Annotated in this window: 51 protein-coding genes, 1 tRNA gene and 2 pseudogenes (1 of these 54 running past the window's edge); 30 read left to right on the top strand and 24 right to left on the bottom strand. The window is 67.4% G+C overall.

The genetic code is table 11. The annotated features are described in order from the left end of the window. Positions 1-605, top strand: the 3' portion of a protein-coding gene (locus ABE522_RS01050; RefSeq protein ID WP_346589959.1) for an NYN domain-containing protein. Its footprint begins 223 nt before the window's first position; 605 of the gene's 828 nt are visible here — the last part of the coding sequence; the start codon falls outside the window, past its left edge; the stop codon is at positions 603-605. 60 nt (positions 606-665) lie between these two features. Then, the gene (locus tag ABE522_RS01045) at positions 666-1,286 is read left to right on the top strand and encodes a glutathione S-transferase family protein (protein WP_346589958.1); all 621 of its coding nucleotides are present in this window, start codon (positions 666-668) and stop codon (positions 1,284-1,286) included. Between the two features lie 155 nt (positions 1,287-1,441). Here the strand turns inward: ABE522_RS01045 and ABE522_RS01040 are convergent, their stop codons facing one another. Then, positions 1,442-3,619, bottom strand: a complete 2,178-nt coding sequence (locus ABE522_RS01040; protein WP_346589956.1) for a primosomal protein N' — start codon at positions 3,617-3,619, stop codon at positions 1,442-1,444. Positions 3,620-4,034: 415 nt separating this feature from the next. On the opposite strand from ABE522_RS01040, the gene ABE522_RS01035 reads away from it, so the two are divergent. The 4 genes from ABE522_RS01035 (at position 4,035) to sppA (ending at position 9,194) form a co-directional block, all read left to right on the top strand. Beyond that, the gene (locus ABE522_RS01035; protein ID WP_346589955.1) at positions 4,035-5,039 is read left to right on the top strand and encodes a hypothetical protein; all 1,005 of its coding nucleotides are present in this window, start codon (positions 4,035-4,037) and stop codon (positions 5,037-5,039) included. Next, on the top strand, positions 5,032-5,604 hold the full coding sequence (locus ABE522_RS01030; RefSeq protein ID WP_346589954.1) for a DUF3106 domain-containing protein: 573 nt from the start codon (positions 5,032-5,034) through the stop codon (positions 5,602-5,604). Before ABE522_RS01035 ends, ABE522_RS01030 begins: the two co-directional genes overlap by 8 nt. A gap of 181 nt (positions 5,605-5,785) precedes the next feature. After that, a complete protein-coding gene (locus tag ABE522_RS01025; protein ID WP_346589953.1) occupies positions 5,786-7,150 on the top strand; it encodes an MATE family efflux transporter in 1,365 nt (454 codons plus the stop codon). A 121-nt stretch (positions 7,151-7,271) separates the two neighbouring features. Beyond that, on the top strand, positions 7,272-9,194 hold the full coding sequence (gene sppA, locus ABE522_RS01020) for a signal peptide peptidase SppA (protein WP_346589951.1): 1,923 nt from the start codon (positions 7,272-7,274) through the stop codon (positions 9,192-9,194). A 50-nt stretch (positions 9,195-9,244) separates the two neighbouring features. Here the strand turns inward: sppA and ABE522_RS01015 are convergent, their stop codons facing one another. Next, complete coding sequence (locus ABE522_RS01015) at positions 9,245-9,460, bottom strand: hypothetical protein (RefSeq protein WP_346589950.1); 216 nt, start codon at positions 9,458-9,460, stop codon at positions 9,245-9,247. Positions 9,461-9,534: 74 nt separating this feature from the next. Here ABE522_RS01015 and ABE522_RS01010 point away from each other — a divergent pair, with 74 nt between their 5' ends. After that, the gene (locus tag ABE522_RS01010; RefSeq protein ID WP_346589949.1) at positions 9,535-10,311 is read left to right on the top strand and encodes an SDR family oxidoreductase; all 777 of its coding nucleotides are present in this window, start codon (positions 9,535-9,537) and stop codon (positions 10,309-10,311) included. Between the two features lie 7 nt (positions 10,312-10,318). On the opposite strand, the gene ABE522_RS01005 is transcribed toward ABE522_RS01010, so the two are convergent. The 9 genes from ABE522_RS01005 to ABE522_RS00965 form a co-directional block, all read right to left on the bottom strand. After that, complete coding sequence (locus ABE522_RS01005; protein WP_346589947.1) at positions 10,319-11,008, bottom strand: hypothetical protein; 690 nt, start codon at positions 11,006-11,008, stop codon at positions 10,319-10,321. 28 nt (positions 11,009-11,036) lie between these two features. Continuing rightward, positions 11,037-11,741, bottom strand: a complete 705-nt coding sequence (locus tag ABE522_RS01000) for a DUF4124 domain-containing protein (protein ID WP_346589945.1) — start codon at positions 11,739-11,741, stop codon at positions 11,037-11,039. A gap of 39 nt (positions 11,742-11,780) precedes the next feature. Then, positions 11,781-12,341 carry an L-threonylcarbamoyladenylate synthase type 1 TsaC gene (tsaC, locus tag ABE522_RS00995; protein WP_042614483.1) on the bottom strand — a complete coding sequence of 187 codons (561 nt, stop codon included), beginning with the start codon at positions 12,339-12,341 and terminating at the stop codon, positions 11,781-11,783. 130 nt (positions 12,342-12,471) lie between these two features. Continuing rightward, positions 12,472-14,946 (bottom strand): DNA topoisomerase I, encoded by a 2,475-nt coding sequence (locus tag ABE522_RS00990; protein WP_042614482.1) that lies wholly within the window; start codon positions 14,944-14,946, stop codon positions 12,472-12,474. Positions 14,947-15,137: 191 nt separating this feature from the next. After that, positions 15,138-16,067 (bottom strand): RDD family protein, encoded by a 930-nt coding sequence (locus ABE522_RS00985; protein ID WP_346589943.1) that lies wholly within the window; start codon positions 16,065-16,067, stop codon positions 15,138-15,140. Positions 16,068-16,119: 52 nt separating this feature from the next. Then, positions 16,120-16,854, bottom strand: a complete 735-nt coding sequence (locus ABE522_RS00980) for a pilin (RefSeq protein ID WP_346589941.1) — start codon at positions 16,852-16,854, stop codon at positions 16,120-16,122. Between the two features lie 39 nt (positions 16,855-16,893). Continuing rightward, on the bottom strand, positions 16,894-17,367 hold the full coding sequence (locus ABE522_RS00975; protein ID WP_346589940.1) for a DUF494 family protein: 474 nt from the start codon (positions 17,365-17,367) through the stop codon (positions 16,894-16,896). A gap of 16 nt (positions 17,368-17,383) precedes the next feature. Next, positions 17,384-18,535 (bottom strand): DNA-processing protein DprA, encoded by a 1,152-nt coding sequence (gene dprA, locus ABE522_RS00970; protein WP_346589938.1) that lies wholly within the window; start codon positions 18,533-18,535, stop codon positions 17,384-17,386. Between the two features lie 90 nt (positions 18,536-18,625). Beyond that, entirely contained in the window at positions 18,626-19,765 is a 1,140-nt protein-coding gene (locus ABE522_RS00965; RefSeq protein WP_346589937.1) for a LysM peptidoglycan-binding domain-containing protein, read from the bottom strand. 131 nt (positions 19,766-19,896) lie between these two features. Between ABE522_RS00965 and def the strand changes: the two genes are divergently transcribed. The 5 genes from def (at position 19,897) to ABE522_RS00940 (ending at position 25,951) form a co-directional block, all read left to right on the top strand. Then, positions 19,897-20,409 (top strand): peptide deformylase, encoded by a 513-nt coding sequence (gene def / locus ABE522_RS00960; RefSeq protein WP_346589936.1) that lies wholly within the window; start codon positions 19,897-19,899, stop codon positions 20,407-20,409. 119 nt (positions 20,410-20,528) lie between these two features. Continuing rightward, positions 20,529-21,452 (top strand): methionyl-tRNA formyltransferase, encoded by a 924-nt coding sequence (gene fmt / locus ABE522_RS00955; RefSeq protein WP_346589935.1) that lies wholly within the window; start codon positions 20,529-20,531, stop codon positions 21,450-21,452. A gap of 4 nt (positions 21,453-21,456) precedes the next feature. Next, positions 21,457-22,788 (top strand): 16S rRNA (cytosine(967)-C(5))-methyltransferase RsmB, encoded by a 1,332-nt coding sequence (gene rsmB / locus ABE522_RS00950; protein WP_346589933.1) that lies wholly within the window; start codon positions 21,457-21,459, stop codon positions 22,786-22,788. Positions 22,789-22,815: 27 nt separating this feature from the next. Then, positions 22,816-24,537 carry a glycosyltransferase family 39 protein gene (locus ABE522_RS00945; protein WP_346589932.1) on the top strand — a complete coding sequence of 574 codons (1,722 nt, stop codon included), beginning with the start codon at positions 22,816-22,818 and terminating at the stop codon, positions 24,535-24,537. 187 nt (positions 24,538-24,724) lie between these two features. After that, positions 24,725-25,951, top strand: a complete 1,227-nt coding sequence (locus ABE522_RS00940) for an O-antigen ligase family protein (RefSeq protein ID WP_406846282.1) — start codon at positions 24,725-24,727, stop codon at positions 25,949-25,951. Between the two features lie 6 nt (positions 25,952-25,957). Here the strand turns inward: ABE522_RS00940 and ABE522_RS00935 are convergent, their stop codons facing one another. Next, on the bottom strand, positions 25,958-26,752 hold the full coding sequence (locus ABE522_RS00935) for a glycosyltransferase family 2 protein (RefSeq protein WP_346589928.1): 795 nt from the start codon (positions 26,750-26,752) through the stop codon (positions 25,958-25,960). Positions 26,753-26,852: 100 nt separating this feature from the next. Here ABE522_RS00935 and ABE522_RS00930 point away from each other — a divergent pair, with 100 nt between their 5' ends. Further along, a complete protein-coding gene (locus ABE522_RS00930; RefSeq protein WP_346589927.1) occupies positions 26,853-27,887 on the top strand; it encodes a CDP-glycerol glycerophosphotransferase family protein in 1,035 nt (344 codons plus the stop codon). Between the two features lie 19 nt (positions 27,888-27,906). Here ABE522_RS00930 and ABE522_RS00925 read toward each other — a convergent pair whose 3' ends face one another. From ABE522_RS00925 to ABE522_RS00910, 4 genes are all read right to left on the bottom strand, one after another. Continuing rightward, on the bottom strand, positions 27,907-29,454 hold the full coding sequence (locus ABE522_RS00925) for a PH domain-containing protein (RefSeq protein ID WP_346589926.1): 1,548 nt from the start codon (positions 29,452-29,454) through the stop codon (positions 27,907-27,909). Continuing rightward, the gene (locus ABE522_RS00920; RefSeq protein WP_406846276.1) at positions 29,451-29,972 is read right to left on the bottom strand and encodes a PH domain-containing protein; all 522 of its coding nucleotides are present in this window, start codon (positions 29,970-29,972) and stop codon (positions 29,451-29,453) included. The genes ABE522_RS00925 and ABE522_RS00920 overlap by 4 nt, the downstream gene beginning before the upstream one ends. 36 nt (positions 29,973-30,008) lie before the next feature. Then, entirely contained in the window at positions 30,009-31,124 is a 1,116-nt protein-coding gene (ribA, locus tag ABE522_RS00915; RefSeq protein WP_346589924.1) for a GTP cyclohydrolase II RibA, read from the bottom strand. 62 nt (positions 31,125-31,186) lie between these two features. Further along, on the bottom strand, positions 31,187-32,104 hold the full coding sequence (locus ABE522_RS00910; RefSeq protein WP_346589922.1) for a lauroyl acyltransferase: 918 nt from the start codon (positions 32,102-32,104) through the stop codon (positions 31,187-31,189). A 59-nt stretch (positions 32,105-32,163) separates the two neighbouring features. Here ABE522_RS00910 and dtd point away from each other — a divergent pair, with 59 nt between their 5' ends. The 5 genes and pseudogenes from dtd to ABE522_RS00885 all read left to right on the top strand — a co-directional run. Further along, on the top strand, positions 32,164-32,604 hold the full coding sequence (gene dtd, locus ABE522_RS00905; protein ID WP_346589921.1) for a D-aminoacyl-tRNA deacylase: 441 nt from the start codon (positions 32,164-32,166) through the stop codon (positions 32,602-32,604). 92 nt (positions 32,605-32,696) lie between these two features. Next, entirely contained in the window at positions 32,697-34,547 is a 1,851-nt protein-coding gene (gene rpoD, locus ABE522_RS00900) for an RNA polymerase sigma factor RpoD (RefSeq protein ID WP_346589920.1), read from the top strand. A 330-nt stretch (positions 34,548-34,877) separates the two neighbouring features. Beyond that, positions 34,878-35,789: a cyclic nucleotide-binding domain-containing protein gene (locus tag ABE522_RS00895; RefSeq protein ID WP_346589919.1), complete on the top strand. Its 912-nt coding sequence runs from the start codon at positions 34,878-34,880 to the stop codon at positions 35,787-35,789. A gap of 112 nt (positions 35,790-35,901) precedes the next feature. Further along, a tRNA-Ile gene (locus tag ABE522_RS00890) sits at positions 35,902-35,977 on the top strand. A gap of 460 nt (positions 35,978-36,437) precedes the next feature. Continuing rightward, positions 36,438-36,770: pseudogene (locus ABE522_RS00885) on the top strand (sodium-independent anion transporter); the annotation flags it as partial. A gap of 12 nt (positions 36,771-36,782) precedes the next feature. Here ABE522_RS00885 and arsB read toward each other — a convergent pair. The 3 genes from arsB to ABE522_RS00870 all read right to left on the bottom strand — a co-directional run bounded on the left by arsB (position 36,783) and on the right by ABE522_RS00870 (position 38,376). Next, positions 36,783-37,841: an ACR3 family arsenite efflux transporter gene (gene arsB, locus ABE522_RS00880; protein WP_346589917.1), complete on the bottom strand. Its 1,059-nt coding sequence runs from the start codon at positions 37,839-37,841 to the stop codon at positions 36,783-36,785. A 20-nt stretch (positions 37,842-37,861) separates the two neighbouring features. Then, a complete protein-coding gene (locus ABE522_RS00875) occupies positions 37,862-37,987 on the bottom strand; it encodes a low molecular weight phosphatase family protein (RefSeq protein ID WP_406846275.1) in 126 nt (41 codons plus the stop codon). Between the two features lie 74 nt (positions 37,988-38,061). Beyond that, positions 38,062-38,376 (bottom strand): ArsR/SmtB family transcription factor, encoded by a 315-nt coding sequence (locus ABE522_RS00870; RefSeq protein ID WP_346589915.1) that lies wholly within the window; start codon positions 38,374-38,376, stop codon positions 38,062-38,064. A gap of 39 nt (positions 38,377-38,415) precedes the next feature. Between ABE522_RS00870 and arsH the strand changes: the two genes are divergently transcribed. Both arsH and arsC read left to right on the top strand, forming a co-directional pair. Beyond that, positions 38,416-39,156, top strand: coding sequence for an arsenical resistance protein ArsH (arsH, locus tag ABE522_RS00865; RefSeq protein WP_346589913.1), 741 nt, complete (start codon positions 38,416-38,418; stop codon positions 39,154-39,156). Next, the gene (gene arsC / locus ABE522_RS00860) at positions 39,153-39,572 is read left to right on the top strand and encodes an arsenate reductase (glutaredoxin) (RefSeq protein ID WP_346589912.1); all 420 of its coding nucleotides are present in this window, start codon (positions 39,153-39,155) and stop codon (positions 39,570-39,572) included. Before arsH ends, arsC begins: the two co-directional genes overlap by 4 nt. Before the next feature lie 45 nt (positions 39,573-39,617). On the opposite strand, the gene ABE522_RS00855 is transcribed toward arsC, so the two are convergent. Next, positions 39,618-39,764, bottom strand: a complete 147-nt coding sequence (locus ABE522_RS00855) for an SOS response-associated peptidase family protein (RefSeq protein WP_346589911.1) — start codon at positions 39,762-39,764, stop codon at positions 39,618-39,620. A gap of 110 nt (positions 39,765-39,874) precedes the next feature. Here ABE522_RS00855 and ABE522_RS00850 point away from each other — a divergent pair. Beyond that, positions 39,875-40,337: pseudogene (locus ABE522_RS00850) on the top strand (VOC family protein). 94 nt (positions 40,338-40,431) lie between these two features. Here the strand turns inward: ABE522_RS00850 and ABE522_RS00845 are convergent. Both ABE522_RS00845 and ABE522_RS00840 read right to left on the bottom strand, forming a co-directional pair. Beyond that, the gene (locus ABE522_RS00845) at positions 40,432-41,205 is read right to left on the bottom strand and encodes an EAL domain-containing protein (protein ID WP_346589910.1); all 774 of its coding nucleotides are present in this window, start codon (positions 41,203-41,205) and stop codon (positions 40,432-40,434) included. Positions 41,206-41,284: 79 nt separating this feature from the next. After that, positions 41,285-42,064, bottom strand: coding sequence for a hypothetical protein (locus ABE522_RS00840; protein ID WP_346589909.1), 780 nt, complete (start codon positions 42,062-42,064; stop codon positions 41,285-41,287). Positions 42,065-42,116: 52 nt separating this feature from the next. On the opposite strand from ABE522_RS00840, the gene ABE522_RS00835 reads away from it, so the two are divergent. Then, positions 42,117-42,551, top strand: a complete 435-nt coding sequence (locus tag ABE522_RS00835; RefSeq protein ID WP_346589908.1) for a BLUF domain-containing protein — start codon at positions 42,117-42,119, stop codon at positions 42,549-42,551. Positions 42,552-42,572: 21 nt separating this feature from the next. On the opposite strand, the gene treA is transcribed toward ABE522_RS00835, so the two are convergent. Then, positions 42,573-44,192: an alpha,alpha-trehalase TreA gene (gene treA, locus ABE522_RS00830; protein ID WP_346589907.1), complete on the bottom strand. Its 1,620-nt coding sequence runs from the start codon at positions 44,190-44,192 to the stop codon at positions 42,573-42,575. 127 nt (positions 44,193-44,319) lie between these two features. Between treA and ABE522_RS00825 the strand changes: the two genes are divergently transcribed. The 3 genes from ABE522_RS00825 to ABE522_RS00815 all read left to right on the top strand — a co-directional run bounded on the left by ABE522_RS00825 (position 44,320) and on the right by ABE522_RS00815 (position 47,410). Beyond that, positions 44,320-45,228: a hypothetical protein gene (locus ABE522_RS00825; protein ID WP_346589906.1), complete on the top strand. Its 909-nt coding sequence runs from the start codon at positions 44,320-44,322 to the stop codon at positions 45,226-45,228. A 2-nt stretch (positions 45,229-45,230) separates the two neighbouring features. Next, the gene (locus tag ABE522_RS00820) at positions 45,231-46,121 is read left to right on the top strand and encodes a hypothetical protein (protein WP_346589905.1); all 891 of its coding nucleotides are present in this window, start codon (positions 45,231-45,233) and stop codon (positions 46,119-46,121) included. A 341-nt stretch (positions 46,122-46,462) separates the two neighbouring features. Then, a complete protein-coding gene (locus ABE522_RS00815; RefSeq protein WP_346589904.1) occupies positions 46,463-47,410 on the top strand; it encodes an LAPAL motif-containing putative phage structural protein in 948 nt (315 codons plus the stop codon). 29 nt (positions 47,411-47,439) lie between these two features. Here the strand turns inward: ABE522_RS00815 and ABE522_RS00810 are convergent, their stop codons facing one another. Continuing rightward, a complete protein-coding gene (locus ABE522_RS00810; RefSeq protein WP_346589903.1) occupies positions 47,440-48,396 on the bottom strand; it encodes a LysR family transcriptional regulator in 957 nt (318 codons plus the stop codon). Between the two features lie 164 nt (positions 48,397-48,560). Here ABE522_RS00810 and ABE522_RS00805 point away from each other — a divergent pair, with 164 nt between their 5' ends. The 5 genes from ABE522_RS00805 to ABE522_RS00785 all read left to right on the top strand — a co-directional run bounded on the left by ABE522_RS00805 (position 48,561) and on the right by ABE522_RS00785 (position 55,622). Next, the gene (locus ABE522_RS00805) at positions 48,561-49,682 is read left to right on the top strand and encodes an MFS transporter (RefSeq protein ID WP_406846281.1); all 1,122 of its coding nucleotides are present in this window, start codon (positions 48,561-48,563) and stop codon (positions 49,680-49,682) included. Between the two features lie 66 nt (positions 49,683-49,748). Then, on the top strand, positions 49,749-50,354 hold the full coding sequence (lexA, locus tag ABE522_RS00800) for a transcriptional repressor LexA (RefSeq protein ID WP_346589900.1): 606 nt from the start codon (positions 49,749-49,751) through the stop codon (positions 50,352-50,354). A gap of 1 nt (position 50,355) precedes the next feature. Then, positions 50,356-50,982 carry a translesion DNA synthesis-associated protein ImuA gene (imuA, locus tag ABE522_RS00795; protein ID WP_346589897.1) on the top strand — a complete coding sequence of 209 codons (627 nt, stop codon included), beginning with the start codon at positions 50,356-50,358 and terminating at the stop codon, positions 50,980-50,982. 9 nt (positions 50,983-50,991) lie between these two features. Next, positions 50,992-52,410, top strand: a complete 1,419-nt coding sequence (locus tag ABE522_RS00790; protein ID WP_346589896.1) for a Y-family DNA polymerase — start codon at positions 50,992-50,994, stop codon at positions 52,408-52,410. Further along, positions 52,407-55,622 (top strand): error-prone DNA polymerase, encoded by a 3,216-nt coding sequence (locus ABE522_RS00785; RefSeq protein WP_346589894.1) that lies wholly within the window; start codon positions 52,407-52,409, stop codon positions 55,620-55,622. Before ABE522_RS00790 ends, ABE522_RS00785 begins: the two co-directional genes overlap by 4 nt. The last annotated feature ends 90 nt before the right edge of the window (positions 55,623-55,712 follow it).

The following is a 55,712-nucleotide window of genomic DNA, read 5'->3' as shown; positions in this document are numbered from 1 at the left end:
CGTCGGACATGGCGATGGTGATCGATGCGATGGACCTGCTGTACGCGCGCAACCTGGATGGATTCGCCATCGTGTCCAGCGATGCCGACTTCACTCCGCTGGTGATGCGCCTGCTCACCGACGGGGTCAAGGTGTATGGCTTCGGCGAGAAGAAGACGCCGGATCCGTTCGTCAACGCGTGTTCGAAGTTCACCTACCTGGAAGCGTTGGGGCAGGCCCATGCCAGCGCCCCGGACGCGCATCCGGAAGGCGCCGTCGCCGGCGAGACGGGCGACACAGGCAGTGAAGCACGGCCACGCAAGACCGGCGCGGAAATGCGCAGCGACACCAAGCTGGTCAACCTGCTGCGCCGCGCGGTGGCATCGGCCGAAGGCGAGGATGGCTGGTCGCACCTGGGGCCGGTGGGCAGCCAGATCGGCAACCAGGCCTCGTTTGATCCACGCAATTACGGCTACGGAAAGCTCAGCGATCTGCTGGCCGCCATCGGCCTGTTCGAGATGAAGAAGGAGGGAAAGTCGTCCTTCGTGCGCGCGCTGGCGAAGAAACCGGCCGCCAGGCCAGCCGCCAAAAGGGCCGCCAAGACCAGCAACACCGAACTCGGCTGACCGGCGTATCGTAGCGGTCCCGCGCCATGCCGGCGCACGTTTGCCTGCAAGGAAAACCACATGTTGAAGATCTGGGGCCGCCGCAATTCCAGCAACGTGCGCAAGGTGCTGTGGTGCGCCGAGGAGATCGGGCTGGCGTATGAGTCGATCGAAGTCGGCGGCAGCTTCGGTGGCACCCAGGCCGCCGAGTACCACGCGATGAATCCCAACGGACTGGTGCCGGTGATCGAAGACAACGGGCTGCCGCTGTGGGAATCCAACGCGATCGTGCGCTATCTGTCGGCGCGTTATGCGCTGGGCACGCTGTACCCGGAAGACGCGGCCGAGCGCGCGCACGGCGAGAAGTGGATGGACTGGACCACCTCGCGGATGGCGCCGTTGTACAGCGAGCTGATCTGGGGCGTGATGCGTACCGCACCGGCGGATCGCGATGAGGTCCGCATCAACGCCGCGCTGGTCAAGGCCGGTGACCTGCTGGCGATGGCCAATGCTGCGCTGTCGAAGCAGCCGTGGTTGTCCGGCGACCGCTTCGCGATGGGGGACATCCCGTTGGGTGCGCTGGTGTACGCGTGGTTCGAGATGCCGATCCAGCGTCCGGACCTTCCACACCTGGCGGACTGGTATGCGCGCCTGCGCGAACGCCCGGCCTACCAGCGCGGCGTGATGACCGGGATGAGCTGAGGCCGGTCTGCGGGATTGACGGCCAGAGGCCGTCCCTACCAAAGGCGCCGTGACGGCCAGTGGCGGGGCAGCGCCGAGCCATGCTCGGCGAGCGCAGCGGCGTGACCACCCACGGTCGTCACCCACCACAGCCCGCCGTCACTACCCATGCCGGGTCAGTACAGATCCACCGGATCCACGTCCAGCGACCAGCGCACCTTGCGCGCCTCCGGCAGGCCGTGCAGCAAGGGCGCCACATGGTCCAGCACGGCGTGCAGTGCGGGCCGCTGCGCGCTGGACAGCAGCAGCTGCGTGCGCTGGTAGCCCGCCCGTCGTGGCATCGGTGCAGGCATCGGCCCGAACGCTTCCAGATGCGGCTGTTCGCCCACCAGCGCACGCACGGCGAGCAGGAACGCATTGGCCTGTTCGACCTGCTGCGCTTCGGCGCGCAGCAGCGCCAGATGGGCGAACGGCGGGAAACCGGCGGCCTGGCGCTGGTTGAGTTCGGCCGCAGCGAACGGGTGGTAGCCGCCGTTCACCAGGGTTTCCAGCAGGGGGTGGCCAGGATGGTGGGTCTGCAGCCAGACCTCGCCAGGGTCGCGCGCGCGCCCGGCGCGGCCGGCCACCTGGATCAACTGCTGGGCCAGCTTTTCGGTGGCGCGGAAGTCCGAAGAGAACAGGCCTTCGTCGATGCCCACCACCACCACCAGGGTCAGTTTCGGCAGGTCGTGGCCCTTGGCCAGGATCTGCGTGCCGACCAGGATGCCGGGCTGGTCACCGAGCCGGGCCAGTTGGTGTTCCAGCGCGTCGCGCCGCGAAGTGGTGCTGCGGTCGATGCGCACTACCGGCACGTCCGGGAACGCCTGCACCAGGTGTTCCTCCAGCCGTTCGGTGCCGATGCCCTGCGGCTGCAGCGCCAGGCTGGCGCAGGCCGGGCAGGCCAATGGGGCGGCTTGTCGTGCACCGCAGTGGTGGCACTGCAGGCGCCGGCCCGCGCCGTGCACGGTCATCGGCGCATCGCAGCGTTGGCAGGGCGCGGTCCAGCCGCAGTCGTGGCATAACAGCACCGGCGCATAGCCACGGCGGTTCTTGAACACCAGCACCTGCTGGCCGTTGCGCAGGTGCTCGGCGATGCCTTCCAGCACCTGCGGTGACAGGCCGTCGCGAAGCGGACGCTTGCGCACGTCCAGGATGCGCACGCGCGGCGGCATTGCATCGCCGGCACGCACCTTCAGCCGCAGGTGGGTGAAGCGGCCGGCATGGGCGTTGTGCAGCGTTTCCATCGCCGGGGTGGCGCTCCCCAGCACCACCGGGATGCCCAGCGCCTTGGCCCGCACCAGTGCGAAATCGCGCGCGTGGTAGCGGATGCCGTCCTGCTGCTTGTAGCTGTTGTCATGTTCCTCGTCGACGATCAGCAGGCCCGCGTCCGGCAGCGGCATGAAGATCGCCGAACGGGTGCCGACGATCACCCGCGCTTCGCCGCGCGCCGCTGCCGCCCACACGCGGGCGCGCTCGTTGTCGTTGAGGCCGGAGTGGTAGGCATGCACGGCAATCCCGAGGCGGCCGCGGAAGCGCGCCAGGGTCTGCGGAGTGAGGCCGATTTCCGGCACCAGCACCAGTGCTTGCCGGCCCTGCGCCAGGCACTGGATGATGGCCTGCAGATAGACCTCGGTCTTGCCACTGCCGGTGACCCCGTCCAGCAGGAACGGGGCGAAACCCTGCGCGGCGGTGATCGCCTGCACTGCGGTGGCCTGCTCCGGATTCAGCGTGGGGCCGCCCAGTGGACGGGCCTGCAGCGGTGCCACCGCCAGCGCCACGCGCTCGGCCAGGCCGCGCTTGGCCAGGCTGCGTGCCGCCGTGCGCCAGTCGTCCATCCGCGCGGCGATCACGTCTTCGTCGACCACCGCTTCGGCCAGCAGTTCGGCCAGCTGCCGCGGCCGGCTGCCGGCGCGCAGGCTGCCCCGCTGCTCGCGACCCTCGGCAGAAAGCTGCCAGCCCCAGTGGTGGGTTTCCGGCAGCGGCTCTCCATGCCGCAGCGGGCCGGGCAAGGCGGTGGACACCACTTCTCCCAGCGGCGCATGGGTGTACCGGGCCAGCCATTGCAGGCTGTGCCACAGCTCGCCCCGCAACAGCGGCGCCGGGTCCAGCCAGGCAAGTGCCTGGCGCAGGCTGGCCGCAGGGTCGCCGCTCCCCGTTCCCACCACCACGCCTACCAGCTCGCGCGGTCCGAACGGCACCCGGATCCGGCAGCCGATGATCGCTTCCGGGGCGTTACCGTCCGGTGGCAGGTAGTCGAACAGCTGTGGCAACGGAACCGGCAGGGCAACGCGCAGGGTGGGCAGGGGAGCATCCATATGCGCAGTGTACCGACCTGCCGAAAGGCCTTGGCGCGCGTATTCAGGGCCGTCACTCTTCAGTGAAGAGTGTCTAAACATGAGGTAAATATCGGAGTCCATTGGAGATTAAGGGTTATCCACATCTTCTGTGGATAAGTCTGTGCGTTAGCCGAGGTGGAACACAGCAAGTGCCGATGCCGACGGACTTCATCTTTTCGTGGTCAAAAAATAGCCATACAATATTAATCAGTATAATCAACGACTTACATGTAAAACGCCGCTGAAACATAACGAACGCAAGCTCCGGGCATGAGGAGCTCCCCGAATTCTTGACGCTGTGCACAACGTGCAGCACGAACGCCTGTGAGTAGCAAGCCCTCGGCGTCGCTGGTTGGTAGCAGCTATCATTCCGCGTGAATTCCTGGAGTCCCTGATGACGGCAGCGTCCGCCTCTTCATCCCCTACTGCGGCCGGTGCGTTGTCGGCGTTTCTGCGTGGCGTCGAACGCCGTGCGCTGGTGGTCGCCGAACTGCAGACCGGTGATGCCGCGCGCGCTGAACAGGCGCTGGTCGCGGTCATGCGCGCGTTTGCCGCCGTCGCCAGCGATCTCCCGATGGCACAGTGGCCGCCGCGCTTCTGGGCGCTGCTGGCGGCCCGGCAGGCGCTGCGTGACACGCCGACCGGCCGCTGGGAGGGCGGACTCGCCCACCTTGGCAACCTGCAGCCGCTGGTCCGCCTGGCCTTGCTGCTGCGGATAGGTGCAGGGCTGGATGAAGATACCGCCGCACGCCTGCTGGATACCGATGTGGACGGTTACCAGGAGGCCCTGGCCGCTGCCTGCCCCCGCGATCTGCAAGGCAATCCCGACGCGCAGGCCTGGCGGGGGCTGGCCGAGCAGGTCCAGCAGCAGATCCGTGAACTGCCCGCCCAGCGCCTGAAGGAACTGCAGCAGCCGGTGGCGGCGGCCAGGAAGGACGATGCGCCCAAGACCTGGCGCGCCCCGGCAGCCGAACAGCACACGCCGTCATCGCCGCCCCGGCGGCGGTCGTCGCAGCAGCAACGCCGTTGGCGTGGGCCGGCGATCCTGCTGGGGACCGTACTGGTACTGCTGCTGGCCGGGCTCGGATGGCGCGCCTGGCAGGGGCGGGTACCCGATGCACCTGCCGTCGTCCCCGACGGCGCGGTAGGCGAGGCCGGTCCGGTCACCGTGGAAGCGTTGGAAGGCGAGCCGCCGAAGGTCGCCGCCGCCGCCGCCGATCCGATGGCGACAGAAGATGCGGCCATGCTCGCCGACCGTGATTTCCCGCTGCTGGCCGATGCCGACCTGCATGCCTGGTCGGCCGCGGGCGGACCGCTGCCGGTCGACGAATCGCAGGCCAGGCCGACCCGGCCGGAGCCGGTGGCGGCCGCGCTGGAAACGGCGGCTGCCGATGAGTAAGCGTCTGTGCGCGCTGGTGTTGCTGGGCGCCGCCGGGCTGGCACAGGCCGCCCCTGACCGCACCGCGCTGCCGCTGTCGGGGCCTGGAGGCCCCGGCGCCATCGGCAGTCCCGCCGCCCCGGTGGCCGTGCCGTGGCAGCAGCTCAGCGCCGAACAGAAGCGTCAGCGCCGTAGCCAATACGACGCGTGGCGGGCGATGAGTGAGTCCGAACGGGCGCGCGTGCGTGAGGCAGCCGGGCGTTTTGCCGCCCTGCCGCCCGCCAGGCAGCAGGAGCTGCGTGACCAGTTCAATGCGCAGGACCAGGCATTCCGCGATGGCTGGCGTCTGGGGCCGTTGCTGGGCGAACACTTCAGCCGGCTGCAGGGCATGTTCGGCTACGTCCCGGAAAACCAACGCGATGCCACCCTGGCGACACTGCGGCAGCTGACTCCGGCGCAGGTGTCGCAACTGACGCTGGTGGCACAGCGCACGCCGCCGCAGCAGCGCGATACGGTGCGCACGGAGTTCCTGTCCGTGGCGCCGGCCCAGCGCGATGCCTGGCTGGCCCGGCAGGTCGGGCGCTAGGCGGCAGGCAGCGCGGGCCCGGCGGGAGCAGCGTGACGACCAACGGTCGTCACCCACCAGGGCAACGGTCGTCACCCATCAGGCAACGGTTGTGATCGCCCCGGAACGGGTAAGATGGCGGCCCGCAACCCGGTGTCTGTGCCCTTCGCGCGCAGCCGTAGTCGCCGACCTCCGCAGCATCATGTCCATCGCATCCCCCGCCCCGCGCTTCAGCCAGGAAGTGCGCGCCACCGGCATCCTTGCGTTGCCGCTTGTCCTGGGCCATGTCTCCACCGGCCTGATCTCTTTCGTCGACAACGTGATCGCCGGCCACCACGGCACCCACACGCTGGCCGCGGTGACCATCGGGACCGCGCTGCTGTGGCTGCCGATGCTGATCCCGATCGGCACGCTGATCTCGCTCACCGCCTCGGTATCGCAGCTGCACGGGGCCGGCCGCGAGCGCGAAATCGGGCCGCTGTTCCGCCAGGCCCTGTGGCTGGCGCTGGGCCTGGGCCTGATCATGTTCACCTTCCTCAGCGTGGTGCCGCCGCTGTTGCCTGCCTTCGGCATCGCGCCGGATATCGTGCCGGGCGCCACCGCGTTCCTGCATGCGGTGCGCTGGGGCGGTCCGGCACTGACCCTGTACTTCTGCATGCGTTATCTCAGCGAGGGCATGCACTGGACCCTGCCGACCATGCTGATCGGCTTCGGCGGGCTGCTGGTGCTGGCGCCGATGGGCTACGTACTGGCCAATGGCAAGCTGGGTTTCCCGGAGCTGGGCGCCGAAGGCCTCGGCATCGCCTCGGCGATCATGATGTGGCTGCAGGCGCTGTGCTTCGGCGCTTATCTGTGGAAGACCCGGCGCTTCGAACACCTGCAGTTGTTCAGCCATTTCGAAGGCCCGCGCTGGCGTGCCATATGGGACCTGTTGCGCACCGGCCTGCCGATCGGCATCACCGTGCTGATGGAAGGCGGGCTGTTCATCGTCACCGCGCTGCTGATCGGCCGGCTGGGTGCCAACGAGGCCGCCGCGCACCAGATCGCCATCAACGTCGCCCAGCTGTGTTTCATGATCCCGATGGGCGTGGCCGAGGCCACTACCGTGCGCGTGGGCCATTCGGTCGGGCGCGGCGATGGCCATGGCGTGCGCAGCGCGGCGTGGGCCGGCTACGCAATCATCATGGGTACCCAGACAGTGTCCGCGCTGGCGCTGCTGTTCGGACACGATGCCATCGTCGGGGTGTACACCAACGACCTGGCGGTGGCCGGATTGGCCTCCACGCTGCTGCTGTACGCGGCCGCCTTCCAGTTTCCCGACGGCATCCAGGTGCTGTCGGCCGGCGCGCTGCGTGGCCTGAAGGACACCCGCGTGCCGATGTTCATCGCCATGTTCGCGTACTGGGGCCTGGGCATGCCGCTGGGTGCCGCGCTTGGCCTGGGGCTGGGCATGGGGCCGCAGGGCATGTGGATCGGCCTGATCGTCGGGCTGACCGCCGCCGCCATCCTGATGGGCTGGCGCCTGCATCGCAGCGGTGCGCGCGTGGGCCAGTCAGCGCTGTCCTGAATGCCAGCAGCGTCCGCCGCGCTTCACGGCGGCACCCTTACTTGTGTCCGATGCTGCGGGCAACCACACCCGTTATGCTGATCCCGCAATTTCCACGGCAAGACGCCAACCGGAGCAATCCATGAACCAAACCGTGCCACCGCTGCCCCCCGCGCGACGCAATCCCATCGCGGCATTCTTCATCGGGCTGTGGGACGTGATGAACTTCACGCGGCGTCTGATCCTCAACGTGCTGTTCTTCGGCCTGCTGTTCTTCATCCTGGTCGCGCTGGTCGTGGCGGCCGGCATGGGCGCGGGCGCAAGCAAATCGCTGCAGGACCGCACCACGCTGGTGATCGCGCCCGAAGGCCGGCTGGTCGAACAGTTCAGTGCCGACCCGGTCAGCCGCGCCTTCGCCAAGGCGATGGGCGATACCAGTGCCGAAGAGATCCAGCTGCGCGACCTGATCCGTGCGATCGATGCGGCGCGCGAGGACAAGAAGATCGAGCGGGTGGTGCTGGAACTGGACAAGCTGCAGCCGTCCGGCTTCGCCTCGCTGCGCGAAGTCGCCGCTTCGCTGCAGCAGCTGCGTGCCTCCGGCAAGCAGCTGGTGGCCTACAGCGAAAGCATGGGCCAGTCGCAGTACCTGTTGGCCGCACAGGCCGACGAGGTCTACCTGGACCCGATGGGTGCGGTGCTGCTGGAAGGCCTCGGCCGCTACCGCCAGTACTTCCGCACCGGCCTGCAGGACAAACTCGGCGTGGACGTGCACCTGTTCAAGGTGGGCGAATACAAGTCCGCCGCCGAACCGTACGTGCTGGACGCCGCATCGCCGCAGGCCAAGGAAGCGGACCTGTACTGGATGAACGACGTCTGGCAGCGCTACCTGGGTGACATCGCCAAGGCGCGTCGCCTGGATCCGGCACAGCTGGCCGCCGGCATCGATACGTTGCCGGAAGGTGTGGCCGCCGCCGGGGGTGACCTGGCCAAGTTCGCCCTGCAGCAGAAGCTGGTCACCGCGCTGAAGACCCGCGAAGAGTTCGAAGACCTGATGATCGAACGCGGCGTGGCCGACGGCGATGCCGATGGCGGCTTCCGCAACATCAACCTCGGCGCCTACCTGGGCCAGGTCGACGCACGGCGCAGCCCGGTGGATTCGCGTCCGCAGGTGGCGGTGGTGGTGGCGTCGGGCGAGATCAGCGGCGGTGACCTGCCGGCCGGTCGCATCGGCGGCGAGTCGACCTCCGCGCTGCTGCGCGAAGCCCGCGACGACGATGACGTGAAGGCCGTGGTGCTGCGCGTGGATTCGCCGGGTGGCGAAGTATTCGCCTCCGAGCAGATCCGCCGCGAAGTGGTGGCGTTGCAGGCCGCCGGCAAGCCGGTGGTGGTGTCGATGGGCGACCTGGCCGCCTCCGGTGGCTACTGGATCAGCATGAATGCCGACCGCATCTATGCCGATGCCTCGACCATCACCGGTTCGATCGGCATCTTCGGCATGGTGCCGAACGTGGCGCGCGCGCTGGACAAGATCGGCGTGCATACCGACGGCGTGGGCACCACCCGCTTCGCCGGCGCGTTCGACATGACCAAGCCGCTGGACCCGGCCGTGGGCCAGGTGATCCAGTCGGTGATCGACAAGGGGTATGCGGACTTCACCGGTCGCGTGGCCGATGCGCGCAAGAAGCCGGTCGAGGCCGTGGACGAAGTGGCCCGTGGCCGCGTCTGGTCCGGTGCCCAGGCCAAGGAGCGCGGCCTGGTCGATGCCTTCGGCGGCCTGAAGGACGCCGTGGCCGACGCTGCGGGCCGGGCCAAGCTCGGTGCCGATGACAAGTACCGCGTGCGCTACATCGAAAAGCCCGCCACGCCGTTTGCCCAGTTCCTCGGCGGTTTCGCCGGCAGCCACGCTGGTGCCTGGATGCTGGCCGAATCCGGCGTGGGCCGGATGGTGTTGGCGCGGACGATGCCGGAAGTGGATACCCAGCTGCGCTTCGTGCAGAACGCCGCGCGCGAGCAGGGCAAGGGCACCCCGGTCAAGGCGCTGGCCTACTGCTTCTGCGGCTTCTGACCGCTGCCCGACGGTAGCAGCCGACCTCGGTCGGCGCTACCTGGCACTGATCATTCCTTCTCGGCGCGCTCTTCCTGGGCGCGCCGTTTTTGTTCGGCATCATCGAGCGTCTGCTGCGCGCCGCGCGCTTTTTCCAGTGGCGCCTGCACGCTGCGCGCCAGCGCCTTGGGCTCTGGTGGTTTGTCCTGCGGCGGGACCGCGGGGCGCTGGCAGGCGGCCAGCGAGGCCAGTGTGATGATCAGGGCGAAGGTTTTCAGCTGGTGCATCGAAGATCTCCCGGCGACGGCGCTATGCTTGCCGCATCGTTACACGGGCAGCGCCCGGATGGGAGTTCAAGATCGTGACTGCGCAGCGCTGGCGGCTGGATGGACAGACCGCCCTCATCACCGGAGCCAGTGCCGGCATCGGCCTGGCGATCGCACGTGAACTGCTCGGCTTCGGTGCCGACGTGATGATCGTGGGCCGCGATATCGACATGTTGGAAAGTGCCCGCGACGACCTTGCCGATGAGTTCCCCGCACAGGCGATCCACGCCCTGGCCGCCGACGTGTCCGACGACGAGGACCGGCGTGAGATCCTGGACTGGGTCGAAGACCATGCCGACGGGCTGCATGTCCTGGTCAACAATGCCGGTGGCAACATCACCCGGCCGGCCATCGATTACACCGAAGACGAATGGCGCAACATCTTCGAGACCAACCTGTTCTCGGCCTTCGAGCTGTCGCGCTATGCGCATCCGCTGCTGGCACGGCATGCCGCTTCGGCCATCGTCAACGTCGGCAGCGTGTCCGGCCTGACCCACGTGCGCAGCGGGGCGGTGTACGGCATGACCAAGGCCGCCATGCACCAGATGACCCGCAACCTGGCCGTCGAATGGGCCGAAGACGGGATCCGGGTCAACGCGGTGGCGCCGTGGTACATCCGCACCCGGCGCACGTCCGGGCCGCTGGCCGACCCGGATTACTACGAGCAGGTGATCGACCGCACGCCGATGCGCCGGATCGGTGAGCCGGAAGAGGTCGCCTGCGCAGTGGGTTTCCTGTGCCTGCCTGCCGCCAGCTATGTCACCGGCGAGTGCATCGCGGTGGACGGCGGTTTCCTGCGCTACGGGTTCTGACCCGGGGTCAGGGCACCGCGCAGCTGCTGGCTTCCAGCACTGCCTGCACGCGCAGGCGCTCGTCGCGGGCCTGCGCCTGGGAGTCCGGGGGCGCAAAGCTCTCGCGCCCGCGTGCATCGCGCAGCCGTTGCTGCCATGCGCCACAGCGCTGCGCCGGGTCCACTTCGCTGCAGGCATCGCGCACCATTTCACAGCTTGCCGCGGTACCCGGCGCGATGCTGCCGCCCAGCCCGCTGATCGACATCACCACGCACCGCGGCGGGGCGGCTTCATACTCATGGAAATACTGGCCGCCGCCGCTGGAGGTGCAGCGGAAGATGACCGGCGGCGGAGGCCGGTCCGCGACGGCGCCGGCATTGGCCGCGGCCTCGGCGATAGCGCGTGCGCGGATCACGTCGCTGTCCAGGATCGCATCGCCGCTGCCGGCTGGCGCGCCCGTTGCGGTGCCGGTGAGCTGGTCGCTGTCGAGCACGCCGGCGGCGACCGGCGCGGGCGAATCGCCCAGCGCCGTGGATGCGGTCGAGGCGGCCGATGCATTGCGCCGCTGGATGATCTGCGCCGTGCCGGATGGGCAGGGGGCGTCCTGCACGGTTACCTTTGCATCGGCATCGGTGCAGCGGAACACGATGTCTTCATTGGCCGATGCCGGCTGCGCGCTCGCCAGCGCCAGCACGGCCAGGCAGATCCAGGTCTTCATCCACCGATTGTAGCGGTGCACGGCGCCATCAGCGTCCGCCGCAGTCCTGGTCCAGGCGCGCATCGATGCCGCGCTGCTCGCGGGTGATCGCCGATCGCTCGCCCTGCAGGGCGCTGTTGTAGCGTCGGTCCAGGTCCCAGCGCTGGTCACGCAGGCGCGCACAGACCTCCTGCGGTGGCAGGGCGTTGCACGTATCGCGCACCAGGATGCTGCCTGCCGGGAAACTGATCCCGTGCGTGATGCCATGCGGGGGCCGCTGTCCGGGCCCTGCGTTGCCGCGGCCTTCGGCGCGGATCGGCGGCAGTCCGGGCTGGCCCGGGCCGTGCCACGGACGGTGCCCGCCGCCGACCCACCCGCTGGTCCACAGCGGCACCCAGCGCGGATTGCCCTCGTTGCTGTCGCTCAGGTACCGCCGGCCCTCTTCGGTCACACATTCGTACATCGGCTGCGGCGGCTGCACGTAGACATGGCGGATTTCGCGCTGCACCTGCGCGCTGCTGGCGGCAGGCGTGGCGACGTCGTCGGTGCTGGCACGGCGCGGCGGTGGATCCTGCGGCCGCTGCATCTGTCGCACTTCCTGTCGCCCGCTGCTGCAGGGGCTGTCCTGCAGCGTGACCGCGCCGCTGCTGCCGACGCAGCGATAGATCCGCACGCTGTCAGCGGCAGGTTGTGCCGGGGCCGCCAAGGCAAGCACCGGCAGCAGGACGGTCAGCAGGGCAGGGGATGCGCGCATGGCCCATCGTGCGGTATCGGGCGCGGCGGCGCCAGCGGCTCAGAACCGCAGGACATTGCCGCTCAGGCCATCGCGGATCGGCGTGGGCTGGGCCAGGCCGCCGGTATCGCCATCCAGCAGGCCGTCGAGCAGCGACAGCAGGCGCGGGTCCAACTCGGCACGGGTGCGGGCAGGCGGCTCGCCGGCCAGGTTGGCGCTGGTGGACACCAGCGGCCCGCCCCATGCCCGGCACAGCGCTGCCACCAGCGGATGCGCGCTGATGCGCACGGCAAGCCCGCTGTGCTCCCCGGTAACCCACTTCGGGGCGCGGGGGCCGGCAGGCAGGATCCAGGTGTTGGCGCCAGGCCAGCTGGCCAGCACTTCGCGCTGTCGTTCGTCCGGCAAGGCGTCCAGCACCGCCCAGCCCTGCAGCTGCTGCAGTTCGGCGGCGACCAGGATCATGCCTTTCTCCACCGGCCGCTGCTTCAGCTTGAGCAGCGCGTGGACCGCCATCTGGTGGCCCGGGTCGCAGCCCAGGCCCCACACCGCTTCGGTGGGGTAGGCGATGACCCCGCCGGCCCTCAGGCTGGCAACCGCGCTGATCAGGTTGAGTTCTTTCATGCCGCCAGTATCCGCCTGCCGCGCCCAAACCGGTAGCGCCGAGCCCGTGATCCTGGTGGGTGACGACCGTTGGTCGTCACGCTTCCCGTTCTCCGCCGAGCATGGCCCGGCGCTACCAGGACCTGCCGGATCAGCCGGCGGTCTTCTTCGCCACGGCCTTCCTGGCGACCTTCTTCACCGCTTTCCTGGCGGTCTTCTTGGTCGCTTTCTTGGTGGCCTTCTTCACCGCGATCTTCTTGGCGGCGACCTTCTTCGGCGCGGCCTCCTTCTTCACGGTCTTCTTGGCGGCCTTCTTGCCGAAGCCCTTGCGCACCGGCTTGCCGGTTTCTTCCATGAACTGCTGCGCTTCGGCCAGGGTCAGCGAGGCCGGCTCGCGATCCTTGGGGATCTTGCCGTTCATCTTGCCGTCGCTCAGGTACGGGCCGAAACGACCGTTCAGTACCTGGATCTCGCTGCCGTCGAATTCCTTGATGATCCGGTTGCGCGCGATCTCTTCCTTTTCCTCGATCAGGAAGACCGCACGGTCCAGGTCGATCGTGTACGGATCGTCTTCCTTCTTCAGCGAGGCATAGGTGCTGCCACGCTTGGCGAACGGGCCGAAGCGACCGATGCCGACGCTGACGTCCTCACCCTTGTCCTGGCCCAGCGCGCGCGGCATCAGGAACAGCTCCAGCGCGTCTTCCAGGCTGATGGTGTGCATGCTCTGGCCGGGACGCAGCGAAGCGAACTTCGGCTTGTCCTCGGCATCTTCGGCGGTGCTGCCGATCGCCGCATACGGCCCGAAGCGGCCCAGCCGCACGCTGACCGGCTTGCCGGTCTTGGGGTCGGTGCCGAGCTCGCGCGCGCCACTGGCTTCGGCCCGGTCGACCGACTCGTTTTTCTCCACCACCAGCTTGTTGAACGGCTCCCAGAAGCGGGCCATCAACGGAATCCAGTCCTCTTCGCCACGCGACACCGCATCCAGCTCGTCTTCGAGCTTGGCGGTGAAGTCGTAATCCACGTACTGGGTGAAATGGCTGGACAGGAACTTGGAGACCGCGCGACCCACGTCGGACGGGCGGAAGCTGCGGCCTTCCATTTCCACGTACTTGCGGAACTGCAGGGTCTGGATGATCGAGGCGTAGGTCGACGGACGGCCGATGCCATATTCTTCCAGCGCCTTCACCAGCGCCGCTTCGGTGAAGCGCGGCGGCGGCTGGGTGAAGTGCTGGTCGGCCACGATGCGGTCCAGCGGCACGCGGTCGCCGGGCTTCATCAGCGGCAGCTTGCGGCCTTCGTCTTCGTCGTCGGCGCTCTTGGTGTCCTTGCCTTCTTCGTACACGGCCAGGAAACCGGCGACCACCACGGTGGTGCCGCTGGCACGGAACACATGTTCGCTGCCGGCAGACAGGTCCACGCTGACGGTATTGAGCGTGGCCGGGATCATCTGGCAGGCCACCGAACGTTTCCAGATCAGCTCGTACAGCTTGCGCTCGTCGTCGGTCAGGAAGCGCGACACCTGTGCCGGGGTCCGCAGCGCGGAGGTCGGGCGTACTGCTTCGTGGGCTTCCTGCGCGTTCTTGGACTTGGTCTGGTAGGTGTTGGGCTGGTCCGGAAGCGAGGCGATGCCGTAATCACGGGCGATCACGTCGCGGATCTCGGCCAGCGCGTCCTGCGACAGGTTGACCGAGTCGGTACGCATGTAGGAAATCAGGCCGACGGTGCCTTCCTCGCCGATCGCCACGCCTTCGTACAGCTTCTGCGCGACCTGCATGGTCTTGCGCGTGGTGAAGCCCAGCTTGCGCGAAGCTTCCTGCTGCAGGGTGGAGGTGGTGAACGGCGGTGCCGGGCGGCGCTTGCGTTCCTTGCTGGCCACGTCGGTGACATGCAGGCTGCCCTGGGCGGCCTGCTGGATGCGCAGGCGTGCGGCTTCCGCGGTGTCGCCGTCGGTGACGGTGAACTGTTCGAACTTCTGCCCGTCCAGCTTGATCAGCTTGGCGTTGAACGGCTGCGAAGGATGCGCGCAGGCCGCGGCGATGGACCAGTACTCGCGGGCGATGAAGGCTTCGATCTCTTCCTCGCGTTCCACGATCATGCGCAGCGCCGGGCTCTGCACGCGGCCGGCGGACAGCCCGCGCTGCACCTTGCGCCACAACACCGGGGACAGGTTGAAGCCGACCAGATAGTCCAGCGCGCGGCGTGCCTGCTGCGCATCGACCAGGTCGGCGGCAATGGCGCGCGGCTGGTTCATGGCTTCCTTGATGGCGCGCGGGGTGATTTCGGTGAACACCACCCGCTGCATCGGCTTGTCGCCGACCAGGCCGCGTTCCTTCAGTATCTCGGCGATATGCCAGCTGATCGCTTCACCCTCGCGATCCGGATCGGTCGCCAGGAAGATGTCGTCGGCGCCCTTTGCGGCTTTGGCGATGGCATCGACGTGCTTCTCGTTCTTGTCGATGACGTCGTAACGCATCGCGAAGTTGTTGTCCGGGTCGACCGCGCCTTCCTTGGGTATCAGGTCGCGCACATGCCCATACGAGGCCAGGACGGTGTAGTCCTTGCCGAGGTATTTGTTGATCGTCTTGGCCTTGGCGGGCGATTCGACGATGAGCAGGTGCTTGGGCATGAGATCGCTTTTGTGTGCGCACGGCCGGGAAGGGCCGCTAGGGTGGAGCAAATGGCCGCATTAGTGAAGCGGCCGGGTCGATTTCCATAAACTGAACGCCCGGGGATGAGCCGGGCGTTCAGCTTTGTACCTTATTAGAGGAATCACGTCGTGAGCGCTCTGTCAAGCGCGCCCGTCGCATCCACCTGCATTCAGCCGGCCATCCTGGCGATCGCGCCGACCGCCACGACCATCGCGATGATCAGCCCGATGAACAGGATACCGGTCAGTACCAGCACCACCACGCCGACCGCGCCGAGCTGCGGACGCTGCAGGTGCGGCTGGTCGGTGAAGGCCCACTTATCCACCACGACGGTGTCGCAGATCATGTCGTGCAGGGCCTGCTTGCGCTCGGTGAAGGCGGCCATGATGTAGCCGACCAGCAAGGTCAGGCTGCTCAGGAGGGTGGCGAAATAGCGGCCGATCGAGCGCGCGCCGGAGATCCGGTCGCCATCGCTGCGCACCACTTTGATGCCCAGCGCCATCTTGCCCGGGGTCGCGCCGCCGATGGAGGCGTGGAACCAGCCGTAATAGGCAAGGCTGATGCCGAAGCCGATCAATGCGCCGAGCAGCTGGCTGAGTACGCCGGCCGTGGTCGAACCGCCGCCTGCCAGGCCTGCCGCGCCACCGATGCCCAGTCCCACGACCGCGCCGATGATCATCGAACTGGCGGTCAGGATGACGTAGTCGATCATATAGGCGGCAAACCGCTTCCAGAAGCCCGCATACAGGACCTCGGCGCCGTGTACCGGCATGGCATTGCCATAACCCACCGATGCGGCTGATGCGCCGTACGGCGACGCGCTCAGCGGGCCACTGCCGGGCAGCGGTGCGGTGCCGTTGTCGATCGCCGCGTAGTCGCCGCGCAGGTCGAAACCCGTGCTCGGCTCGGCGGCGACCGTCGCCAGGGTCTGCAGCTGCAGCTCATCGACGACCGTGCGCAGCGCGGCCCATTGCCCCATCCCTTCGCGCCACACCAGCGTATCCAGCGTGATCTGGCTGCGCTGGAACAGCTGGCGGATTTCCTGCTCGGCTACCGGACCCTGGCGTTGCTGGCCTTCGGCGTAATACCACTCACTCATCTTCATCCCCTGTGGGTCTTCCTTGGAAATCGGTCCATGCCCGCCTGCCGGCTCACTCGCGGCAGTGCACGGGCAGGTATTTATCGGCGCCGTCACTACTGCATTCCCAGCGTGACGCCTGGGGATCGTACTCCTGCCAGAGCAGGTTGCCATCGACCCCGGACTCGCCCACCGCCAACGTCGCTTCGATGCCGCAGTGATCGTTTTCGAACTGACCGAACTGCACGCTCGACAGGCCCTGCCCGGTGTAGTGGTCGTGGGCCGGGAAATCGGGGTCGGCGCTGGTCGGGCAACGGCCTTCGCGGTTGACGAACTCCGCCACCTGCACCTGCAGTGGCTGCAGCGCCGCCACCGACTGCGCCACCTTGGCGCGGATGGTGTAGTCGTTGTAGGCCGGCAGTGCGATGGCCGCCAGGATGGCGCCCACCGGCACCAGCACCAGCAGCGCCGCACCGCCGATGACCGCTGTCATCGCACAGCCGGACAACGGCTTCTTCGCAGCCTGCATCGGCAGGGCCGCGCCCGCGCCGGCGTACGGCGCGGTCGCCGGCGGCGCAGGCGGCGGAAGGCCCGGCGGTAGCGGCGGAACGGCGCCGGGGCCGACCGCAGGTACGGCGGTCAGTCCCAGTTCGCCCACCACGGTGCGCAGCGGCTGCCACGCCGGCAGGCCCTCGCGCCACACCAGCGTGTCCAGCCCGATCCGGTTGCCCCGGAACAGCTCCCCCATGTCTTCAGCCGAAACCGGGCCAACCTGGCGGCTGCCCTCGGCGTGGAACCACTCGCTCACGTGAACGCCCCCTGTATGCGCAAGGCGTGCAGTGTACGGTCAGTGAAGGGGTTCTGGCTCGTCCATGAACATCTGCGTTTCCATCCAGGCGTAGGCCGCTTCCGAGCCGGGCTGGTTGAACAGCACCATCAGCACCACCCACTTGAGGTCGTCCAGGTCGAGTTCGTCCTGGTCCAGGGCCATGGCGCGGTCCAGCACCAGCTCGCGCTGGTCGGCATCCAGGATGCCGTGCTGTTCCAGGTACAGGATGAAACCGCGGCATTCCACGTCCAGCTTGTCCAGCTCGGGACCGTGGTAGACGCGCACCGGGCCGTCGACCCGGGCCTGCGATACGGCAGGACGCTGGGCGGCCAGTGCATCCAGCCAATCGAACGCTTTTGCGGTCTCGGCCGGGCTGAAGCCGGCTTGGATCAGGCCGTTCTGGAGGGAGTCGCGGTCGCGGATGAGATCAGCGTCTTCGCTGAAATAGTGTTCAAACAGGTACAGCAGCACATCGAGAATGCTCTCTTTCATTGCCCCTCGGCCTGCGTCATCTGGACGCTGTGGAGGTTGGGAAACCAGGGTTTCGACAGTAGCGGCCGTGTTCGCACACCACGATACCCGCCAGTTCCATGGCCAGCAGCATGGAGGACAGCCGGGCGGCCGTCAATCCACAGTGCGTGATCAATGAATCCATAGGGATTGGGTCGTGGTCGAGCGCTTTCCACAAGGTCTGGTAGTCCGGGTCGGACGCCAGGTGTGCAGGAAGATGGGCTCGCCGTCCCCGTTCAGTGGGGGCCTGGAGGCGACTTTGCAAGTCAGGCAGGGCCCTGGCCAGCATGGGCGCGACCAGGGCCATCACGTCGCCCGGAGCTTCCACCAGCGCGGCGCCGTCGCGGATCAGGCGGTGGCAGCCGGCCGCCCGCGGATTACGAACCGAACCGGGCAGGGCGCAGACCTCGCGTCCGGCTTCGGCGGCCAGGCGTGCGGTGATCAGTGCACCCGAGCGGTTGGCGGCTTCGATCACCACCGTCGCTACGGTCAGGCCGGCGACCAGCCGGTTGCGCGCCGGGAAATGCGCGGGCCGGGCCGGCGTGCCCGGCGGGTACTCGCTGACGACGGCACCCCGCGTGGCGATTTCGCGCTGGAGCGCAACGTGGTGCGACGGGAACACCACGTCCGGTCCGTTGCCGATGACTGCCACGCTGATGCCGCCGACGGCCAGTGCCGCGCGGTGGGCCGCTGCATCCACGCCGGCGGCAAGTCCGCTGGTCACCGCCAGCCCTGCCGTGCAGAAGCCGGCACTGAACTCCGCTGCCAGCGCCCGCCCGGCCGGGGTCGGCGAACGGCTGCCCACCACGGCGATGGCCGGGTGCCACAGCGCAGCCGGATCACCGTCCACGAAGAGCGCCAAGGGCGGCTCCGGGATGCTGCGCAGCAGGTCCGGGAAGCGGTCGTCGGCGGACGCCAGCAGGTGGTGGTCAGCCTGCCGCAGCCAGCGCATGGCGTCGTCCAGCGCGCCGGCATCGGGTGCGGCCAAGTGGCGTTGCTGGCCGGGCGAGCAGCCTGCCTGGCGCCAGGCGACCGGTCCGGCGTCCAGCGCGGCGGCCACGCTGGGGCGAGCGCAGGCCAGCGCGCGCCGCGCCGCCAGCCCCCCGCCGGCAAGAATCAGTGTCAACAGTGCGCGGGTTTCCTCATCCATGGCCCAGCCTGCCGTGCATACGACAACGGCGCCCTAGGGCGCCGCTGCGGTCTGCTGTCGGTGGGAGACGGCCGCCGGCCGTCAGCCCCCTTATTCCGTCGCGTCGGGATGACGGGCGTTGTAGCCCACCAGTACCGGCTTGATGCCTTCCATCACCAGCGCATAGCTGACGTTGTCGAACGTGCGGAACACCATGGCATGGGCGGCATATTCATCCGGCATGGTCAGGCGGTTGTTGCCGTCGACGCGCGAATCGTCCATCTGCGACGAGTTCGGTACCTTCATCACGTGCTTGACGTGGCTGCCCTGCCGCCACAGCGAGAACACTGTACCGTTGTCCACGCCCTGCGCGCTGCCCGCCGACAAGGCGATGACATCGCGCGCGCCGCCGGAGAGCAGCATGTCCGCTACCGCCAGCACCCGGACATCCAGCCCATCGGTGCCCGGCGCCGGGACATGCGGGAAGAACTGCAGGTCGTACGGCGTGGCTTCCACCGGGACCAGGCGGTCACCGGCGCGCACCTCGCGGCCGTCGCCGGTACCCTGCAGCGCCAGCGTTGCCACCTCCACCTTGCCCGAGGGCAGGCGCGTGATGGTGCCGACGTTGACCTTGGCCAGCTCATAGCCCAGCTGCTGGTGCGGACGCTTGTTCGGGACGGTGAAGTCCTTCCACAGGTTGCCGCTGCCCGGCGTGGTGCGGCCGCTGGCGTCCAGGTCTTCGGACGGCTTGGGCAGGGCATAGCGCACGGTCGGGCGGACCACGGCGTAGCGCTGGCCCACTGCGGCGCCTTCCAGGCCGTGCACGTAGGCCAGCTGGCCGGCGGTCGCACGCAGGCGGTTGTCTTCCAGCCCCGCCACGTAAGGCAGGTGGTCGATGCGATCGACCACGCTCAGTTCTTTCAGGAAGGGCTCGACCTGGGACAGCGGAATGCCGGTGATCGGCGCTTCCTGGCGCGGTCCGGCGTCCTGGCGCGCGACGACGCGGTCCAGGTAGGCCAGGCTGAGCACATCGCCCGGATAGATCAGGTGCGGGTTCGCCACCTGGGGATTCGCCTGCCAGATTTCCGGCCAAAGCCAAGGCTTTTTCAGGAAACGCGCAGAGATGTCCCACAGCGTGTCGCCCTTCTGGACGACATAGGTGGTCGGGTGCCCGTTCATTTCAACGGCGGTAGCATAGGCGGCAACGGTCAACATCGCCGCGGCGACGACCGTGCGGATTCTTAGCAACATAGGAGTGGTCAGCCCGGTTCCCCAACAGGTTGGCGCACTATAGTCCAGAAACCGGGGCGCAGGGCAAGCGTTGGCGATAGAATTACAACGCAGGCCGGCGTTGACCGGCCCCCACCCAGACGATTACTGCCATGGCACTGCTCCCAATTCTCGAGTTTCCCGATCCGCGCCTGCGCACCAAGGCCGTGTCGGTCGACGCCGCCGAGGTCGCCACGCCGGCCTTCCAGACCCTGCTGACGGACATGTTCGAGACCATGTACGAAGCCCCCGGCATCGGCCTTGCCGCCAGCCAGGTGGACGTGCACAAGCGCTTCATGGTCATCGACGTGAGTGAAGAAAAGAACCAGCCGATGGTCTTCATCAACCCGGAGATCGTCCAGCACGACGGTGGCCAGGTGTACCAGGAAGGCTGCCTGTCGGTGCCCGGCATCTTTGCCGACGTCACCCGCGCCGACCAGATCACCGTGCGTTACCTGGACCGCCAGGGCCAGCCGCAGGAGCTGGCCACCGACGGCCTGCTGGCGGTCTGCGTGCAGCATGAAATGGACCACCTGGACGGCAAGCTGTTCATCGACTACCTGTCGCCGCTGAAGCGCGAGATGGTGCGCAAGAAGCTGGCCAAGGCGCGCAAGCACGTCGCCTGATCCTTCACCCGGCACGGCCGCTGCCGTGTCGACCGTCCGCGCCTGCGCGGACCCTGCGGCACCGGAGCGCGGTGCCGTTTTCTGACCTGCAGGTCGCTGGCCTGCGCAATGGGGTGACCATGAGGATTGTCTTTGCCGGTACGCCGGAGTTCGCGGTGTCGTCGCTGCGTGCGGCCGCGCGCCATCACGAAGTGGTGGCCGTCTACACCCAGCCGGACCGTCCGGCCGGACGCGGGCGGGGCCTGGCGCCGTCGCCGGTGAAGCTGGAAGCGGTCGCCCGTGGCATCCCGGTCTTCCAGCCGGAAAACTTCAAGGACGAGGCCGCCCGGCAGCAGCTGCAGGACCTGCAGCCGGACCTGATGGTGGTGGTGGCCTACGGCCTCATCCTGCCCCGCGCGGTGCTGGCCATCCCCACCCACGGCTGCTGGAACGTGCACGCCTCGCTGCTGCCGCGCTGGCGTGGTGCGGCGCCGATCCAGCGTGCCATCCAGGCCGGGGATGCGCAGACCGGTGTCTGCCTGATGCAGATGGAAGCCGGCCTGGATACCGGTCCGGTGCTGCTGCAGCAGGCGCTGCCGATCCTGCCGACGGACACCGGCGGACAGCTGCACGACAAGCTGGCCGAACTGGGCGCGCAGGTGCTGGCCGATGGCCTCGGCCTGCTCCGCGCCGGCCTGAAGCCGGTGGTGCAGCCGCAGCCGACCGAAGGCGTGACCTATGCGCACAAGCTGGACAAGGCAGAAGCCCGGCTGGACTGGAGCGCGGATGCCGCATCGCTGGCGCGCAGCGTGCGGGCGTTCAATCCCTGGCCGATCGCCGAAGCACAGCTGGCCGGCGAACGGGTCCGGATCCATGGCGCGGTGGCGCTGGATGACAATGGCGGGCACGCGCCGGGGACGGTGATCGCCGCCGCACGCGAGGGTATCGACATCGCCTGCGGGCAGGGCGCGCTGCGCCTGCGCGTGCTGCAGCGTGAGGGCGGCAAGGCGATCACCGCCGCCGACTACCTCAACGCGCGCCGCGACCTGCGCACGGGAGCCTGAGCCGGTGAGCAAGCAGGATGACCTCAAGATCTCCCACGCCGCGCCTGGCGCCGCCACGCGCATGCTGGCCGCGCGCGTGCTGGCCCAGGTGTTCACCCGCGGGCGTTCGCTGAAGGCCGAACTGGCCTGGGCGCTGCCCAAGCTGGCCGACACCCGCGACCGCGCGTTGCTGGAAGCGCTGTGCTTTGCGGTGCTGCGTCGGCGCAGCACTTACGACGCGGCGTTGGCCAGCTGGATGCAGAAGCCGTTGTCGGCGCGCGATGCCGACCTGCGCACGCTGCTGATGGTCGGGTTCGCGCAGCTGGACGTGCTCGAACTGCCGGCCCACGCCGCGCTGTCGGCCACGGTCGATGCCGCCCGCGCCCTGGGGCGTGAGCGCCAGGCGGGCCTGGTCAACGCGATCCTGCGCCGTGCGCAGCGCGAAGGATTCCCGGAACAGCCACCCCGCGATGCGTTCCCGGGCTGGCTGGCAGAAAGCATCGAGCGCGATTGGCCGGAACAGGCGGGGGCGATCTTCGCCGCCAGCCTGCAGCCGGCGCCATTGTGGCTGCGCGTCAACCGCCAGCAGGGTGACCGCGCAGCGTCGCTGGCCGCTTTGGAGGCCGCCGGCATCGCCGCCGAGGCCGGTCCGGTGAGCGCGGATGCGATCCGCCTGGCGTCCTCGGCGGCGGTCAACCAGCTGCCCGGCTTCAACGAGGGCGCGCTGTCGGTGCAGGACCTGTCCGCGCAGTGCGCCGCCGATGCGCTGTCGCCCCCGCGGGGAGCGCGCGTGCTCGACGCCTGCGCCGCCCCGGGTGGCAAGTCCGCGCATCTGCTGGAACGTGATCCGTCGCTGCGCCTGCTGGCGCTGGACATCGATGCGCGCCGGCTGGCGCGGGTCAAGGACACCTTTTCCCGCACCGGCGTCGGTGCCGATGCGCAGGTCAAGGCAGCCGATGCCAGTGATCCCGGTTCGTGGTGGGACGGGGTGCCGTTCGACGCGATCCTGCTTGATGCGCCGTGTTCGGCGACCGGCATCATCCGTCGCCAGCCCGACGTGATGTTCCACCGTCGCGCGGAGGACGTCGATGCGCTGGTGGGCGTGCAGGCACGGTTGCTTGAAGCCTGCTGGTCGATGCTGCGTCCGGGCGGCGTGCTGCTGTATGCCACCTGCTCGATCCTGCGTGCCGAGAACATCGACCAGGTGCAGGCCTTCCTGAAGTGGCATCCGGATGCCTCCGCCGACGCGCTGGATGTCGGATTCGGCATTGACTGCGCGGGGGCGGGACGCCAGCGCCTGCCCGGTGACGACGGCGGCGACGGTTTTTTCTATGCGCGTCTGCTAAAAAGCGCCTGATACCTTTTTTCCGATCAAGCGGTGCCCATGCTGACCACACGCGCTTCACGCGAAACCTGGCTGCTGGTCCTGATGGCCCTGCTGGTGCTGGGTGCGGGGCTCGGCCTGCGCGATCCCTGGCCCTCGGACGAGCCGCGCTTCGCGCTGGTCGCCAAGCAGATGGTGACCAGTGGCGACTGGCTGTTCCCGCACCGCGGGCTGGAGCTGTATTCGGACAAACCGCCGATGCTGATGTGGCTGCAGGCCACGCTGTACTCGATCATCGGCAACTGGCGCATCGCCTTCCTGCTGCCCTCGATGCTGGCTGCGCTGGGCACCCTGTGGTGCGTGCATGACCTCGGGCGCCGGCTGTGGACGCGGCGGGTGGGCCTGTACGCAGCCTGGCTGCTGCTGTTCGCACTGCATTTCACGTTCCAGTCGAAGAAGGCGCAGATCGATCCGCTGATCGTGTTCTTCATCACCCTGGCCAACTATGGCTTGATCCGGCACCTGCTGCTGGGGCCGGCGTGGGGCTGGTGGTGGTTTGGCTGGTTCGCCGCCGGGCTGGGGGTGATCACCAAGGGCGTGGGCGTGGTCGCGCTGCTGATGATCATCCCGGCCGCGCTGGCGTCGGTATGGGGCTGGCGCGGGGTGGGGCTGAGTGTCCGCCACTGGCGGTTCTGGGTAGCGCCGCTGCTGTTCCTGCTGGCGATCGCGCTGTGGCTGGTGCCGATGGTGGTCGTCGCCCTGTCCACGGGGTCGGTCGAGTACCGCGCCTACATGGACGACATCCTGTTCCGCCAGACCGCTGGCCGCTATGCGCAGTCCTGGGACCACCACCAGCCGTGGTGGTACTTCCTCGGGACCATGCCGTCGATGTGGATTCCGGCGTTCCTGGCCGTTCCCTGGGCGATCCCGGCGTGGTGGCGGCGGCTGCGCCGGCGGGATCCGCGCTACCTGGTCCTGCTGGGCTGGTGGGCGCTGATCGTGCTGTTCTTCTCCATCCCCGACGGCAAGCGCGACGTCTACATCCTGCCTTCGCTGCCGATGTTCTGCCTGGCGCTGGCGCCCCTGCTGCCCGGACTGCTGCGCAAGCGCGCGTTCCAGTGGCTGCTGGCGGCCTTCACTGCAGGGCTGGCGCTGTTCACGCTTGGCGCGGGCGGCGCCCTGCTGACCGGCCAGGGAGGCCTGGAAGCGAGGTTGATGGGCTCGCGCGGCATCGACCAGGCCGCCATCGCCTCGCTGGCCTGGGCCGCCGTGGCGATGGGCTGCTGGGGCCTGGCAAGCCTGCTGGCCTTTGGGCATCGCCGCGCACATCTGGGCGTGGTGTCCACGCTGACCGTGATCTGGTTGCTGTACAGCCTGGTCGGGTATCCGCTGTTGAACAGTGCCAGCTCGGCCAGTGGACTGATGCACGCCGTTGGCCAGCGCATCGGGCCCGACGCCGAACTCGGGCTGGTCGCGTGGAAAGAGCAGAACCTGCTGATGGCCGATCGACCGGCGGCCACCTTCGGCTTCCAGAAGGGCTGGGATGCGCAGCTTCGCGATGGCGTTGACTGGCAGGCGCAGGCGCCGGCCACGCGCTGGCTGCTGGTGCAGCAGGATGCCCTGTTGCCCTGCGTGGACCGCAGCCGCGCCGAGTTGGCCGGAATCTCCAACCGCCGTCGTTGGTGGCTGGTGCCGGCCGCCGCTGTCCACGGTGCCTGCTCGCTGCCTGCCGATGCGCTCGAGCGCGAGCGTGCGCTGCAGGCGCGGCAGTTCGAAGAATGAGCGGCGCGCGGCCAGCGGCATGCTGCGTTCCAGCGGACAGCGCGGGTTCGGTATCGGCTGCCCAGAATCCTGCCTGTTGCCGACCTGACCTGACGATGATCCCGTGAGTCTGCCTGCTTACCGCTACACCCGTGACCTGGGCCGATTCGAGCCACCGCAGGGCGCGCGCACGCGCATCGCCCGCGGCATGGGCCAGCTGGGGCTGCTGCTGATGCCGGCGCTGGTGGTCTCCACGCCGGTCAACCTGCTGCCGTTCGGGCTGCTGTTGCTGGCCAGTACCGTGCTGGTGCCCGGGCTGCTGTGGGATGCCCGCCGCGACGCCGGGCCGACGGTCAAGGTGCTGGCGCTGCTGATGCTGGCGGTCCTCGTGGGCGGGGTGGTGTCGATGCTGCTGTTCGAACATGGCTTCCGCGACGTGGACAACCGCTCGCGGTTCTTCGTCATGCCGTGGATCGCGCTGTGGGTGTGTGCGCTCGACCTTCGGCTGCGCTGGCTGTGGCGTGGCGCCCTGGTGGGACTGGTGCTGGTCTTCGTGCTGTCGTTGCGGCAGGTGCTGGGAGGGGCGCCGCGTGCGGAGCTGTTCACCAATGCCATCGTGCTGGCGGACATCGTGGTGATGCTGCTGGTGCTCGCATTGTTCTGCCGGCCCCACGGTGTACGCGGTTGGGCCTGGGGCCTGCCGGCGCTGGCCCTGGGGTGCGCGGCGCTGGTGCTGACCGGCAGCCGCGGTGCGTTGCTGGCGCTGCTGGCGGTATTCCTGGTGATGGCGCTGAGCCTGCGCTGGCGCACCTTGCGCCTGCGGCTGCTGATCCTGGCGGCGATGCTGGGCGTGGCCGGCGTGGCGCTTGTCGCCGTGCCGGAGCTGCGCCAGCAGGTGCGGCTGACCGAGCTGCACAACGACGTGCGGCGGCTCGAGCACGGCGATACCGATTCGTCGGCAGGTGCGCGCGTGGAGCGCCTCCAGGTTGCCTGGGACACCTTCGTCGACCATCCGTTGACCGGCGTGGGCGTGGGCCATTTCGACACCGCCATGCAGCGCTTGCCGGAGTGCCGCGACAACCCGATGGAACCGCGTTGCCACCTCGGCCATGCGCACAACGACCTCGCCGAATGGGGCGCCACCCAGGGCGCGCCGGGCGCCCTGCTGCTGCTGGCCGTGTACGGCGTGCCGCTGTGGCTGTTCCTGTGGCTGCACCGCCGCAGTGGCCGTTCCACCTTCCGCGGGCCGGCGGCCGCCGGGGTGATGATCGTGGTCAGCTACATCCTGTGCGGGCTGACCCAGTCGATGTTCGCCCACCAGATCACCGCCAGCTTCTACGCTTCCATCGTCGGCGCGCTGGCCGGGCTGTCGCGGCTGGAAGCCCTGCGCCACCAGCATCGGCTGTGCAGCGCTGCCGCGCCCGGCGCGGCCTGAGCGGGGTTACTTTCCGCCGACCGGCTGCCCGTTCTGCAGCAGCCACAGCATGATCGTCTTCTGCCGCACGTAGTTGGCACTGACGAAGGATTCGATCAGCCCCGGCCAACCATCCAGCATGCCACCGCGCAGCACGTAACCACGGAAAAACCGCCATGCCGGGGCCAGCACCAGCTTGGCCAGGGTGGCCCTGCGGCCACGGGCGAACTCGTGTTCGGCCATCATCCGCGCGTACTTCTGCTTCTTGTCCAGCAGTTGCATGAAGTTGCGGAACGGATGGTGCAGCAGGTCGCCTGCCAGCAGGCCCGCCGGTCCGTCCAGGGATACCGCTTCGTGGATTTCGCGGTCGCCGCGCCAGCCGCCACGACGGCGGTCGAACAGCCGCAGTACGCGGTCCGGGTAGGCGGTGCCGTGCTTGAGGAAGCGTCCGTAGTACTCCGAGCAGCGCGCGAAGCGATAGCCGGCGACGCTGTCAAAGCCGGCCGCGCGCGCCGCTTCGATGCTGTGGCGCAGCGGTGCGGACACGCGCTCGTCGGCGTCCAGGCACAGCACCCAGTCATGCGCGGCCTGCTGCACGCAGAAGTCCTTCTGGCTGCGGAAGCCATCGAAGCGGCGCTGCAGCACGCGGGCGCCGGCGGCACGGGCGACTTCCACGGTGGCGTCGGTGGAAAAAGAATCCACCACCACGATGTCATCGCAGAAGGACAGCGAGGCCAGGCAGTCGGCCAGTCGGTCGGCCTCGTTGAAGGTGATGATGCAGGCCGACAAGGGCGCGCGCGGTTCGGGTCGGGTAGAGGTCATGCAACCGGGCCTTGGGCGTGTTCGTCGCAGAGCCTAGCAGCGACACCGCCGATTGGCGATGCGATACTAGCCGCCGGCCATCGAAGAGGAGCAGACCGACGTGCCACGCCACTACCTGTTGTACGGATCGGAACGTTACGCGCTGGCCATCCTGCGGCCCGTGCAGGCGGCGATCCGGGCGCGCGGCGACGAGACGGCCTGGTTCTTCGACGGCCCCGGGGCGGAAGACCTCGCCGCGGATGAAACCCTGTTGACGGTGGAACAGGTGCGCGCCTGGGACCCCTATGCGGTGATCACCTCGTCCAATGCGGTGCCGCACTTCTTTCCCGGCGTGAAGGTGGAAACCTTCCATGGCTTCGATGCGGGCAAGCCGCGGCACATCTACGTGCGCGGTTTCTTCGATCTGTACTGCACCACCGGCCCGCGTGACACGGCCGCGTTCTCGGCGTTGGCCGAGGCGCAGGGCCATTTCGCGGTGGTGGAGACCGGATTCCCGAAGATCGACCCGTTCATGAGCCAGCTGCCGGCACAGCCCGAACCCGTGCGTGAACCGCCGGTGGTGCTGTACCACTCGACGTTCTCACCGTCCTGGAGCGCGGCCGGCGTGTTGCATGACGAGATCGCGCGGCTGTCGCGCACCGGCGAGTGGCGCTGGATCGTCACCTTCCATCCGAAGATGGATCCGGAGATCGTGGCGCGCTACCGCGCGCTGGAAAACGAGTACCTGCGGTTTGCAGACAACGACAACATCCTGGAGCTGTTCCCGCAGGTCGACCTGATGTGTTCGGACACGTCTTCGGCGTTGAACGAGTTCCTGCTGACCTACAAGCCGGTGGTCACCTTCAAGAACCGCCGCCCCGGCCCGCAGCTCATCGACATCGATGACCCGGCCGAATTCGAAGGCGCGATCCGGCGTGCACTCGCCCGGCCGCCGGCGCTGATGGCGGCCATCCGCGAGTTCGCCGATACGCTGCATCCTTACCGCGACGGGCGTTCCAGCGAGCGGATCCTGCAGGCGATCGATGACTTCGTCGCCAAAGGTGGGCGCAACCGCAAGCCCAAGCCGCTGAACTTCTGGCGCAAGATCAAGCTGCGCCGGCGCATCGGCTACTGGGGTCCGGCGCGCACCCGCTGACCCCGCGTGCGGCGCTGGATCACCAGCGCAGCTTGCGCCGGGCGAGCGCCGCACCGAGTGTTTCCAGCACCTCCGCGGCCTGCGCCTGCGGCAAATAGCGCAGGCACAGTGCGACATCGCCGCGTGCACCGGCGGTATCCAGCCAGACGCTGCTGGTGCCCAGCAGACGGTCCAGCGGCGAGCGTGAAAGGCGCAGCGCCTGCAGCTTGTCCAGTTCCGCCCAGCGCCACCAGCGGCGCCACCAGCCACCCCGCAGTGCCACATGCTGGCCGTCCAGGTGCCAGCCGATGCGCGCCATCTGCAGGCGTGCCGTCCACAGCGCCACCGGTACCCAGGCCAGCACCAGCAGGCCCAGGTAGCCCCAGCGCCAGGTCAATCCTGCGGCCAGCACCGGGGTCAGCCACAGGCTGGTAAGGCACAGGCGCCAGCTTCCGCGCAGCGGCACCGGCTGCCACTGCGCAGGCGGCCACTGCACCTGTGGCAGCAGGTGGCGCACCAGTGCATCGCAGGCCTGTGGGGTGGCCAGTGGAGCCAGCTCGCGCAGTCCGCGCTGCTGGTTGTCTTCAGTGCCCTGGCTGGCGGCACTGTCGATGCGCAGCTGGCGCCGGCCGGCCCACCGCTGCAGCAGCGTTTCACTGAGCGTCCAGGCCTGGATGCGGCGCAGTGCCACGCTGCTGCGGACCTTGCTCAGCAACCCGCTGCTGACGGTCAGCCGCCGCTGCTGTTCGCTCAGTTCGAAGCCGTAATAGCGCAACAGGGCCAGCAGCACCGACAGCGCGCGCAGGGCCAGCCAGCCGACGATCAGCAGGGCGGCTGCCAGCAGCAGCAGGCCGCCGATCCCGGGCTGCAGCCCGCTGGCGTAGCCGAAGGCCTGGCGACCTCCCTGCTCGACGAACGCATCCATGCTGCGCCGGGGCACCACCTGCACCAACGCCGCCAGCGCCGCGGCCACCATCACCCAGCCGCGGTTGGACAGCAGGCCCAGTTTCACTACTTCGCGGGTGGTCATGCGCAGCAGGAGGTGGCGCTCTTCGGTCTCCGGCAGCGGCGGCGGCGCGCCGTCGTCGGTGCGGGCAGCGTCCACCTGCGGCGGCGCCGGACCGCGGTGGCGTACGCGTTGCTCCAGCGCCAACGCCTCATCCAGCCGCAGCACGCGCATCTCGGCTTCAGGGCGGTTGCCACCGGCCGATTCCAGCCGCAGTTCGGCCACCCCGAACAGCCGGTGCAGCAGGTTCTGGTGCACCACCACGTTGTGGATGCGCGCGAACGGGATCTCTCGCCGGTTGCGGGAAAACACGCCGCTGCGGATGCTGATGCCGTCCTCGCCGATCCGGTAACGGTAGCTCAGGTACTGCAGCACCGAAGCCAGCACCAGCACCACGATGACGATCAGCGGGCCCAGCTGGGCCCATAGCGGGTCGCGGTCGCCGCGCTGGCCGAACACCAGCAGCGCGACCAGCGGCAGCAGGTACTGGCGCAGCTGCAGGATCAGCACGAACAGCCACGACCACGGATGCAGCCGGCGCTCGTGGTCGGCGGTCGGCAAGGGCGGAGGCGCGGTGCTCACAGGGCGTCGGCGTCCTGGTCCAGCTGGCGCGCCAGCGTGTCGCGCAGGTGCTCGGCATCGGCCTCGTCCAGGCCGTCCAGCACCACCGCACTGAAGCGGCTGCCGGCGGTGTGGACCACCAGCGTGGCCAGCCGCACGCGGCGCTGCAAGGGGCCGCGACGGACGTCCAGATGCTGCACGCGCGAGGTCGGCACGCGGGTATCGCGCTGCCACCACAGGTCCCGGCGCAGGCCCAGCCCGGTGCCATCCAGCCGCCACCATGTGCGGCGCATCCGCCGCCAGCCGATCCGTGCGCCCAGCAGCGCCCCGGCCAGCAGCCAAGCGACGGCCGCTGCGATACCGCCCGGCAGGTCCAGCAGCCACCAGGCCGCGGCGGCGGGCAGGCCGGGGAATACCGCGCCGGCCGGCAGTCCGCCGAGTGCGGCCAGGCGTGCCGCGCGCAGCGGCAGCAGCTGCCAGCCGTCGGGCATGTCAGTGGAGGTTGAAGGTGAGGTCACGCAGGCTCCGGGTGCAGGCATTGGCGACAACGTTAGCAGGGCCGGGCCTGCGCCATGCTACTGGGCGGCCTGGATCAGTGCGTCCACGTCCAGCAGGTGGCCGGCGCGCGCGGCCTTGGTGCGAAGGTACTGCTCGTTCTCCACCGTGATGTCACCGGTGACCGGGATGCAGTCGACCACGTCCATGCCCGCATTGCGCAGGCGCTGCGCCTTGGTCGGGTTGTTGCTGAGCAGTGCGATCCGCGCGATTCCCAGCCCACGCAGCATCGCGACCGCGCTGCCGTAGCGGCGCTCGTCGGCGCCGAAGCCGAGCTGCGCATCGGCGTCGATGGTGTCCAGTCCGTCGTGCTGGTAACCGTAGGCGCGCATCTTGGCGGCGATGCCGGTGCCACGACCTTCCTGGTCCAGGTACAGCAGCACACCGCCGCCGAGTTCCTTCAGCTTGTGCAGGCCGCGCCGCAGCTGGTCGCCGCAGTCGCACTTCAACGAGCCGAACAGATCACCGGTCAGGCAGGACGAATGCACGCGCACCGGCACCACGGTGGCAAGGTCGGGCTGACCGACGATGATCGCGACCTGGTCGCGCTGCGCCACGCCACCGCGGAACACCGCGAAGGTGGTCATGCCGATGTCGCGCAGCGGCACGGGTGAGCGGGCTACCAGTTCGTAGTCGTGCGCCGCGTGGGCAGCGCCTTCGGCCAGGTCGCACAGGGCGACCTGGGCGGCTGCTTCAAAGCGCGAATCCGCCGGGTCCAGCGGCAGGCCGACCATTGCCGGCAGCAGTAGCCCCAGCCGTGCCAGCTCCACGGCACCGGCATCCAGCGCATCGCCGGCGCTTGCGTCTGCCGGCATCGGGCCGGGCTCGCGCAGGTAGCCCAGCGAGGGCAGGGCATCGAAGTCGACCCCCTGCAGTGGCAGGCGCACGCCTTGCGGCGCTTCCATGCCCAGCACGCGGGCACGGGTCTCGGTCAGGAACAGGTAATGGCGGCCGGCGGCCAGCCCGGCGAAGGCATCGAAGCTGCGCCGGGTGGCGCTGTCCAGCGCGATCACCGCCATCCGCTGCTGCGCATCGCCGGTGATCACCACCGGGCGTCCGGATCGCAGTTCGGCGACCGCGCGTTCGCAACGGATCGCCGCCGGGTCACCAAACAGGGAGGGGGCAGCAGCAGGCATGGCAGGACCGGGGCAGGGAGTAAGCAAGCGATAAATGGGGGCCACGACGACGGAATCAACCGTCAGTGTGGATGCCTGGCGGTGGCGTACGGGTTGGGCTCCTGGTCGTCCGGGCGCAGGGTATAGCGCTTGTAGGTCCACTGGTACTGCGCCGGGTCACGCCGTGCGATGCGCTCGATGCCGGCGTTCAGTGCGGCGGCGGCCACGTGCAGGTCCGGGTCGGCGACTGCCGGATCGGCGGCTTCCAGGTGCAGGGCGAACTGCATGTCCGGGCCGGTGCGCTCGCACCAGCCATACAGCACGGTGGCGCCGGTGCGCTCGGCCAGCCGGTTGACCAGGGTCATGGTCAGCGCGGGCATGCCGAAGAACGGCACGAACACGCCATCGCCGGCCTTGGGCTGCTGGTCGGGCAGGATTCCGGTAGCGCCGCCGTCCTTGAGCACCTTGAACAACTGCCGCACGGCCGGGCCTTCGGCGCGGACCTGGCGCACGCCGTCGCCGCCGCGCACGATCTGCAGGAAGGCATCGCCGGCGGGGTCTTCCGGGGCCTTGTAGACGATGGCGATCTGCCCGCGCGAGGCCAGCCACTGGTTCAACAGCTCCCAGTTGCCGAAGTGCGGAGCGGCCACGATCACGCCCTTGCCGGAGGCCAGCGCGGCGTCGTACAGCGCCTCGCCGTGGCGTTCCTGCAAGTGCCCGCGCAGGTTGGCGGCGGCTGGTCGGGTCCACAGCCACAGGGTTTCCACGGCCTGCAGGGCAGTGGAGCGCAATACGTCGCGGTGCATCCGCGCGCGCTGTACGCCGTCCAGTTCCGGGTAGGCCAGTTCCAGGTTGCGCCGGGTCACCCGGCTTTCCCGCGCGTTGCCGCGGATCCATGCCCAGGCCAGGGCGTGGGCGAAGCCGCGCAGGACCGGCCACGGCAGGCGGGTGAACAGGGTGGCGGCCCGGTAGGCCAGCCGGGCTTTGCGTTCCGGATTCATCCGGCGAAGTTTACCGTGGCCGCTGCTAAGGTGGCGGGCTGCCCCTGCCCGGAGTTCCCATGCTTGTCCTGATCCAGCGCGTCAGCCAGGCCGCCGTCCACGTCGATGATCACCCCGTGGGGCAGATCGGCCCGGGGCTGCTGGCCCTGGTGGGCATGGAGCCTGGCGATTCGGAGGCCCAGCTGCAGCGGATGGCCGATCGGCTGCTCGGCTACCGTGTATTCGCTGACGAGGCCGGAAAAATGAACCGGTCTCTTCGCGACACGGGCGGCGGTCTGCTGCTGGTCAGCCAGTTCACCCTGGCGGCAGACACCCGATCGGGCATGCGCCCCAGCTTCACCACGGCCGCCCCACCGGACGAGGCTGAACGCGGGTTCAACCGTTTTGTGGAGATATGTCGTGAAAAACATGCCTTCGGGGTGGAAACGGGACGCTTTGGCGCCCATATGGTCGTCAGCCTGGTCAACGACGGTCCTGTGACCTTCCTGCTCAGGCCCTGACCCCCCCGGGACCACCGCCCGGGCAGGCCGGGCGAGGGGCTGGTATAATGCTACGTTCCCTTTTCCTACTCCAGCCGGTGGCGCGAGCATCCATGGCCAACGAACGTCCTGCCCAATCCGAAATCAAGCAACTGATCAGCAAGGGCCTGGAACAGGGCTACCTGACCTATGCCGAAGTCAACGATCACCTGCCCGACGACATGGTCGATCCGGAGCAGATCGAAGACATCATCGGCATGATCAACGGCATGGGCATTGATGTCCATGAAGTGGCCCCTGATGCGGAAACCCTGCTGCTCAATGACGGCAACACCGGCAACCGCGAGGTGGATGACACCGCCGCTGAAGAAGCCGCTGCCGCACTGACCGCACTCGACACCGAAGGTGGCCGCACCACCGACCCGGTGCGCATGTACATGCGCGAAATGGGTACGGTCGAGCTGCTGACCCGCGAAGGCGAAATCGCCATCGCCAAGCGCATCGAAGAAGGCCTGGGCCAGGTCCAGGCCGCACTCGGCCTGTTCCCGGTGTCGGTCGAATCGCTGCTGTCCGATTATGAAGCGCACAAGGAAGGCAAGAAGCGCCTGGCCGAAGTGATTGTCGGCTTCAACGACCTGTCCGAAGAAGTGCCGGCCCCGGCCGTCGTCGAAGACACCAGCGACGACGCTGATGCCGACGAGGACGACGACGAGGAAGAAGACGGCGACGACGCCGAGGAAGAAGCCGGCCCGACCGGCCCGGATCCGGAAGAAGTCGCTGCGCGCATGCAGGCGCTGGCCGATGCCTTCAATGCCTTCAAGAAGGCGGCCGCCAAGGGCGATGGCAAGAACCTGCTGAAGCTCCGCGAGGAGATGTCGGCGGTGTTCGTCACCCTGAAGCTGCCGTTGCCGCTGACCGACGTGCTGACCAGGCAGCTGCGCGACACCATGGCCGGCATCAAGTCGCATGAGCGTCGCGTGCTGAACCTGGCCACGGTCACCGCGCGCATGCCGCGCAAGGACTTCATCCGTTCGTGGGAAGGCAACCAGACCAACCTTGAGTGGGTGGAAGATGCACTGAAGCGCAAGCAGAAGTGGTCCTCGGCCCTGCGTGACGTCAAGGACCAGATCATCTCCGAACAGCAGGCCACGATCGATATCGAGAAGGGCACCCTGCTGAGCCTGGATGACCTGAAGGAAATCAGCCGTGCGATGGCCTACGGCGAAGCCCGTGCGCGCAAGGCCAAGAAGGAAATGGTCGAGGCCAACCTGCGCCTGGTCATCTCCATCGCCAAGAAGTACACCAACCGCGGCCTGCAGTTCCTCGACCTGATCCAGGAAGGCAACATCGGCCTGATGAAGGCCGTGGACAAGTTCGAGTACCGTCGCGGCTACAAGTTCTCCACGTATGCCACCTGGTGGATCCGCCAGGCCATCACCCGTTCGATCGCCGACCAGGCGCGCACCATCCGTATTCCGGTGCACATGATCGAAACGATCAACAAGTTGAACCGCATTTCCCGCCAGATGCTCCAGCAGTACGGCCGCGAGGCCACGCCGGAGGAGCTGGCCAAGGAAATGGACATGCCGGAAGACAAGATCCGCAAGGTGATGAAGATCGCCAAGGAGCCGATCTCGATGGAAACCCCGATCGGCGACGACGAGGATTCCCATCTGGGCGACTTCATCGAGGACACCAACGTGGAGTCCCCGATCGAGAACACCACCAACATCAACCTGTCTGAAACCGTGCGCGACGTGCTGGCCGGCCTCACCCCGAGGGAAGCCAAGGTGCTGCGCATGCGCTTCGGCATCGACATGAACACCGACCACACCCTCGAGGAAGTCGGCAAGCAGTTCGACGTCACCCGCGAGCGCATCCGCCAGATCGAAGCGAAGGCGCTGCGCAAGCTGCGTCACCCGAGCCGGTCCGAGCAGCTGCGCAGCTTCCTGGATATCGACTGATCACCGTCGGGTCCTGAAGTGTTTTGAAAAGCCCCGCTCCGGCGGGGTTTTTTGTTGGCTGCCAAGGGCTTTATTACGTAACAATGAAATTCATAAGCTACTGTTTTTAAAAGAATCACATGAAACAATGTCGAATTTTACGTAACCTGTTTCGTAACATGGACTGCCGTATCAGGCCCCTGGGTTCCAGCGGACCCTTGATGTGTATGACCGTATTCAGGTTGTTCAGCGGTTCCACATGAATTTGCCAAAAACGTGTGCTCTACGTCACAGATCAGGGTTAATCTGCATATGCCATCCATGACGGATGCAGTCCACAGGGGGACTTCAATGTTGGCTCGCTTCACCGGTGACGAGGGTCGCCGCAACCTGCTGTACACGCTGTCCGAGCAGAAACTGGTACGCGGCGACAAGGCGCTCGCCGAAGCACTCGCCAGCAGCGTGACCTTGCTGGAGGCCCAGACCGGTGCCGCCGTCATCCACCAGGGTGGAGTGGACAATGACGTCTACTTCATCGTGACCGGATCCTTCGACGTGTTCGTCAATGGCAAGCGCGTCGCACGACGCCATGCCGGCGAGCACGTGGGCGAGATGGCCGCCGTGCAGCCGACGCAGATCCGCTCGGCGACCGTGGTGGCCGCCGAACCCAGTGTCGTCGCGCGTGTCAGTGCGGCCCGCCTGGAGGACCTTGCCGAGCAGTTCCCGCAGATCCACCGCTACGTGGCGCAGGAACTGGCGCGCAGGCTGTACCAGCGCAACGACCACATCGGCAGTGCCCGCGACCGCACCAAGGTGCTGGTGCTGGCGTCGCCGCAGGCGGCTGCGGCGGCGCAGGTGGTGCAGGAAACGTTGGCCTGCGAAGGCTTCACCGTGCGCCAGTGGCAGGATGGCCTGGCCCGCAGTGGAGGGCTGTCCGTGCAGCGCCTGCAGGAGCTGGCGGCGGGCGTTGATTTCGCGGTGGTGATCTCCGGTGACGACAACGCACCGGCAACGGCCGATGCATGGCCGGCCACGCGGGACGCGCTGCTGCTGGAGACCGGCGTGCTGCTGGGCGTGCTCGGCAGCGACCGCACCGTGCTGCTGGAAGCCCGCGGCGCGCATGCCGGCGTGGACGACCTGCCGGGCGTGGTCAACGTGACGTGGCAGCCGGATTCCAGCGATGAGCTGGAGGCCGTGCTCGCCCCGGCCTGTACCCGCCTGCGACGTTACTTCGAGCGGCAGGGGCCGTTCGCGGTGGCGTGATGAGTGGTGACGTGCCGACCGTCAGCAGTCGGCACGTTGTGGGTATTGCGCGATGACGCACCGGTGTCTGGAGTGCGACCACGGGCTTGCATTAGACTGGGCGGCCGCAAGCGGGCCTATAGCTCAACGGTTAGAGCAGAGGACTCATAATCCTTTGGTTCCAGGTTCGAATCCTGGTGGGCCCACCAAAGAAATCGGGCACTTAGGGTTCCGCGAAGTGCTTGATAAGAGCTGGCGGAACAATTGCCGGAAAAATCAGCGGCGTCGTGGAGGTTTCACGACGGGCAGAGCATGGTCGTAGCGCCCTGTCGTGGTCGGCGACTGATGACCCGCTGCATCCTGCTTGTCGCCACGGTTGCCTGCGGTATCCGTAACACCTCGGTGCTTCAGGCCATGCAGGATGTACGCGGGGCAGCTGCCCTTCGTATACGACGGCCGAGCACCACGCTCGCGTGCGAACACCAGCACCAGATCGAAGGCATCTGGCGTCGGCATCCGATGTTGTTTCGCCTCCTTTGCCTGTCGAACGCCCGCGGCAGGGTTGTGCGTGCAGTGTCCACTCCGCACACCCCAGGCCAGCGTGCGACGGAGCTAGCGGAATAGGTGATTGGCCTTGCTGGGCGTCGGCGGCTGCGCCGGCTGCTGACGATTGGACTGGCCGCACTGGTCGCGATGATGATCATGGTCGGCATCGGCACCTTCAGCTGGCGCTCGCTGCGCGAACTGGCCATTGATCCCGAGAGCTTTTCAGTTGTGATGACTGACACGGTCATCGTGATCGTGGCTACCCGCGACCTAGCCAAGGGCATGTTGACAGGCGTGATTCTGTCGGCAGTCTTCTTCGCCCGCAAGGTCGGCAGGATGTTGATCATCGACGACATGCCAGTCGACACCGATTCGCGCGTCTACGTTGTGAAATGGCAAGTGTTCTTCGCGTCTGCCGGGCAGTTCGTGAGCAGCCTCGACTATCTGGATGTTCCAGGGCCCCCAGGCTCAGCGGCTCCGTGCATCGGCAGGAAAGTAGCGTTTGCCCAGCCGCAGGGCGACGTGGACCAGCAGGATCAGTACCGGCACTTCCACCAGCGGGCCGATGACAGCGGCGAATGCGACCGGCGAAGACAGGCCGAAGGCCGCGATGGCTACCGCGATGGCCAGTTCAAAGTTGTTGCCTGCTGCGGTAAATGCGACCGCAGTGGTGCGCGGATAATCCTTGGCGATCAGCTTGCCCATGAAGAAACTGATGACGAACTGGATGATGAAGTACAGGGTCAGCGGGATCGCGATGCGTACCGCGTCCATCGGAATCCGCAGCACGTCGCCGCCCTTCAGGCTGAACATTGCCACGATGGTGAACAGCAGCGCAGCCAGGGTGATCGGACTGATAGCAGGCAGGAATTTCTCTTCGTACCAGCGCAACCCATTACGCGCCTTCAGCCATCGACTGGTGAGGAAGCCGGCCAGGAACGGAATGCCCAGGTAGATCAGCACCGCCTCGGCAATGGTCCAGAAGCTGACATCGATGACGCTGCCCTGCAGCCCGAACACCGGCGGCAACCAGGACAGGAAGAACCACGCGTAGACGCTGAACAGCGCGATCTGGAAGATCGAGTTGAATGCCACCAGCCCAGCAACATACTGGGCGTCGCCGCGGGCGAGCTGGTTCCACACCAGCACCATGGCGATGCAGCGGGCCAGCCCGATCAGGATCAGGCCGGTCATGTACTCGGGGTAGTCGCGCAGGAACAGCACGGCCAGGCCGAACATCAGGAACGGACCGACAATCCAGTTCTGCAGGAGCGAGAGCATCAGCACGCGCTTGTCGGCGAAGACCGTGGGCAGTTCCTCGTACTTCACCTTCGCCAGCGGCGGGTACATCATCATAATCAAACCGATCGCAATCGGGATGTTCGTTGATCCAATTGACAGGCTGTTGAGCGCGCTGGGCACGCCCTCGAACAAAGCGCCCAGGCCGATGCCGAGCGCCATGGCGGCGAAGATCCACAGCGTCAGGTACCGGTCCAGAAAGGACAGGCGGGAGGTGTCAGTGGTCATGGAATTTTCCGGGAGGACGGTCAGTGGATCTGCGCAATCGGATCGAGCTGGGCCTTGAGGATGATCTGATGTGCCCGGTCGAATGCTTCAGCCTTCTGTGCATCCGAGCCTTCAGCGCCGGCCGGATCGAACAGACCCCAGTGCATCCGCACGAAATCGCCAGACGCAACCGGGCACGCAGAACACGACGGGTCATTTTGGCGATCTCTGGGGTAAGGACTCAGCAGCCTGCGGGCCGTTCACAGGCCTGTTCGTCGGCACAGCAGTTTTCGGTCAGGTAGGCCACCAGCTCGTTCATCGCCACGAACTCGGCCCGGTAGCAGATGGTCCGGCCACGTTGCTCGGCGCTGATCAGTCCCGCGGTCAGCAGTTCCTTCAGGTGGAAGGAGAGTGTGGCGCCAGGCAAGCAGAGCGCCTGGGCAATGTCGCCGGCCAGCTTGCCGACACTGCCAGCCTTAACCAGAAGGCGGAAGATCGACAGGCGGGTGGCATGACCCAGGGCCGCCAAGGCGTGGGTTGCGTCTTTATGTTCCATGATTCTAGAATAATGGAATCGATATCGCAGGACAACCCCGTGCAGCAGATCCCCAACGTGGTCCCGAGTGCCTTGGACATCCCGACGGCCACCAAGCTCAGCGACCGCGCTGCGCAGCCCCATCGCCCGCGCATCCTTATCCTGTACGGCTCGCTGCGACCTCAGTCGTTCAGCCGCAAGCTGGCGCTGGAGGCTCAGCGGCTGTTGGAACAGCTCGGGGCGGAAACCCGCCTGTTCGATCCACACGAGCTGCCGATGCTTGACTCGGTGCCGGCTACCCACCGAAAGATGCAGGAGCTTCGCCAAGCCTCGCTGTGGTCGGAGGGCCACGTATGGGTCAGCCCGGAACGCCACGGCACCCTTACCGCAGTATTCAAGAACCAGATCGACTGGCTGCCACTGGAAGAGGGGAGCGTGCGCCCTACCCAGGGTCGCACGCTGGCCGTGATGCAGGTCTGCGGCGGCTCGCAGTCGTTCAACGTGGTCAACGCGCTGCGCGTGCTCGGCCGATGGATGCGGATGGTGACGATCCCCAACCAGTCGTCGGTCGCCAAAGCGTGGCAGGAGTTTGACGACGAAGGTCGTATGAAGCCTTCAGCGTATTACGATCGCGTGGTGGACGTGATGGAGGAACTGGTCAAGTTCACCCTGCTGGTGCGCGGGCGCAGTGACTACCTGGTCGACCGCTACAGTGAGCGCAAGGGCGCCGTTGAAGCGGCGGCGCTGGCGGCCGCTGCAGACGTGGTCGAGACCGTTCTGAATCAGGAGGAAAGCGCGTGAACGCTGTCATCTACCACAACCCTAAGTGTGGCACCTCGCGCAACACTCTCGCGCTGATCCGCTTCGCCGGGATCGAACCGGAAGTGATCGACTACCTGGCACACCCGCCCAGCCGTGCGCGCCTGGTCGAGCTCATTACGGCGGCGGGGTTGAGCGTGCGCGATGCCATCCGGCAGAAGGGAACCCCGTATGACGAACTCGGGCTGGGCGACGCAGCACTGAGCGACGACGCGCTGCTTGATGCGATGCTGGCGCACCCGATACTCCTCAATCGTCCTTTCGTACAAACCGACAGGGGTACTCGTCTATGCCGGCCTTCGGAAGTGGTGCTGGACATCCTGCCGCCGCTGCCCGGACCGTTCCGAAAGGAAGATGGAGAGTTGGTGACCGGGCACGCCGGCAGCTCGATGCTGTGATCCCGGTGCCGGGCTGGGCTTGCCACCGTTGAGAACCACAGGAGGTCATGCCCCATGTCGCCGCTCGGCGGCCATCCAGTTATCGACCTGGCCAGGCTGCAGCCACACCGGCATCCGGTCGTGGATATCGGCTGACACGCCGCTGCTGCCGCCGGTGACGATGGTGAAGGTGCCGAGGCGGCCATTGCGCATTCGCTTGACCGAACAAGCCGCGCCCCCTAGGTTTCCTGATGAAACCCACCATCACGCCGTCACCCCAAAGACGGCCCACATGCCGAGTGGGCCCCTATGATCATGCAGCCATGACTAAGACGACGCACCTCGTTAGCGTTGATCACGCCGGCTTCACGGTTTCCTCCTTGGACGAATCCATCCACTTTTGGAACCCATGCGCTGGGTTTCGAGCTGCAACGCCAATCGGAGATGGGAGGCGATTTCCTGTATCAGGTTACAGGCGTTGATGATCCGAACGTGCGCACGGCAATCGTTTCGGCGCCGAATGGGTTCATGGTTGAGCTGCTGCAGTACTCTGGAGGTCGCCAGCATGGAGCCGCGCCGGACAGTGCCGGTGCGATCGGAGCTGCACACCTGGCTTTGACCGTGGAGGATATTCACTCCGCCATAGCCCGTGTAGAGGCTGCGGGATGGAAGGCGAAGGGCAGTCCACAACCCATTCCAGGCGGTCCACGCAAGGGGACACTAGCGGCCTACGTCTCCGGCCCCGATCACATCACAATCGAGTTCATGCAGCCGCCAATCAGGTGATGGGCGTGCAGAGGAAAGTGAACTGGCACCACTGTCAGGTGCGGCCATGCACGCACGCGCTGTTGGCGGATGTTATCGCTAGTTCTTCGTTGGGTTATCGACCCATGTCTGGCAGGGCAATGTCGGCCTGGCGCACGGCGCGCTCGAACTGCGGCCGACCGAACCAATAGCCCTGCATCAGGCGGATGCCGAGATCCGACAGACACTGCGCTTCATCGTGGGTCTCTATGCCCTCGGCAATGACCTCAATAGCCAACTGCCCGCACATGGATACCACGCCCGCCACGATCGCGCGTCGTGCAGGGCTGTGGTCGATCCCCCGGATCAGCGCCATGTCCAGCTTGACCATGTCCGGTTGGAAGTCGGCCAACAGGTTCAACCCCGCAAACCCGGCACCGAAATCATCGATTGCCGTCTTGAAGCCGATCCGTTTGTACTCGCTCAGGATCTCGGCCAGCCACTTGCCATCGCTGACCTGCTCTCCCTCGACGGTTTCAAAGATGATCCGCTCGACCGGAAAGCCATGCCGGGCTGCGGCCTGGAGCGTAGAGCGTATGCACACCTCTGGCCGGTAGATCGCGTTGGGCAGGAAGTTGATTGAAAGGTGTGATTCCAGATTCAACGACGCCGCGATCCGGATGGCTTTCTCACGGCAGGCCTGGTCGAACGAGTAGCGGTTGTCCGCCGTGACACGTGACAGTACCGAGCTTGCCGGCTCGCCAGCCGGACCACGCACCAGTGCTTCGTGCGCGAACACCCTGCGAGCCTGCACATCGACGATGGGCTGAAATGCGTAGCTGAAGTCGAACTGCAGCGGATCCGCATCGCGGCATAGGCTGCATCCAGCGCGCAGATCGGTGGGAGGCATGCGTTGATTCCGTGCTCGGGTCGAGGCAATGAGAATAGCCGACGCCCATAACGGTCATGTGGACGCCGAGGTCATTCAGTCAACCTCCGCTGCTTGACCTGATCTGCGCGGTCAGCAGGCGGGTCAGGGTGCGGCGGGCAAAGTAGCCCTGCAGCTGTCGTGCCTTGATGGTCATCGCTTTCAGTCGGGGTTCGGCGTCTGGCCGATGCTCCACCCGGTAGCAGCGCGATGCCCCGCACAGCTCGGCCTGGCTGGCGGTGACCAGGATCACGGTGACCTCCAGGCTGGAGAAGGCAGCCTCGGTGGCGATGTCCGGATTGTCCATGCTGGCGCGCTCGATAAGCGTCCGGAATCGTCCCAGGTCTCGCTCGCCGCCGCTGTTGAGTGCTCCCACGGTGGTCGCGCGGCGGACGTCATCATCATCGCCGGGAACAGCCTGGCGCCAGCGCTCGGTGCGTTCGGGAATGACAGCGCGAACGACCTTGCCGGTGGGCTCGATCAGGTCGATGACCACATCGAGCAGGTAGACCGGTTCCAGCCCCAGGTTGGTCACGAAGCAATGCGCATCCAGGTCCTTCCCGGCGCCGGACGTGATCAGGATGGAAGGGCGCTGCTGGCGACGATAGCTGCGCAGGAAGAAACTCAGGTAGACGACCCAGATCAACGCCGTCACGCAGGTCATGGCTGCGGTTATCAGGGGAGCGAAATGGAGAAGCTTCTGAAGCACGGTGAAGTTGATCCAGTCGAGTCGACGCACGCCAGCGCGCTGACGCGCATCATCGCCCTTGAACAGCCTGCATGCTGTGAAGCACCCACCAGCAGGGCCGGCGCAGCGTGCGCGTGGCGACGCCATCATCACGATTCTTTATTCACCTCCGGGCTAAAGTCAGTCTTCGCCTCCGGAGAACGCCGTGCCGCTCCATGCCCTTGTCTATGCAAGCCAGATGGCCGCCGACCTTTCGGCCGGACGACTCGAAGGGCTCGTCCAGGATGCGGCGAGGTTCAATCAGCTGGCGGGGGTGACCGGGCTGCTGCTGTTCGATGGTGACCGCTTTCTGCAGTACCTGGAGGGCCCGGAGCAGGGGCTGCACGCGGCCTACGGGCGGGTGCTCGCTGCATCGAGCCACGTGGACATCCTGCAGCTCGCGCGGGGGCTCGTCGGGACCCGGTTATGTCCCTTCTGGTCCATGACGCGGGTAGACATGGAGCGACAGGACCTGGGAAAGATGGCGGCGGCCGACTGGAACAGCTTCGTACGCCGGGGAACCGCAGTAAGGCCTACAGCAGTCGACCATCTGGATGGGATCGTGGCCCGGCACCGGCAGGAAATGCGCACTCCGGGCTGAAGCGGTCCGAGCCCGGGTGCTTCAGTCATCTGCCTCGACGTCCGCCGCGCTTTCGCATTTCTGCTTCTTCGGTGCACACAACCGATCCAGCAGCGCCAGCGTGACCCCGTTGCTCCAGCCGAATCCATCCTGCAGCGGGTACTCGCCACCGCCGCCCCCGCCGGCCGACCCATCCACCACGTATTTCTCCACCAGTTTCTGCTCGCGGTCGTACACCGATTGCACCGTGCGCAGGAAGCGTGTGCCCAGCTGTCGCGCCAGCCGTCCCTGCCCGTAACGTTGCAGGCCGTCCACCGCCACCCACTGCAGCGGCGCCCACCCATTGGGCGCGTCCCACTGCTGGCCGGTACGCAGCGTGGTGGTCAGCAGGCCGCCTTCTTTTACCAGTTGAGTTTCCACGGCTGCGGCGGTGCGTCGTGCCTGCGGCTTGCCGGCGACGTCCAGCCACAGCGGGAACAGTGCGGCGGCGGTGAGGGCAGGGCGGGTATGGCCGGTCTGCAGGTCGCGGTCGACGTACCAGCCCTGCTGCTCATCCCACAGCAGGCTATTGATGGCGCGTTGGCGTGCCTGCGCCTGCCGCTTGAAATCACGGCGTGCCTGCGTGTCCCTGGCCACGCCGCTGGCGTGGGCAAGCGTGCGTTCCAGGTGGAACAGCAGGCTGTTCAGATCCACTGGCAGGATGTCGGTGGTGCGGATGCTGGACAGCGCGGCCGGATCATCCAGCCAGCGCGAGCTGAAATCCCAGCCGGACTCCGCGCCCGCACGCAGGTCGCGGTAAACCTGCGACGGTGCGCGCTGCGGTGCCTGCGCCGCCGTGGCCAGGTCATCGGTCCAGGATTCGGTGCGTGGCACCGCGCGGGCATCGTAATAGCGGTTCAGCACGCTGCCATCGGCCAGCCGCACCACGCGCGCATGCGCCTGCCCCGGCGCCAGCCCGTCGGCACCGCTCATCCAGAAGGCATGTTCCGCGCGCAGCTGGGGCAGGTAGCGCCGATACGCCTCATCGCCTTCGTGGGTGGCCAGCAGGTCCACCATCAGGCTGAAGAAGGGCGGCTGCGAGCGGCTCAGGTAATAGCTGCGGTTGCCATTGGGAATGTGGCCGTGGGTGTCGATCTGGTAGGCGAAGTTGTCGACCATGTCGCGCACCTGCTGCCACTGGTCGCTGGCCGCCAGCCCCAGCAGGGTGAAGTAACTGTCCCAGTAATACACTTCGCGGAAGCGCCCGCCGGGCACCACGTAGGGCTTCGGCAGCGGCAGCAGGGAACCATTCGGATCGACCGTGCCGGTCTGGCGGGTCAGTACCGGCCACAGGCTTTCGATATGCGCGCGCAGGGTTTCACCTGCCGGTGGCACGTAGGGCGCTGCGTCGCCGGGGATATCGAAGTTGTCGTTGACGAAGGCGTGCAGTGAAAAACCGGACTGGGTGTGCTCGCGCTGCCAGGCCTGCACGATCGCCTCGGGTGCGCGGCGCGGCACCGCATCGGCGAAGGCCTTCTGGTCCGCGAACAGGTGCGCGCCCTGCACCTGCTGGAACAGCGGCTGCAGGCGCAGGTCCGGTGGCGTGGGGTCTGCGGCGTGTAGCGCCGTACTCCACACCATCGGGACCAGCAGCAGAGTGGCCAGGCAGTTGCGTGCGCGCATGTGAGAGCCTCGGGATGAGCGTGGCCTCAACTCTAGTACAGCGACGCGCGTCGGGCAGGTGATGGCCGTTGGTTGTGATTCTCCTTGCCTGTAGAGTCCGTCACAGGGAACTCCTCAAGGAAGCAGATTGGCCATGGACCGCACAACCCCCAAGATCGCTCGTCGCCTGCTGATCGGGGCCATCGTGGTGGTACTTGCGGCCATCGCCGCGCTGCTCTGGCCTGAGCGACCGCAGGCGCCTGAAGCAGCTGGCGCGGCCAGCGTCGACGCGGTGCCACCGAACGAGCGGCCGCCAGCCGCCACCCCATCCGTCACGCCACCTGCGGCGGGTCAATCCGCGCCGGCACGCATGCTGGCGCTGCGCCGGGACGCCGCCGCCGGGATCCCGGCGGCGATGCGCGATCTCGCCGATGTGATGCAGCGCTGTGGGTTCGGCCAGCTGCACGGCCCGTTGTTCGAAAAACATGTGGACGAGATGGCGGCGCAGATGAAGCCTGACCAGGTGCCCCTGCTGCGTGCCGCTGCGGCGCGGCGGCAGGCGCTGTGCGAAACCATCCCGGGCACCTTTGACGAGCAGGTTCAGCAGCAGCGGCAGCTGTTGCAGGATGCAGCGGGCAAAGGCGACCTGTTGGCACGGCTGCGCCAGCGCACCCGTGCGTTTACCCAGCAGGCCAAGGCGGGGTCGCCGGATGATGCCGATGCGCTGATCGACGAAGCCTTGATGTCCAGCGATCCGCGCGCGCTGTTCGAGCTGGCGAGCCTGCATAACACGTCACCGGAACTGCTGGCCAAGGCCGGCATCGGTACCAGCAAGAGCGATCATACGGCGTTGGTTCTGGTCGCCTGTGAGCGCGGGCTGGACTGCAGCGCGAGCTCGGAATTCGGGGATGATCTGTGCATCACCAGTGCAATGTGCACGGAGGGCATCGACACGGTGGTGTTGAACGCCGCTGCTGCCGAGGGCAGGACGGAGGAGATACAAGCCCGCATGCAATGGATGCGCACGATGCTCGATGAAGTGGATCGAGCGCGCTGAGCATGGCGCCGCGCTACCGGTTGCTGAGCGGCTTGACCGCCGTGCTGCTTGCGGTCATCGCCGTCCTGCTGTGGCCCAGCCCTGCGGCGACGTCCGTAGTCCCTGCGGTGCCGGCTGCCGAAGCCGCTGTGCAGCGCAACCCCATCCCACGCCCCGCGGCGCTCCGCCAGATCCAGGCAGTGCCTGCCAAGACCGGCGCAGAGCGCGTCTTTGCACTGCGTCGTGATGCTGCGGCCGGCGATCCAGTGGCGATGCGCGATCTCGCCGAGTTGATCCTGCGCTGCGGCTTTGGCACCTCGCACGGAGCGGGACTGTGGTCGCAGGTCGATTTTCTGGCTGGGCATATGAAGACGGAACACGTGCCGTTGCTGCGCGCCGCAGCCGCGCGACGTGGTGCGCTGTGCGAGAACCTTCCCGGGGAGCGCAAGGCGCTGGCGCTTGAGTACCGCCAACTGCTGCAGGATGCAGCGAAGCAGGGGGATCTGTTGGCCCGCCTGCGGCAGCGCAGCCGCGCCTCGGATGCCCAGCGCGAAGCCGCGCTGCCTGACGATGACGCTGCGCTGGTCGAGGATGCGCTGATGTCCGAGGATCCGCGTGCGCTGTATGAAATGGCGTCTCTGTATACGCTGATGCCACGTGCACCCGTGCAGGCAGGTATCAGGCCCAGCCGGCACGACCACGCCGCGTTGGTGCTGCTGGCCTGCGAGCGCGGGCTGGACTGCGGCGTAGGGTCGGACTATGCAGACGATATATGTCTGAACAGTGGCGACTGTGCAGGAGGCTTGGATTCGCTTCTGTGGCGTGCGGCTGGCGCAGAAGGTGCCACGCAGGACGTGCAGGCCCGCATGCAGTGGCTGCGCACGCTGCTTGATGAAGTGGATCGCGCGCGCTGAGCTGCGTGGGTCAAGCCGCCGAGCGTGGCTCGGCGCTACCGGGGATCATGGTTGCTGATCGTGTGGTGGCAGCTGCCTGGCAGATGCGCGCTTCTGTGAGTAACGCACGATCAGCCACACCAGCAACGCGATGCCTGCCGGTATGCAGAACAGGATGGGCGAGCCGGAAGACATCGCAGGCGCATCCGGCCCGTCTGATCCGTTCAAGAATTCCCGGCAGGTGTGACCGGCCTCGAGGATCACGAAGGTCGGTCACGCGGTCTGCAGCAGAGTCCCCTCGGGTTGCTACACTTCGCGCCGCAGGTATCACGCTGCGATGGAGCAACAGTCACGTGACAGATATGGCCCAGCACGCCCGCTTCCACCTTGTATATGACGGCCCTGCTCTCGTTCAGCACCAGATGGACGTGCGTGCACTCGCCCCGGCGCTTCTGGCCATGGGCGATCTGGTAGAGCGCGCCAACGAGCTTTTCAACGGCAGCCAGGCCAAGGTTTCCGTCAACGTGCACGCATCGTTCAAGTCCGGCTCGTTCGGAATCGATCTGGAGTTGGCCCAGTCGCTGTGGCAGCGAGCACTGGATTTTGCCAACAGCCATCCGGTGACGGGCATAGTCAGCATCGTCGGCCTGCTTGGGATCGGAAAGACCACCTGTACCGGCATGGTGCAGGTGATCATCTGGTTGCGCGGCCGCGGGGTGAAGCGCATCGAACCCATCAGCAACGGCGTGGTGCGTCTGTTCATCGATGAAGAGCATCTGGACGTAGAGGAGCGCGTTCTTCAGTTGTTGCAGGACTATCGTATCCGTCGCGCCCTCGAAGGCATCATCGCCGACCCGCTGAGCAAGGAAGGTATCGACACCGTTGCCGTGGTTGATCAGAAGGCCCAGCAGGTATTGATCGCAGTTGATCGCACGCAGGCGGCGTACTTCAAAGCGCCCAACCCGGAAGAAGAAACCCTGCAGACCGATGAATACGTCACCACCCTGCAGGTGCTCACCCTGGCCTTCCAGGATGGCAACAAATGGCGCTTCACCGAGGGCGGCGGCAATACCTACTTTGCCGTGGTGCTTGATGAGGAATTTTTGAGCCGAGTGCACCTGAATCAGGAGCATTTTGCCAAGGATGACATCATCAAGGCCCGCATCAAGCGCATCCAGCGCCTGACCAAAGACGGATTGAAAGCCGATTACGAGGTGCTGGAAGTGCTTGAGCACCGCAGTGCCTCGCCCAAGGTGCAGCTGCGCATGAATTTCGGCGGCAATGAGGATCGCAAGCCCCCGGGGCCTTGATCCGCACGGACGAGTAGGGATGGGTCGGTTCACCAGGTTTCCTGGCGCACCCGCATCCCTTCAATGCCCGGGATGCTTTCGCGTATCGCATCCAGGAACAGCTGCAGGCGCGCGGGCCGGTGGCGTCCGGCCGGGAACACCAGATGGACCGGCAACGGTGCGGCTTCCCAGCCGGGCAACAGCTGCACCAGCCGGCCGCTGCGCAGGTCGTCGGTCATCATCCAGGCCGATCCGATACCCACGCCCAGCCCATCGCGCACCGCCTGGTGCAGCACGAACAGGTTGTCGGTGAGCAGGCGCGGCTGGATCGCGATGCGCTCGTGGGTCTTGCCGATGCCGGCGCCCTGGCAGCGCTGCAGCTGTACGCTTTCACGATAGAAACTGGTCAGTGATACCCACGGCAGCGTTGCCAGCGCGGCGGGCGTGGTGGGCAGCGGATCGGGCGCGCTCGACGCGGCGCACACCACGATCCGGGGCACCTCGGCTACCGGCACGGCCACCACGTCCTGCTGTTCCAGCGGCCCCACGCGGATGGCGCAGTCGATGCCTTCGGCGACCAGGTCGGACAGACCATCATGCAGCCGCCATTCCAGGCTGATCTGCGGGTAGCGGCGCAGGAAGGCCAGCATCGGCGCCATCAGCTGGCCCTGCCCGAACGCATGCGGCACCAGCACGCGCAGGCGTCCACTGGGCTGCTGGGCGGCACCGCGCAGGTCATGTTCGATGCCTTCCCAGCTGTCCAGCAGCTCACGCGCATGCTGCAGGCAACGTTCGCCATCGTGGGTGAGCTGCATGCCATGGGTCGAGCGCTGCAGCAGGCGCAGGCCGAAATGCTTTTCCAATGCCTGCAGGCGGCGGCTGATGGTCGGCTGGGTGGTGCCCAGTTGTACGGCTGCGGCGGACAGGCTGCCGGCATCCACGATGCGCACGAAGGTGCGCAGCAGGTCGATGCGGTCGGCATTGGCGGGGGCGGACGGCGTGGTCATGCGCATCGCGTATGGGGCTGATGCGGCCGAGCCTACTACACCAGTGGTACGGGCAGGAGGAAACTGCGCGCCATCACCTCAACAAGGTTCTGACCATGTCCACTGCGCATGACGCACCGTTGCCACTCCCAACCCCGGCCTTGCCCGGCCTGTTGGTTCCGGTCATGGCGGCCGGCGCTGGCTTCAGCGTGGCCTCGCTGTACTACGCCCAGCCGATGCTGGGTGCGATGGGCACCTCGCTGGGCGCCAGCGATGCGTCCATCGGCTTGGTGCCGACCCTGACCCAGCTCGGCTATGCGGCCGGCATCGCGTTGCTGGCCCCGCTCGGTGACCGTTTCGAACGTCGGCGCATCATCCTGGTGAAATCCTTGCTGCTGGGCGCAGCGCTGCTGGCGGCCGGCCTGGCCGGGCATCTTCCCGGGGTGCTGCTGGCCAGCCTGCTGGTGGGCCTGATGGCCACCGTGGCACAGGACGTGGTGCCGGCCGCCGCCACCCTGGCACCGTCGGAACACCGCGGCGCGCTGGTCGGCAAGGTGATGACCGGCCTGCTGCTGGGCATCCTGTTGTCGCGCGTGGTCAGTGGCGTAGTGGCCGAACAGTTCGGCTGGCGCGCGATGTTCATTGCCGCCTCGGTGTCGGTGGTACTGATGGGCCTGCTGCTGCGTGCCACGCTGCCGCGCTTCGCGCCCACCACCACACTGGGCTATGGCGCGTTGCTGCGTTCAATGGGCGGGTTGTGGATGCAGCTGCCGCCGCTGCGCCGTGCGGTACTGGCGCAGGCACTGCTGGCAATGGGCTTCAGTGCGTTCTGGTCGACGCTGGCGTTGATGCTGCATGCCCGCTTCGGCATCGGCAGTGCGGGCGCCGGGGCGTTCGGGATCGCCGGCGCGGCCGGTGCACTGGCCGCGCCGCTGGCCGGGCGTTTTTCCGACCGCATCGGTACCCAGCGGGTGGCCCGGCTGGCCATTGGCATCGCCCTGCTGGGCTTTGCCAGCCTGCTGCTGGATGGCCTGCTGCCGGTGTCGCTGCAGCTGGTGCTGCTGGCGGTGAGTGCGGTGATCTTCGACTTCGGTTTCCAGGCCGCGCTGGTGTCACACCAGACGCTGGTCTACGGTCTGCAGCCGGAGGCGCGCAGCCGCCTGAATGCCCTGCTGTTCACCGGCGTGTTCGTGGGCATGGCCGCAGGCGGTGGCTTGGGCGCCATGGCGCTGGCCCAGGGTGGCTGGCATGCGGTGGTGCTGCTGGCCTGTGCGACCAGTGCGCTGGCGCTGTGGGTGAGGCGGTAAAAAATCGTTCTCGCTGAACGTGGCCGATGTCGCTTTTCTGAAAGCGGGGGTGTACAAATGTACACCATGGATCCCATCGACCTCCCTCCCCAACGTGCGGCCGTGCTGGCCTGGCTGCGCCAGTCACTGGCTTCCGGCCAGTCGCCCAGCCTGGCGGACATCGCCGCCGCCTTCGGTTTCGCTTCGCGCAATGCCGCGCAGAAACACGTGCAGGCGCTGGTCGAAGCCGGCCTGCTGGACCAGGCGCCGGGCCGCAAGCGCGGGCTGGCCCTGCCCGGTGGCCCGACCGAGCTGCTGCCGCTGGCAGTGCTGGGCCGGGTGGCGGCCGGCCAGCCGATCGGCGCGGATATCGGCCTGGACCAGCAGCTGTGGCTGGACCGGCGGATGTTCTCCCCGCGCCCGGATTACCTGCTGAAAGTGCAGGGCGATTCGATGATCGACGACGGCATCCTCGATGGTGACTTGGTCGGCGTGCACCGTACCCCCAGCGCCCGCGACGGCCAGACCGTGGTGGCGCGCATCGATGGCGAGCTCACCATCAAGCGCCTGCAGCAGACCGTCGATGGCGTGCGCCTGCTACCGCGCAATCCGGCGCACGCGCCGATCGTGGTCGAGGCTGGGCAGGACTTCGCCGTGGAAGGCGTTTACTGCGGCCTGGTCCGGCAGGGCTGAGATGAACACCGCGCCCGAACTGCAGCAGCTGCTGTCCGCCCAGACGCTCTGGCATGCGGGGCGGGGCAGTGCGAAGGAGGGCGTGGAAGGCGAATCCACCGGGCATCCGGCACTGGATGGATTGCTGCCGCAGCGCGGCTGGCCGCGTCGCGCGCTGACCGAACTGCTGCTGCCCGCCGATGGCGTGGGCGAACTGCAGCTGCTGCTGCCCACGCTGGCGCGGTTGAGCCAGGCCGGTACAGCGGTGGCGGTGATCGCCCCGCCCTACCTGCCGTATGCACCGGCGTGGCAGGCGGCAGGCGTGTCACTGCAGCATCTGCAGCTGATCGATGCGGCCCCGCGTGATGCGTTGTGGGCGTTCGAACAGTGCCTGCGCAGTGGTGCCTGTGCAGCGGTGCTGGGCTGGCCGAAACAGGCCGATGCCCAGGCGCTGCGCCGGCTGCAGGTGGCCGCAGATACCGGCCAGTGCCTCGGCTTTGCCCTGCGTGACCGCAAGCATGCGGCCAATCCATCGCCGGCCGCGCTGCGCCTGGAGGCGGTGCGTAACGGCCACGCCACCCAGTGGCAGGTGCGCAAGTGCCGTGGCGGCCCTGCGCCGTCGCAGGCATTCGCCTTGAGGGCAGGGTGAGGTACGCCGATGCTCTGGGCCTGTGTACTGCTGCCGCAGCTGGCGCTGGATGCCGTCCTTCGCCGCCACCCTGATCCGGATACGCCGCTGGCGTTGGTCGGTGGGGCGGTGCAGCTGCGCACCCTGCATGCAGTGAATGCCGCCGCCGCGCAGGCGGGGCTGCAGGCCGGCATGCGGCTGACGGCTGCGCTGGCACTGCTGCCGGACTTCCAGATGGTGGAACACGATGCGCAGTCCGATGCGCGCTGGCAGCGTTTCCTGGCCGCCTGGGCATACCGGCATAGCTCGCTGGTGAGCGCGCAGTGGCCGGGCTGCATCGTGCTGGAAGTGCGCGCCAGCTTCCAGCTGCTGGGCCCGTGGCCGGTGCTGCAGGCACGCCTGCGCGAGGAACTGCAGGCCCTGGGCTTCCAGCACCGCATCGCGCTGGCGCCCACGCCGCGTGCGGCGATGGTGCTGGCCGGCATCCGCGATGGTTTTTCGGTACAGGACATCGCCGCGATGCAGGCCCTGCTGGACCGCGTTCCGGTGCGCCGTGCGCGGCTGCCCGATGACGGCGGCACGCGCCTGAAGCAGATGGGCATCGACACCCTGCAGGCGCTGCGTGGGCTGCCGCGCGATGGCCTGCGCCGGCGCTTCGGATTGCCGCTGCTGGACCACCTGGACCGGCTGTATGGCCAGGCCGATGAGCCGCTGGCCTGGTATGCGCCGCCGGACCATTTCGATTCGCGGGTGGAGCTGGGCTATGAGGTGGAAAACCACATGGCCCTGCTGTTCCCGTTGCGCCGGCTGATCGGCGATCTGTGTACCTGCCTGTCGATCCGCGATGGCGGCGTGCAGCGCTTCGTGCTGCGGCTGGAACACGAAGAAGGCCATACCGACGTCGAGGTCGGCCTGCTGGCCGCCGAACGCGATGCCACGCTGCTGTTCGAACTTACCCGCAACCGGTTGGAGCGCGCCAGCATCGACCGGCCGGTGGTCGCCGTGCGCCTGCTGGCACGCGAACTGCCGACCTTCGTGCCGGCCAGCCGCGATCTGTTCGATACCCGCAACCAGCAGCAGCTGCCCTGGCCGCAGCTGCGCGAACGCCTGCGTGCGCGGCTCGGTGATGGTTCGGTATATCGCGTGGGGCCGGCCGGTGACCCGCGCCCGGAGCGTGCGTGGCAGCGCGTGGAAGGCGATGGCAAGGCCATTGTCGAAGCGCCGCAGCGGCCACCACGTCCGTGTTGGCTGCTGCCCACGCCGGTGCCGTTGCGCGATCCACGCGCGCGCATCGTGTCGGGTCCGGAGCGGCTGGAAAGCGGCTGGTGGGATGGCCAGGAAGCGCGCCGCGACTATTACGTGCTGGAGACTTCGCAGGGCCAGCAGGCCTGGGCCTTCACCATGCCGGGCCAGCAGGGCGACTGGATGCTGCACGGCTGGTTCGCATGAGCCGTATCGAAGAACGTGACGATGCCCCGTGCAAGCGCATGCCGCGTGCGTGGGAAACCCGCGAGCGACTGGCCGCGGCCAACGACGATGTACAGCACGAAGACGCGCTGCCGGCCTATGCCGAGCTGCACTGCCTGTCTGATTTTTCGTTCCTGCGCGGCGCAGCCAGTGCCGAGGAACTGTTCACGCGTGCGCACCAGTGTGGCTACGAAGCCTTGGCGATCACCGATGAGTGCTCGCTGGCCGGGATCGTGCGCGGGCTGGAGGCCTCGCGCGCCACCGGGGTGGCCTTGATCGTCGGCAGCGAATTCGTGCTGGAGTGCGGGCTGAAGCTGGTGCTGCTGGTGGAGAACCAAAGCGGCTACGTGCGCCTGTGCGAACTGATCACCACCGGTCGGCGTGCGGCAGGGAAAGGGAGCTATCGGCTGTCCCGGCAGGACCTGGAACGGGTGCTGGGCGGCGTGGAAAACCAGGCGCTGGGCCTGTTTGCGCTGTGGGTGCCGGGTGCACAGCCTGATGCCGCGCAGGCAGTCTGGATGCAGCAGGTATTCGTGCAGCGCACCTGGCTGGCCGTGCACCTGCACCGCGAACGCGACGATGCCGCACGCCTGGCCCAGCTGCTGGCGCTGGCCACGCAGCTGGGCATCGACGCACTGGCCTGCGGCGACGTACACATGGACGTGCGCCGCCGCCGCGTCCTGCAGGACACCATGACCGCGATCCGCCACGGGCTGCCGCTGGCAGAATGCGGCGCGTTCCTGTTCCGCAATGGCGAACATCACCTGCGCACCCGGCGTGCACTGGGCAACATCCATCCGCATGCGCTGCTGCACACCGCCGTGGTGCTTGCCCGACGCTGCCGGTTCCGGCTTGACGAGGTGCGCTACCAGTATCCGGCCGAGCTGGTGCCCGATGGACATACGCCCAGCAGCTGGCTGCGCGAGCTGACCCTGCGCGGCATGCGCGAGCGCTGGCCGGAAGGCGTGCCGGCCGCCGTGGCTACCCAGATTGAAAGCGAGCTGCTGCTGATCGCCGACATGAAGTACGAAGCCTTCTTCCTGACCGTGGAGGACATCGTGCGCTTCGCGCGTTCGCGCGACATCCTGTGCCAGGGACGCGGTTCGTCAGCGAACTCGGCGGTGTGTTTCGCATTGGGCATCACCGTGGTCAATCCGGCCGAAAGCCGCCTGTTGATGGCGCGCTTCCTGTCCAGGGAACGCGACGAGCCGCCGGACATCGACGTGGACTTCGAACACGAACGACGCGAGGAAGTGCTGCAGTACGTGTATGGAAAATACGGGCGCGAACGCGCGGCGCTGGCCGCCACGGTGATCCGTTACCGTGGGAAGAGTGCAGTGCGCGACGTGGCCAAGGCGTTCGGGCTGCCGTCGGACCAGGTGGCGCTGCTGGCCGAATGCTTCGGCTGGGGCAACGGCGAAACCCCGATGCAGCAGCGGCTGGCCGAAGCCGGTTTCGACGCAGGAAACCCCCTGCTGCAGCAGGTGATGGCGGTGACCGAACAGCTGCGCGACCATCCGCGCCACCTGTCCCAGCATGTCGGCGGCTTCGTCATCAGCGATGCGCCGTTGAGTACGGTGGTGCCGGTGGAGAACGCGGCGATGGCCGACCGCACCATCATCCAGTGGGACAAGGACGACCTTGAAACCATGAAGATGCTCAAGGTGGACTGTCTGGCACTGGGCATGCTGACCTGCATCCGCAAGGCGGTGGCGCTGGTGGAAAGACATCGTGGCCGCCGCATCGACCTGGCACGCCTGCCGGTTGACGATCGGCCTACGTTCGCGATGATCCAGGCGGCCGATACCGTCGGGGTGTTCCAGATTGAATCGCGCGCGCAGATGAGCATGCTGCCGCGACTGAAGCCCACGTGCTTCTATGACCTGGTGATCCAGGTGGCGATCGTGCGGCCCGGGCCGATCCAGGGTGGCATGGTGCATCCGTTCCTGCGCCGCCGCCAGGGCCATGAAGCGGTCACGTACCCGTCCGAGGGTATCCAGGACATCCTCGGAAGTACCTTGGGCATTCCGTTGTTCCAGGAGCAGGTGATGGAGCTGGTGATCCATGCCGGCTACGAGCCGCATGAGGCCGACCAGCTGCGCCGTTCGATGGCCGCCTGGCGCAGCGGCGGCGACATGAATCCACACCGCGAGCGCATCCGCGGGCTGATGGAGAAAAAGAACTACAGCTCGGAATTCATCGATCAGATCTTCGAGCAGATCAAGGGCTTCGGTGCCTACGGATTCCCGCAGAGTCATGCCGCTTCGTTCGCCAAGCTGGTGTACATCAGTTGCTTCCTGAAACGGCATGAGCCGGCCGCGTTTGCCTGCGCGCTGCTCAATGCGCAGCCGATGGGCTTCTATTCGGCCAGCCAGATCGTGCAGGACGCGCGCCGTGGCAGTGCGCAGCGGGGCGGTGTCGCCGTGCTGCCGGTGGATGTCTGCATCAGTGAGTGGGACAACACCCTGGAAGGCGGCGATGCCCGCACCCAGCCGGCGATACGGCTGGGGCTGCGGCAGCTGGCCGGCTGCAGCGAAGCGGCCGCACGGGCGGTGATGGCGGCCCGTGCGCAGGCTCCCTTCGCCGATGTGGCCGACCTCTGCCGCCGCGCGCGGCTGGATGCCAAGGCCCGCCAGGTATTGGCCGATGGCGGGGCACTGGCCGCGCTGGCCGGCAACCGCAATGCCGCGCGCTGGGCGGTGGCCGGCATCGAACGCGCGATGCCACTGCTGCAGGGCAGTCCGGACGAGCCGGACATCGTGCTGCCGGCGCCTGACGTGGCCGAGGAAATGCTGTCCGACTACCGTGCCAGCGGGCTGACCCTGGGCCAGCATCCGCTGGCGCTGTTGCGCACGCGGCTGCAGCAGGAGCGCGCGCTGGATTCGCGCCAGCTGCGCGCCACCGCGCATGGGCGCGGCGTGCACACCATCGGGCTGGTGACCCAGCGGCAGAAGCCCGGCACGGCCAACGGCACGGTGTTCGTCACCTTGGAAGACGAGCACGGCATGGTCAACGTGGTGGTCTGGTCGCACCTGGCGCTGCGCCGGCGCAAGGCGCTGCTGGGGTCGCGGCTGCTGGGAGTGCGCGGGCGTTGGGAGTGCGTGGACGGGGTCCGCCACCTGATCGCCGGCGACCTGCACGACTACAGCCACCTGCTGGCCGGGCTGAACGCACCATCGCGCGACTTCCGGTAGTGGCGGGGGGCGGGCGGCCCCCCCCCGGGGGGAGGGCCCCCGCCCGGGCCCACGGCCACCGCCCCCGCGGCGAGAACGCGCGGGGGGGCC

It is taken from the genome of Stenotrophomonas lacuserhaii (assembly GCF_039674585.1).
GTDB lineage: Bacteria > Pseudomonadota > Gammaproteobacteria > Xanthomonadales > Xanthomonadaceae > Stenotrophomonas > Stenotrophomonas pennii_A.
Note: the sequence above shows the minus strand (reverse complement) of the source record. Positions and strands in the feature narration are given on the sequence as shown.

Excerpts from the sequence above, each read along its gene's own strand:
- ABE522_RS01045 (WP_346589958.1), top strand. The coding sequence starts at position 666 with ATGTTGAAGATCTGGGGCCGCCGCAATTCCAGCAACGTGCGCAAGGTG.
- ABE522_RS01040 (WP_346589956.1), bottom strand. The coding sequence starts at position 3,619 with ATGGATGCTCCCCTGCCCACCCTGCGCGTTGCCCTGCCGGTTCCGTTG.
- ABE522_RS01035 (WP_346589955.1), top strand. The coding sequence starts at position 4,035 with ATGACGGCAGCGTCCGCCTCTTCATCCCCTACTGCGGCCGGTGCGTTG.
- ABE522_RS01030 (WP_346589954.1), top strand. The coding sequence starts at position 5,032 with ATGAGTAAGCGTCTGTGCGCGCTGGTGTTGCTGGGCGCCGCCGGGCTG.
- ABE522_RS01025 (WP_346589953.1), top strand. The coding sequence starts at position 5,786 with ATGTCCATCGCATCCCCCGCCCCGCGCTTCAGCCAGGAAGTGCGCGCC.
- sppA (WP_346589951.1), top strand. The coding sequence starts at position 7,272 with ATGAACCAAACCGTGCCACCGCTGCCCCCCGCGCGACGCAATCCCATC.
- ABE522_RS01015 (WP_346589950.1), bottom strand. The coding sequence starts at position 9,460 with ATGCACCAGCTGAAAACCTTCGCCCTGATCATCACACTGGCCTCGCTG.
- ABE522_RS01005 (WP_346589947.1), bottom strand. The coding sequence starts at position 11,008 with ATGAAGACCTGGATCTGCCTGGCCGTGCTGGCGCTGGCGAGCGCGCAG.
- ABE522_RS01000 (WP_346589945.1), bottom strand. The coding sequence starts at position 11,741 with ATGCGCGCATCCCCTGCCCTGCTGACCGTCCTGCTGCCGGTGCTTGCC.
- tsaC (WP_042614483.1), bottom strand. The coding sequence starts at position 12,341 with ATGAAAGAACTCAACCTGATCAGCGCGGTTGCCAGCCTGAGGGCCGGC.
- ABE522_RS00990 (WP_042614482.1), bottom strand. The coding sequence starts at position 14,946 with ATGCCCAAGCACCTGCTCATCGTCGAATCGCCCGCCAAGGCCAAGACG.
- ABE522_RS00985 (WP_346589943.1), bottom strand. The coding sequence starts at position 16,067 with ATGAGTGAGTGGTATTACGCCGAAGGCCAGCAACGCCAGGGTCCGGTA.
- ABE522_RS00975 (WP_346589940.1), bottom strand. The coding sequence starts at position 17,367 with ATGAAAGAGAGCATTCTCGATGTGCTGCTGTACCTGTTTGAACACTAT.
- dprA (WP_346589938.1), bottom strand. The coding sequence starts at position 18,535 with ATGGATGAGGAAACCCGCGCACTGTTGACACTGATTCTTGCCGGCGGG.
- ABE522_RS00965 (WP_346589937.1), bottom strand. The coding sequence starts at position 19,765 with ATGTTGCTAAGAATCCGCACGGTCGTCGCCGCGGCGATGTTGACCGTT.
- def (WP_346589936.1), top strand. The coding sequence starts at position 19,897 with ATGGCACTGCTCCCAATTCTCGAGTTTCCCGATCCGCGCCTGCGCACC.
- fmt (WP_346589935.1), top strand. The coding sequence starts at position 20,529 with ATGAGGATTGTCTTTGCCGGTACGCCGGAGTTCGCGGTGTCGTCGCTG.
- ABE522_RS00945 (WP_346589932.1), top strand. The coding sequence starts at position 22,816 with ATGCTGACCACACGCGCTTCACGCGAAACCTGGCTGCTGGTCCTGATG.
- ABE522_RS00940 (WP_406846282.1), top strand. The coding sequence starts at position 24,725 with ATGGGCCAGCTGGGGCTGCTGCTGATGCCGGCGCTGGTGGTCTCCACG.
- ABE522_RS00935 (WP_346589928.1), bottom strand. The coding sequence starts at position 26,752 with ATGACCTCTACCCGACCCGAACCGCGCGCGCCCTTGTCGGCCTGCATC.
- ABE522_RS00920 (WP_406846276.1), bottom strand. The coding sequence starts at position 29,972 with ATGCCTGCACCCGGAGCCTGCGTGACCTCACCTTCAACCTCCACTGAC.
- ribA (WP_346589924.1), bottom strand. The coding sequence starts at position 31,124 with ATGCCTGCTGCTGCCCCCTCCCTGTTTGGTGACCCGGCGGCGATCCGT.
- ABE522_RS00910 (WP_346589922.1), bottom strand. The coding sequence starts at position 32,104 with ATGAATCCGGAACGCAAAGCCCGGCTGGCCTACCGGGCCGCCACCCTG.
- dtd (WP_346589921.1), top strand. The coding sequence starts at position 32,164 with ATGCTTGTCCTGATCCAGCGCGTCAGCCAGGCCGCCGTCCACGTCGAT.
- rpoD (WP_346589920.1), top strand. The coding sequence starts at position 32,697 with ATGGCCAACGAACGTCCTGCCCAATCCGAAATCAAGCAACTGATCAGC.
- ABE522_RS00895 (WP_346589919.1), top strand. The coding sequence starts at position 34,878 with ATGTTGGCTCGCTTCACCGGTGACGAGGGTCGCCGCAACCTGCTGTAC.
- arsB (WP_346589917.1), bottom strand. The coding sequence starts at position 37,841 with ATGACCACTGACACCTCCCGCCTGTCCTTTCTGGACCGGTACCTGACG.
- ABE522_RS00875 (WP_406846275.1), bottom strand. The coding sequence starts at position 37,987 with ATGCACTGGGGTCTGTTCGATCCGGCCGGCGCTGAAGGCTCGGATGCA.
- ABE522_RS00870 (WP_346589915.1), bottom strand. The coding sequence starts at position 38,376 with ATGGAACATAAAGACGCAACCCACGCCTTGGCGGCCCTGGGTCATGCC.
- ABE522_RS00855 (WP_346589911.1), bottom strand. The coding sequence starts at position 39,764 with ATGCGCAATGGCCGCCTCGGCACCTTCACCATCGTCACCGGCGGCAGC.
- ABE522_RS00845 (WP_346589910.1), bottom strand. The coding sequence starts at position 41,205 with ATGCCTCCCACCGATCTGCGCGCTGGATGCAGCCTATGCCGCGATGCG.
- treA (WP_346589907.1), bottom strand. The coding sequence starts at position 44,192 with ATGCGCGCACGCAACTGCCTGGCCACTCTGCTGCTGGTCCCGATGGTG.
- ABE522_RS00820 (WP_346589905.1), top strand. The coding sequence starts at position 45,231 with ATGGCGCCGCGCTACCGGTTGCTGAGCGGCTTGACCGCCGTGCTGCTT.
- ABE522_RS00815 (WP_346589904.1), top strand. The coding sequence starts at position 46,463 with ATGGCCCAGCACGCCCGCTTCCACCTTGTATATGACGGCCCTGCTCTC.
- ABE522_RS00810 (WP_346589903.1), bottom strand. The coding sequence starts at position 48,396 with ATGACCACGCCGTCCGCCCCCGCCAATGCCGACCGCATCGACCTGCTG.
- ABE522_RS00805 (WP_406846281.1), top strand. The coding sequence starts at position 48,561 with ATGGCGGCCGGCGCTGGCTTCAGCGTGGCCTCGCTGTACTACGCCCAG.
- lexA (WP_346589900.1), top strand. The coding sequence starts at position 49,749 with ATGGATCCCATCGACCTCCCTCCCCAACGTGCGGCCGTGCTGGCCTGG.
- imuA (WP_346589897.1), top strand. The coding sequence starts at position 50,356 with ATGAACACCGCGCCCGAACTGCAGCAGCTGCTGTCCGCCCAGACGCTC.
- ABE522_RS00790 (WP_346589896.1), top strand. The coding sequence starts at position 50,992 with ATGCTCTGGGCCTGTGTACTGCTGCCGCAGCTGGCGCTGGATGCCGTC.
- ABE522_RS00785 (WP_346589894.1), top strand. The coding sequence starts at position 52,407 with ATGAGCCGTATCGAAGAACGTGACGATGCCCCGTGCAAGCGCATGCCG.